Origin of the sequence: Pantoea sp. MT58, assembly GCF_014495885.1 — a bacterium.
In the GTDB taxonomy this organism is placed as follows: Bacteria; Pseudomonadota; Gammaproteobacteria; order Enterobacterales; family Enterobacteriaceae; genus Pantoea; species Pantoea eucalypti.
Genome location: NZ_CP061083.1, coordinates 1,255,076 through 1,312,746, shown reverse-complemented (window position 1 = coordinate 1,312,746; position 57,671 = coordinate 1,255,076). Strand labels below are relative to the sequence as shown.

Below are 57,671 nucleotides of genomic sequence, written 5' to 3'. Positions count from 1 at the left end.
ACCGCGACCAAAGGTGGTCAGTCGCAGACAAATCGGCGGTTCGGGCGGCGAGAATTTTGCTTTCAGACGGGGAATGATCTGCTGCTCCACCATCACCTTAAATTCAGATGGCACGCCAGGCGTGAAGAATATCCAGCAGCGGTTGAGTTGCAGGGCAAAGCCACAGGCGGTTCCAACCGGATTATCAATCAGCTCCGCATTGGCCGGAATTTCAGCCTGCTTGCGATTGCTGGCGGCCATCACCCGGCCACGGCTGGCGAACCAGGCTTCCATTTGTGCCAGCCAGTCCTGCTGCATCTCCAGTTCAACCCCACAGGCGCGAGCGGCTGCCAGCGCGCTGAGATCGTCACTGGTGGGACCCAGGCCGCCATTCACAATCAACACGTCGGCCTCATGGCTTCGTGTCTGCAGGGTGTCGATGAGCGATTCCAGTGAATCCCCAACCGTGGTTCGGCTGGTCATGGGCAAACCTTGCTGGAATAAAATATCAGCCAGCCAGGCGGCATTGGTATCGACGATTTGGCCATGCAGCACCTCATCCCCGGTAGACAGCATCTCAATTCTAATCACGTCCGGTTCTCCTTTTCACGTTTATTTAACTGTATGAAGTCCACCTGCGAAACACAATCTGTGTGACCCGGGTTTGTTACTGGTTTATCTAAAGCAGCACGTTGCGCATAAAAGTGAATGAGGGCGAGGCAGGCTCAACAGAGGTGAATCAATGAGGGGTTGAGAAAACAATAAAAAAACGGCGGGATTTACCCGCCGCAGGTTTACTGCTGTCGTCTGTTACCGCGCTACATGAGCGAATCGCAATTAGCGACGCGCCAGCAGCAGGCCGAGAACCAGGCCGGCGGTTGCACCAATACCTACGCCCTGCCACGGTTTTTCGTGCACGTAATCGTCTGCACGGTATGCCGCTTGTTTAGCGCGATAGTAGTAACTGTCGGACGCCTGGCTGACACGGGATTTAACATCGTTCAGCGCCTGTTCAGCTTTGCTTTTAAGCTCAATGTATTTCTGATCGGCCGGATCGCCTGATGCCTTAAGCACTTCTTCCAGGGTTTCGGTCAGTAACGCAATATCGTCATCGAGGCCCGATTCGAATTGATTTGTCTGATTTACCATCATTTCCTCCGTGTGAATTGCAAAGCAGTTCATTAACTATAGCCATAATCTGGCGCTCTGCTGATTTCCTGCTCCAGGAATCACCTGATTTTTCATCTGTTAATCTTACTCAGTGCAGGCGGTGCGCCGCTTCGCTGCGCAAAGAAGTGTAAGACGCAGCGGCAACCGCCGAATTTCGCTTCGCTTCTTTGATTAATCTGATAAATTTTGTCGTGACTGAATTTTCCAGTAACCCTACTGTCGTACCCCTCTGTTGCCTGTGATTATCGGGCCATGAAAGTGCATGTTGCACAACAGTCACGACACCCTCGAACAGCTAAGGAATGATCTCTGGCATGAATCGAAGAATGTTTATGAAAGCGTCAATGGCCTTCTCTGCCGTCAGCGGCATGACCGGCCTGTCAACGCTGTTTGCGCAATCCGCATGGGCAGAAGATGGCATTGCTGACGGAACCGCCGTACGCTTCGATTTCGACGTATTGAAGAAAAACGCGGCTGCGCTGGCGAAGAAACCCTGGGGCGGTGCACCAGGTGCACTGCCGGAGACGCTGGCCACATTGACCCCACAGGCGTACAACGAAATTCAGTATGACGCCAACCACTCACTCTGGAATAACCTGCCCGATCGTCAGCTGGACGTGCAGTTCTTCCACGTCGGCATGGGCTTCAAGCGGCGCATCCGCATGTTCTCTGTTGACGGCGAGAGCCGTCAGGCACGCGAAATTCACTTCCGCCCTGAGCTGTTCAACTATAACGACGCGAAGGTTGATACTAAGCAGCTGGAGGGCAAAACTGACCTCGGCTTTGCCGGTTTCCGCGCATTTAAAAAACCGGAACTGGCCCGTCGCGACATCGTATCCTTCCTTGGCGCAAGTTACTTCCGTGCGGTAGACGATACTTACCAGTATGGCCTCTCGGCGCGTGGTGTCGCGATCAACACCTTCAGCAATGGCCAGGAAGAGTTCCCCGATTTCACCGCTTTCTGGTTTGAAACGCCAAAAGCGGAAGATACCACCTTTACCTGCTATGCCCTGCTGGATGGCGCGAGTGTCACCGGTGCCTATAAGTTCATCATCCACTGCGAAGAGAAACGCGTGGTGATGGAGGTGGAAAACCACCTGTTCGCCCGTAAAGAGATCCGTCAGATTGGCATCTCGCCAATGACCAGTATGTTCAGCTGCGGCACCAACGAGCGCCGCATGTGCAACACCTACCATCCGCAGATCCACGACTCCGATCGTCTGGCGATGTGGACCGGTAAAGGCGAATGGATCGCCCGCCCACTGAATAATCCGCAGCGTCTGCAGTTCAATGCCTATGAAGATGAGAATCCGCGAGGCTTTGGCCTGCTGCAGTTAAATCACGACTTCAAAGATTATCAGGATGTGATTGGCTGGTATGACAAACGTCCGAGCCTGTGGGTGGAGCCGGTCGGCAAGTGGGGCAAAGGCGCAATTAACCTGATGGAGATCCCGACCACCGGTGAAACGCTGGATAACGTAGTCTGCTTCTGGCAACCGGCTGAGCCGGTCAAAGCGGGCAGCGAGCTGAACTTCTCTTACAAGCTCTACTGGAGTGGTCTGCCGCCAGTACGTAGCGGTCTGGCACGTGTGGATGCGACCCGTACCGGTATCGGTGGTTTCCCGGAAGGCTGGGCGCCTGGCGAACACTTCCCGGAAACCTGGTGCCGCCGCTTCGCCATCGATTTTATTGGTGGGGATTTGCAGGCTGCTGCGCCGAAAGGCATTGAGCCGGTGATTACCGTTTCATCCGGCAGCGTGAAGCAGGTTGAAATTCTGTATGTCGATCCGCTCAAAGGATACCGCATCCTGTTTGACTGGTATCCGAACAGCGATTCCACCCAGCCGGTAGAGATGCGTCTGTTCCTGCGCAGCAAGGATGAGACGCTGAGTGAAACCTGGCTTTATCAGTATTTCCCGCCTGCGCCGGATCAGCGCAAATATGTCGATGACCGTCAGATGACGGTGGGTTGATAGAAAAAGGCGAGGCTCAGGCCTCGCTTTTTTTATGGCGCATTCTTCAGCATATCGACGTGCGGAATGCCATCTTCCAGATAGTTCTCCCCCACCGCCACAAAGCCGTGCTGCCCATAGAAGTTTTCAAGATGCGCCTGCGCGGAGAGAAATATGTCACGGCCCGGCCAGTGCTGCTGACAACTGCTGATCGCCTGTTCCATCAGACGATTGCCCAGACGCGCACCGCGCACCCGATCTGAAACAATGACCCGTCCAATTTTCACCGGGCTGGTTTCATCTTCCGGGGAAAGAAGTCGCGCATAAGCCACCAGCTGATCATCCACCGTGCCCAGCAGATGCCTGTTTTCGGCCTGTAAATCTTTGCCATCCACATCAAGATAAGCACACTGTTGCTCCACCACAAACACCTCACTGCGCAACGCCAGCAGCGCATAGAGTTCCGGGGCGGTAAGTTCGCTATGGTGTTTATCCTGCCAGTCAATGTTCATGGTCTCTCCTTACTAAACCAGACACTCTACATCAGCGCGAGGTCGTCAGCACCAGCTGGTCACCTCATCTGACAGACAAAAAAAATCAGGCCCGGAGGCCTGATTCATTATTCGCAGTTATCAGCTTACATCAGTGGCTGAGCCATCTGGACCAGTCTGATGAGCGGCTGCGGGTAAACCCCTAACAGCAGTACCAGAATGGCAGAAATCAGAACCACGACACCACCGGCGGTGAATGCCCAGTTAGCCGGGGTATCACGGGTGTGCAGTTCCGGCGGGCTGAGGTAGAGACTTACCGTTACGCGCAGATAGTAGTAAAGGCCAATCGCACTGCCCGCTACTACCGCACCGGTCAGCCACCACAGATGCGCACTGACGCCTGAAGCAATCACGTAGAATTTACCGATAAAGCCCAGCGTCATCGGGATACCGGCCAGTGACAGCATCATCACTGTCATGACCGCTGACAGGATAGGACGATGCCAGAACAGACCGCGATAAGAGTAGAGTGAATCTGCATCCGGGCCACGATACGGGCTGGACATCAGGCTCACCACACCAAAGGCACCCAGGCTGCTGAACAGATAACCGGCCAGGTAAACACCTGAGGTTTCCAGCGACAGCTGATGATCTTTCACTGCAATCAGCGCGACCAGCAGATAGCCGAGGTGGGCGATAGAGGAGTAACCCAGCAGACGCTTGATGTTGCTCTGCGAAATCGCCATCAGGTTACCGAACAGAATCGACACAAAGGCGATCATGGCCAGCACGGTGCGCACCGCTTCGCTGTCGGTCACCGGCGCGTACATAAACAGACGCATGATGACACCGAAGATCGCAATCTTGCTGGCCGTCGCCAGGAAGGTTGAAACCGGCGCAGGCGCACCCTGATACACATCTGGCGTCCAGAGATGGAACGGAACCAGTGAAAGTTTGAAGCCCAGGCCGATGATCATCATGCCCAGACCCACCAGCAGCAATGGCTCATGGATCATGCTGTCAGTCAGGCTCTGACCCAGCGCAACAAAGCTCAGATTACCGGAATCGGCGTAGATCAGCGCAATACCAAACAGCAGGAACGATGAGGCCGCCGCAGACAGAATGGTGTATTTCAGTGCGGCTTCCAGCGAACGTTTCTGGCGGAAAGCGTAGCCAATCAGACCAAACAGCGGCAGCGACAACAGCTCAATGCCGATGAACAGCGAGGCCAGATGGTTAGCACTGGCCAGCACGATGCCACCGAGGGCCGCAATCAGCACCAGCAGATAGAACTCATCTTTGTTGTCCGGGTAACCCGCCAGCCATGGATAGGCAAAGGTACAGGTCGCCAGACTCGCCAGCATCACCAGCGCGGTATAGAACATCGAATAACCATCGACGCGCAGCAGCGGCGTGACATCCATCGCCCCGACCTGACCGACAAAGTAGAGCGAGAGCAGCGCCAGGTTCAGGCCAACTACCGTTAGCGTGGCGTTAACGAAGTGGTTGCGTCGCCAGGCAATGGACAGCATCACAACCACCACCGTCAATCCGACGATTAACAGCGGTAGTAACGCAATCAATTGGTGAGGAGTTATTGTCATGGCGAATTACGGCCTTGTAGTTGAAATTGAAGCGGTAAACCACTGCTGAATATTGCTCATGGCAGCGTGCGAAGTATCCAGAATCGGCTGTGGATAGACGCCCAGCAGCACCAGCAGCACCACCAGAACACCGATGGTCATGAACTCGCGCGGCGACATGCCTGGCAGCGGATCTTTCGATTTCGCTTCGCCATAGTAAGCGCGCTGCATCATCACCAGCGAGTAAATCGAGGCGAACACCAGACCAAAGGTCGCGATGATGATAATCATCGGCACCACCTGGAAGCTGCCGGTCAGAATCATAAATTCGCCGACGAAGTTACCCGTACCCGGCATACCGAGGTTGGCGACAGCAAAGAAGAGCGACAGACCCGGAATCCATTTGATGCGCGACCACAGACCACCCATCTGACGCATATCACGGGTATGCAGACGCTCATACAGCTGACCACACAGAATGAAGAGTGCCGCTGCGGACAGACCGTGTGCAATCATCTGAATCACCGCACCCTGCAGCGCCAGCTGGCTGCCGGTGTAGATAGCAATCAGCACAAAGCCCATGTGCGAAATCGAGGTATACGCGATCAGACGTTTGATATCGGTCTGCGAGAAGGCCATCCAGGCACCGTAGAAGATCCCAATGATGCCTAACCACATAGCGATTGGCGCAAACTCTGCTGACGCGTTCGGGAACAGCGGCAGACTGAAACGCAGTAAGCCATAAGCCGCGGTTTTCAGCAGGATACCTGCCAGGTCAACAGAACCCGCAGTCGGCGCCTGACTGTGCGCATCCGGCAGCCAGCCATGTAACGGCACTACCGGCATCTTCACCGCAAAGGCGATAAAGAAGCCCAGCATCAGCAGATATTCAACACCGCTCGACATTGGCGTCTTCAGAAGCTGTTCATAGTTGAACGTCCAGACACCGGTCGCGTTGTAGTGGACAAACACCAGGCCCAGAATCGCAATCAGCATCACCAGACCGGAAGCCTGGGTGTAGATGAAGAACTTGGTCGCAGCGGAGATACGGGTTTTGCCGTCAGACGCTTTGTGACCCCAGAGCGCGATGAGGAAGTACATCGGCACCAGCATCATTTCCCAGAAGAAGAAGAACAGGAACATGTCGATGGAGAGGAACACACCGATTACGCCGCCCAGGATCCACATCAGGTTCAGATGGAAGAAGCCCTGATACTTTGAAATCTCATTCCATGAACAGAGCACCGCCATCAGACCGAGCAGGCCTGTCAGCACTACCATCAGCAGCGACAGGCCATCAATGGCTAAATGGAAGCTGATGCCGAAGCGTGGGATCCACGGAACGGAGAAACTTGACTGCCACTGCGGAATGCCCGCTGCCTGCGTCAGTGAATAGCCTCCCTGCAACCAGAGTTGCAGCGAAAGCGCCAACGTCAGCCCCATGGTGATCAGCGCGATCCAGCGTGGCACCTTCGCGCCAAGGCGCTCAGTGAGCCAGCAGATCAGACCGCCGACGAAGGGTATGATAATTAGCCAAGGTAATAACACGGCACACTTCCCTTTTCTTTGTCTTAGTTCGGGCTATCTTACTTGCCAGTTTGATTCCCGGCAGTGCTCGCAATCCTCACATACCTCGGTATGCTCCGGTTGCTGCGCGCTGGCGGTAACCAGACTGGCTGCGACGATAACGCCCTTGCTCAGGACAATTTTTGACATTCTCAATGGGCAGATTAACTAACCTGCCCCGCTCATCAATCTTTAAATCACCAGCAGCAGAGCCAGCACCAGTACGGCACCCAGGCTCATTGACGCAACGTACCAGCGCAGGTAGCCGTTCTCACTGACAACCAGGCCTTTGTTGGCAATGCGTGACAGCAGCGCAGGCAGGTTCATCAGACCATTCAGTGGGTCGCGCTTCAGCAGCCACGCAATGCCCAGGTAGGGTTTAACGAACACTTTATCGTAGAGCCAGTCGAAGCCCCAGGCCGCAAACCACCAGGTGCCGAAGAAGCGGCCTGGCGCACTGTTTGCGATACGGGTAACCAGCTCACGTTTGCCCAGCCACAGCGCAGCAGCGATCAGAATGCCGACAATCGCTACGACGCCCGAGGTGATTTCCAGTCCCACTTTGCCCGCTTCACCAAACTCATTGGCTGGCAATACACCCGCCAGCGGTGGCGTAATCAGCGCACCAATGAAGGTAGAGAGCAGCAGCAGTACAATCAGCGGCAGATGATGGGTAATGCCTTTACCGGCGTGCGCATGAATTTTCTCTTCGCCGTGGAACACGATGAAGATCATGCGGAAGGTGTAGATAGAGGTCAGGAACGCCCCTACCAGACCCGCAACCATCAGGTTGATGTGACCGTTAGCCAGTGCGCCGAACAGAATCTCATCTTTACTGTAGAAGCCCGCCGTAATCAGCGGCAGTGCCGCCAGCGCCGCGCCGCCAACCAGGAAGCAGGTGTAGACCAGCGGAATGCTCTTGCGCAGGCCACCCATTTTGAAGATGTTCTGCTCGTGATGGCAGGCCAGAATCACTGAACCCGAAGAGAGGAACAGTAACGCTTTAAAGAAGGCGTGCGTCATCAGATGGAAAATCGCCGCATCCCACGCCTGAACACCCAACGCCAGGAACATGTAACCAATCTGGCTCATGGTGGAGTAAGCGAGAACACGTTTGATGTCGGTCTGTACCAGCGCGGCAAAGCCCGCCAGCACCAGGGTAATTGCCCCGACGATGCCGACCAGATGCAGCACTTCCGGCGTCAGCAGGAAGAGACCGTGGCTGCGGGCAATCAGGTAAACACCCGCTGTCACCATGGTCGCGGCGTGGATCAGTGCTGAAACCGGTGTCGGACCGGCCATCGCATCAGCCAGCCAGGTCTGCAACGGCAACTGTGCCGATTTACCGACCGCGCCACCCAGCAGCATCAGCGTTGCCCACTGCAGCATATGGTTGTCTGCGGCAAAGTGCGCCGGCGCCAGTTCCATCATCTCGCGGAAGTTCAGCGTGCCCAGCTCGTTGTAGAGAATGAACAGGCCGAATGCCAGGAAGACGTCGCCCACGCGGGTGATGATAAAGGCTTTCATCGCCGCTTTGCCGTTTTCCGGATTGCTATAGTAGAAGCCGATCAGCAGATAAGAGCAGAGCCCTACCCCTTCCCAGCCCAGATACATCAGCATCAGGTTATCGGCCAGCACCAGAACAACCATGCTGGCGATAAACAGGTTGGTATAGGCGAAGAAGCGGGAGTAGCCCTCTTCTCCACGCATATACCAGGAGGCGAACATATGAATGAAGAAGCCAACACCGGTGACGACTGACAGCATGGTCAGAGACAGGCCATCCAGCGTCAGGTTCACTTTCATGTCGAAGTTGCCGACATGCATCCAGGTCCAGAGTGACTGGGTATAGGCTTGCTGACCACTGGCGAAGAACTCGAATCCGAGCATCACTGTAGTCAATGCTGCCAGACCCACCGATCCCATACCTACCGTGGCCGACAGGTTCTCAGACCAGCGACCGCGGGAAAACGCTAACAGCAGAAAGCCGATCAGCGGAAACAAGACAGTTAAATAGAGAAGATTCATCCGCGCATCTCGCTCACAGTATCAATGTTCAGCGTCTGACGACGACGATAGAGCTGAAGCAGCAGCGCCAGACCAATGCTGGCTTCCGCTGCCGCCAGGCTGATCGCCAGGATATACATCACCTGTCCATCGGCCTGACCCCAGTAGCTCCCGGCAACCACCAGAGCTAAGGCGGCGGCGTTGATCATGATTTCAAGGCCGATCAGCATAAACAGCAGATTGCGGCGTATCACCAGCGACGTCAGTCCAAGGACAAACAGCACGGCAGCAAGAATCAATCCATGTTGTAACGGGATCATGCGTTCTCCTTTTTCACCTGAGCGGCGTCAGCATTACGGTTACTCAGGACTTCGCCCTGACGCTCTTCACGACCGATATGGAACGCCACGACCAGACCTGCCAGCAGCAGCATAGAAGCCAGTTCAACCGCCAGCACATAAGGACCAAACAGGCTGATGCCGACCGCTTTGGCGTCGATGATGGTGCCATCAATGCCCTGGTCATTCGCCGTCAGGATGGCGTAAATCATCACCACCAGCAGCAGCAACGAGACGATGCCGGGACCAATCCACAATGACGGGCTGAGCCACTCACGCTCCTGCTTCTCCGTCTGCTTGCCCAGGTTCAGCATCATAACGACGAAGACGAACAGCACCATGATGGCGCCAGCGTAGACGATGATCTCCAGCGCACCGGCAAAATAGGCACCCATAGAGAAGAAAACGCCCGCGATCGATAACAGCGAAACGATCAGGTACAGCAACGCATGTACCGGATTGGTGTGGGTGATGACGCGCAACGTCGTCAGCACCGCCACCAGTCCGCAAAGATAAAACGCAAATTCCATGCCTTGCTCCTTAAGGTAATAAGCCTTTGACGTCGATAGGCTTGGCTTCGTTTTCCGCTTCGCCCTTATCTTTACCGTCAATCGCCATACCTGCCATGCGGTAGAAGTTGTACTCCGGATATTTACCCGGTCCCGAAATCAGCAGATCGTCCTTTTCATACACCAGATCCTGACGCTTAAACTCACCCAGTTCGAAATCCGGGGTAAGCTGAATCGCGGTGGTCGGACAGGCTTCTTCACACATGCCGCAGAAAATACAGCGTGAGAAGTTGATGCGGAAGAACTCCGGGTACCAGCGGCCATCTTTGGTCTCGGCTTTCTGCAGTGAAATACAGCCAACCGGACAGGCAACCGCACACAGGTTACAGGCGACGCAACGCTCCTGACCATCCGGATCGCGGGTTAACACGATACGGCCACGATAGCGTGGCGGCAGATAAACCGGCTCTTCCGGGTACATCTGCGTTTCACGTTTGGCAAAGGCGTGCAGCCCTATCAGCCAGATACTGCGAACTGTCGTGCCAAAGCCTACGACAATATCTTTCAAAGTCATTTGTTAACCCCTTACGGCGCTGTGTAGAGAATCACTGCGGCAGTCGCCAGCAGGTTCAACAGCGTCAACGGCAGACACACTTTCCAGCCGAATGACAGCACCTGGTCGTAGCGTGGACGCGGAAGCGCAGCACGAATCAGGATGAACATCATCATAAAGAACGCCGTTTTCAGGGCGAACCAGATGAACGGCGGCAGGAAAGGTCCGTGCCAGCCACCAAAGAACAGCGTTACGATCAGCGCTGAAACGGTGGTAATCGCCACATATTCGCCGACAAAGAACAGGCCAAACTTCATGCCGGCATATTCAATGTGATAACCATCTGCCAGTTCCTGCTCCGCTTCTGGCTGGTCAAAGGGATGACGGTGACACACCGCCACGCCAGCAATACAGAAGGTTACGAAACCAAAGAACTGCGGAATGATGTTCCACAGGTGCGTCTGGCTGTTGACGATATCGTTCATGTTGAACGAGCCCGCCTGCGCCACCACACCCATCAGCGACAGACCCAGGAACACTTCGTAGCTCAGCGTCTGCGCCGAGGCGCGCATCGCACCCAGCAGCGAGTATTTGTTGTTACTCGACCAGCCAGCAAACAGCACGGCGTAGACCGCAAGGCCCGCCATCATCAGGAAGAACAGCAGACCGATATTCAGGTCTGTCACCATCCAGGTTGGCGACACTGGCACGATAGCAAAGGCCAGCAGCAGAGAAACAAAGGCAATAACCGGCGCAAGGGTAAAGATAAAGCGGTCGGTAAATGGCGGAACCCAGTCCTCTTTAAAGAACATTTTGATCATGTCCGCAACCAGCTGGAGCGAGCCGCCCCAGCCGACGCGGTTAGGTCCGTAACGGTTCTGGAACAGGCCGAGCAGACGACGCTCGGCGAAGCTCATGAACGCGCCGCAGGCCACAACCACCAGCAGAATCACAATGGCTTTAACAATGGCCAGCAGAATGTCGATAACGTCCGGTGTTAACCAGCTCATTGCGCCGCCTCCTGCAGAGTGTCGACTTTACCGTTCGCCAGGAATGGCGGAACGCCCGGCATACCCAGCGGCAGACCAATCTGACCCGCCTGCAGTGACGCCGAGAAACGGACCGGCAGACGCACTGTCTCGCCGGCACAGCTGAATTCAACCGCCGCGCCATTGTTGACGCCCAGCTTCGCTGCATCCTCCGGGTTAATCACCAATGCAGGCTCTGTCATGCGCTGCTGGAAGACCGGTGAACGCTGTGACATCTCTTCGCTACCGAACAACCGGTGGAGAGGCGCCACACGCCACTTCGCATCACTGACAAACGCGGCAGGAACGGTTGTGAACCATGGCAGCTCACTGTTGCTGGCTTCAAACAGGCGTACGCCCGGATCGCCATGACGCAGTTTGCCGCCCACTTCAGCCTGGAACTTGTTCCACGCCTGCGGTGAGTTCCAGCCTGGAGCCCAGGCAAACGGAATCTGCGAACGCGGAGCTGATGGCTGGTTGTTCCCTTCCATAGAGAAGGCGAACATGGTGTCCTGGTCCTGCGGCTGACGCGGTTCATGAACGCTGATATTCGCGCGCATCGCAGTACGTCCACTGTTACGTATTGGAGAACGCGCCAGTTTCTGACCACGGATGCGGAAGCTGGCGTCAGGTGCCGCTTCTTTAATACCCGCGAGCTGTGGCAGACGGGTCACCACGGCATCGATCACGTGATCGAGCTGCGTCCAGTCCACGTGACGGCTTTCCAGCGTGCTGTGCAGCGAGTGCAGCCAGCGCCAGCTTTCCAGCATCACAACGTTGCTGTCGTAATAGGCAGGATCGTAAACCTGGAAGAAACGCTGTGCGCGACCTTCATGGTTAATCGAGGTGCCATCACTTTCAGCGAAGCTGGCGGTCGATAACACCAGACCCGCTTTCTCCAGCGTGGCTGTACGCTGATGATCAACCACAATCACGTTCGTGGTCTGCGCCAGGGCTGCATCCACCACGGCTTTTGGTGCGTGACGATAGAGGTCATTTTCCAGCACCACCAGCGCATCGGCTTCGCCGTTGCTCAGTTGCTCCAGCGCATGCTCCAGCGGATTACCGCCGATCATGCCCAGACCGATGCTGTTGGCGTGACCCGCCAGCAGAGTAATGCCGACATCTGCGCCGCGTGCCTTCAGGGCTTTCGCCACGTTCGCTGCGGCTTCAATGACTGCGCTGCTGCCTGAGTGAGTACCGGAGATGATTAATGGCTTTTTCGCGCCGGCCAGCGCCTGAACGACAACATCCATTTTCCCGTTGAGCTTGCTGTCGAAATCGGTGACTGCCGGAGCAGATTCATCCAGCGCACTGGCGATAGCGAAGCCAAGGCGCGCCTGATCTTCAACCGGCGCACGATAGCTCCATGCCGCGATATCATCCAGACGGGTTTCATCAACATGGGTAACAAACAGCGGATGTTTCGCGTTCTGACCGATGTTCATAATGGCGGCGATCTGCCAGTCTGCGACTTTCTGCGCAGCGGCCATATCACGCGCTTTGCCTTTCACCGCCTGACGGACAGAGAGTGCCACGCGCGCGCCAACCTGTGTAAGGTCTTCACCCAGCACCAGCACCGCATCATAGCTTTCAATTTCACGCAGCGATGGCGTATAGACACCGCTTTCGCGCAGGACTTTGAGCATCAGTTCAAGACGGGCCTGCTCGTCCGCTGGCATACCGGTTGAGAAGTTCTCTGCGCCCACCAGTTCACGCAGTGCAAAGTTACTTTCAACGCTGGCGCGCGGCGAGCCGATACCGATCACTTTCTTCGCCTGACGCAGCAAATCTGCACCGGCATTGACCGCCTGCTCTGCGTTCAGCGTAACCCAGTCATTGCCGCGCAGCAGCATCGGCTGGCGTGGACGATCTTTGCGGTTCACGTAGCCATAGCCAAAGCGGCCACGGTCACACAGGAAGTAGTGGTTTACGGTGCCGTTATAGCGGTTTTCAATACGACGCAACTCACCATAACGCTCACCCGGGCTGGTGTTACAGCCGACACTGCACTGCTGGCAGATGCTCGGCGCAAACTGCATATCCCATTTGCGGTTATAGCGTTCAGAGTGAGTTTTATCCGTGAAGACGCCGGTCGGGCAGATTTCAACCAGGTTGCCAGAGAACTCGCTTTCCAGCGTGCCATCTTCCGGGCGACCAAAGTAGACGTTGTCATGCGCGCCGTAGACACCCAGATCTTTGCCATCGGCATAATCTTTGTAGTAACGCACACAGCGGTAACAGGCGATACAGCGGTTCATCTCGTGGGAGATGAACGGACCGAGATCCTGATTACGGTGAGTACGTTTGGTGAAGCGATAGCGGCGGAAGCTGTGGCCGGTCATTACTGTCATATCCTGCAGGTGACAGTTACCGCCCTCTTCGCACACCGGACAGTCGTGCGGGTGGTTGGTCATCAGCCACTCCACCACGCTTTCGCGGAACTCTTTCGCTTCGCCATCATCGATGGAGATGAATGTGCCGTCAGAGGCCGGTGTCATGCAGGACATGACAAGACGGCCGCGGGTATCTTCGGCATTCTGGAATTGCTTTACCGCACACTGGCGGCAGGCCCCAACGCTTCCCAGCGCCGGATGCCAGCAAAAGTAAGGAATATCAAGGCCCAGAGAGAGACATGCCTGTAGCAGGTTGTCCGCTCCGTTCACATCATACTCTTTACCGTCTACATGAATTGTAGCCATAGTGACATGCTTCCGTAAGGCTCGTCAGAGACGAGCGTTAATCATATTCTTGCCCCGACGCACGACATTGTCGGGGCGGCGGCACCAGGCCTGTTCCGTTTTTGGTGAATTACCAGCGCGCTTTCAGCAGGTTTGGCTGGATCCCGCCAATGGCACGGGTATTACCAAACACCTGCGGCGCCATGCCGGCTTCAAACTCTTCACGGAAATATTTAATCGCACTTTGCAGCGGCTCAACCGCACCTGGCGCATGCGCACAGAAGGTTTTGCCTGGGCCAAGCTGACGGCAGAGTTGCAGTAAGGTTTCAATATCGCCTGGCTGGCCCTGTTTCTGCTCCAGCGCACGCAGAATTTTCACGCTCCACGGCAGACCGTCACGACACGGAGTACACCAGCCGCACGACTCACGGGCAAAGAACTCTTCCAGGTTACGCACCAGGGAAACCATGTTGATCTCGTGATCAACGGCCATTGCCAGCGCCGTACCCAGACGACTGCCCGCTTTGCCAATGCTGGCAAATTCCATCGGCAGATCCAGGTGCTGGTCGGTCAGGAAGTCAGTCCCAGCGCCGCCGGGCTGCCAGGCCTTGAACTTCAGTCCGTCACGCATGCCGCCCGCATAATCTTCCAGGATCTCACGAGCGGTGATACCGAATGGCAGCTCCCAGACGCCGGGATTTTTAACCCGTCCGGAGAAGCCCATCATTTTGGTACCGGCATCTTCACTTTTAGAGATGTTTTTGTACCACTCCACACCGTTGGCCAGAATCGCCGGCACGTTCGAGAGGGTCTCTACGTTGTTCACGCAGGTTGGTTTGCCCCACGCGCCCGCACTCGCCGGGAATGGCGGCTTGGAACGCGGGTTAGCACGACGGCCTTCCAGTGAGTTAATCAGTGCCGTCTCTTCGCCGCAGATATAACGCCCTGCGCCGGTATGGACGATCAGCTCAAAGTCGAAGCCGGTACCGAGAATATTTTTACCGAGGTAGCCCGCTTCCGTGGCTTCAGCAATCGCACGACGCAGATGCACCGCCGCTTCAATGTATTCGCCACGTAAGAAGATGTAGCCACGGTAGGCCTTTAGCGCAAAGGCGCTGATCAGCATTCCTTCCACCAGCTGGTGAGGCATCTGCTCCATCAGCAGGCGGTCTTTATAGGTGCCTGGCTCCATTTCATCGGCGTTACACAGCAGGTAACGGATGTTCATCGACTCATCTTTCGGCATCAGGCTCCACTTCAGACCGGTAGAGAAGCCTGCACCGCCGCGCCCTTTCAGGCCGGAGTCTTTGACTGCCGCGACAATTTCATCCTGTGACATGCTTTTCAGCGCTTTTTCCGCACCGGCATAGCCGTTCTTGCTGCGATATTCATCTAGCCAGACAGGTTGCTTGTCGTCACGCATCCGCCAGGTGAGCGGATGGGTTTCAGCAGTACGAATGATCTGTTTGATTGTCATTGATACTGCTCCAGCAAAGAGGGAATGCCTTCCGGCGTCAGATGAACATGCGTGTCTTCATCCACCATCATCGTTGGGCCCTTGTCGCAGTTACCCAGGCAGCAGGTTGGCAGCAGCGTAAAACGGCCATCAGCAGTGGTTTGACCCGGTTTGATATTCAGCTGCTGCTCCAGTGCGGACTGGATGCCCTGATAACCGGTGATGTGACAGACCACGCTGTCACAATAACGGATCACATGACGGCCAACCGGCTGACGGAAGATCTGGCTATAAAACGTCGCCACCCCTTCAACATCACTCGCCGGGATACCCAGTACGTCGGCAATCGCGTTGATTGCGCCGTCCGGCACCCAGCCGCGCTGTTTCTGCACGATCTTCAGCGCTTCAATGGAGGCTGCACGCGCATCTTCGTAGTGGTGTTTTTCGTGCTCAATAGCGTGATGCTCTTCCGCGCTCAGCACGAAGACCTCGTTAGGGTCGATCGTTTTAATGGCAATGTGTTGATCGTGCATAATTAGCGGTCCACGTCTGACATAACAAAATCGATACTACCCAGATATACGATCAGGTCGGATACCAGGCTGCCACGGATTACTGAAGGAATCTGCTGCAGATGCGGGAAGCTCGGCGTACGCACGCGGGTGCGGTAGCTCATGGTGCTGCCATCGCTGGTCAGGTAGTAGCTGTTGATCCCTTTCGTCGCTTCAATCATCTGGAACGATTCATTGGCTGGCATCACCGGTCCCCACGAAACCTGCAGGAAGTGGGTGATCAGCGTTTCGATGTGCTGCAGCGTACGCTCTTTCGGTGGTGGCGTGGTCAGCGGATGATCCGCTTTAAACGGCCCCTCTGGCATATTGTTGAGACACTGCTCAAGGATACGCAGGGACTGCCACATCTCTTCCATCTTCAGCTGAACACGGCTGTAAGCATCGCTGACGCCGTCGCCGACCGGGATTTCGAAATCGAAGTTTTCGTAGCCTGAGTATGGACGCCATTTGCGCACGTCAAAGTCGAGACCCGTGGCACGCAGGCCGGCACCGGTCGTGCCCCACGCCAGCGCCTCTTCCATATTGTAAGCAGCAACGCCTTTTGAACGACCAATCAGCACGGTGTTACGCAGTGCCGCTTTGTCATATTCCTTCAGACGCTTCGGCATCCAGTCCAGGAAGTCACGCAGCAGACGTTCCCAGCCTCGCGGCAGGTCGTGTGCTACACCACCGATACGGAACCAGGCCGGGTGCATACGGAAACCGGTAATGGCTTCAACCACGTCATAGATTTTCTGGCGATCGGTAAAGGCAAAGAACACCGGCGTCATCGCGCCGACGTCCTGAATAAAGGTCGAGATATAAAGCAGATGGCTGTTAATGCGGAACAGCTCAGAGAGCATCACGCGGATCACGTTTACGCGATCGGGCACCACGATACCGGCCAGTTTTTCTACCGCCAGCACGTAAGGCATTTCGTTTACGCAGCCGCCGAGGTACTCGATACGGTCAGTGTAAGGAATGTAGCTGTGCCAGGACTGACGCTCACCCATCTTTTCGGCACCACGATGGTGATAACCGATGTCAGGTACGCAGTCGACAATCTCTTCACCGTCCAGCTGCAGGATGATGCGGAACGCACCGTGCGCCGACGGGTGGTTAGGCCCGAGGTTCAGGAACATGAAGTCTTCGTTGGTGGTGCTGCGCTTCATGCCCCAGTCTTCAGGCTTAAAGGTCAGCGCCTCCATCTCTAAATCTTCTTTCTGCTTAGTCAGCGTGAAAGGATCGAATTCGGTGGCGCGCGCCGGGTAATCTTTACGCAGCGGATGGCCTTCCCAGGTCGACGGCATCATGATGCGCGTCAGGTGCGGGTGACCATCAAAGGTAATACCAAACATCTCCCAGGTTTCACGCTCATACCAGTTGGCATTCGGGAAAAGACGGGTGATGGTCGGCAGATGCATGTCGTTTTCAGAGAGTGCCACCTTGAGCATGATGTCGCGGTTGCGTTCAATCGACAGCAGGTGGTAGAAAACGGAAAAATCCGCCGCAGGCAGGCCTGCACGGTGGGTACGTAAACGCTCATCCACGCCATGCAGGTCATACAGCATGACGTAAGGCTTCGGTAATTTACGCAGGAACTCGGTAATTTCCAGTATCTGTTCACGCTTAACCCAGACCACCGGAATGCCGGTGCGGGTTGGCTGTACAGTGAAGGCATCCGGCCCAAAACGGTTACGCAACTCGCCGATCACCGGGTCATCAAGGTGATCACGGGTTTGCCATGAAGGCTGAGCGAGATCTTGCGTGGTCAAATCTGTCATACGTTACTCACCATTCCGGCCTGGTCTCAGGCACTCAAATGAAGGCGTCAGGATGGGGCCATGCATTAAATTGTGATGTTCTGCTGCAGGCGCTCTTTTCCATCCATACGGTTTTAAACTTCGTCCGGGCTGCGCAGGTTTGTTACTGCGATGCGCTCGCCGCGTTTTCTTTCACGCTCTGAAGGCATGTTAGCGCGGTAAACGCCCTGGTCGCCGACAACCCATGAAAGCGGACGGCGCTCTTTGCCGATCGACTCCTGCAACAGCAGCAGTGCCTGCATGTAGGCTTCAGGACGTGGCGGGCAGCCAGGAATATAGACATCTACTGGCAGGAATTTATCGACGCCCTGCACCACCGAATAGATGTCATACATGCCGCCCGAATTTGCGCAGGCACCCATTGAGATCACCCATTTTGGCTCCAGCATCTGATCGTATAAACGCTGAATAACCGGAGCCATTTTGGTAAACGGCGTGCCGGCAATAACCATGAAATCCGCCTGGCGTGGCGAGGCGCGCATAACTTCAGCACCAAAACGTGCCACGTCATGGACCGCGGTAAACGATGTGGTCATCTCAACGTAACAACAGGACAGGCCAAAGTTATAAGGCCAGAGTGAGTTTTTACGTCCCCAGTTCACCATGTCATGCAGGGCATTTTCGAGTTTGCCCATATAAACGCTGCGATGAACGTGCTGCTCCAGCGGATCGCTGACGATTTCCTGCTTTTGCAGAGGATAACGGTCGTTCTCACCACCGTTCGGGTCTATGCGGGTGAGCGTATAGTCCATCTTATTGCCTCTCTTTTACTGCTTATGAGGATTGGTGTGGCTGACCGTAGTAGTTTTCACCACTACGCGACGGCGAGCTGGAGCCCAGTCCAGTGCGCCAATGCGTACCAGATAGACCAGACCCGCAAGGAGCACCAAAATGAAAATTGCGGCTTCCACAAAGCCGACCCAACCGCTTTCGCGGATTGAAGTCGCCCATGCGTATAAAAAGAGGGCTTCGACGTCAAAAATGACGAAAAACATCGCAACCAGATAAAATTTCGCCGACAGGCGGATATGGGTGTCACCAACGGATTCAATGCCCGATTCGAATGGCGTGTCTTTATAGCGGGCGCGCGCTCTGCCGCCAAGCAACCATCCTCCGGTCAGCATGAAAGCACACAAGCCAAAGGCAATAACGATAAATACGATAAACGCCCAGTGCTGAGCGATGATTTCGGTGGTAGTTGACATACTCATTGCTTACTCATCAAAAGTGGCGCTGGCATCCTGCACGCGTTTCCCGCAGCAAACTGACCACATCGATTCAAGGGAAGGGTAAAAACCTTTTAAATGTCACTGTTATTACGGAATAAACAGCAATTTAATGGGGTTTTTTACTCCTTTCTATAACCTTTTGTCAACTTTGACAAAAGTATCCAAACATTATTTCACACCTGCATCATATTATTAACAAATGATGCCCCGCTTTCCAGCTAAATCGCTTCAGTCTGTAGGGTTAATTTTAGTGTAGCGGGTAATCACACGCATGGATCGTGCGTTTAACAAACATATTTTGACAGGTATGACTCTTTTTTCCTTCCCCTTAGCAGGGGTATTTTCTTGATCCAGAACACACTTTTGCCCTTTTTGCGTTAATTTCCTCCACCTGAAGCCTTGATACGGAACAAAAGGTTCGTTTTTATGGATTGCAGATTTCAGTTTGTAATGGAGTGAAATACAGTGAGGGATTTACATCAGGGAGGTTGTCGTCGGGACGAGTCTGACAAGGGTCAGATAGTAAAAAAGCCCCTCGTTCTGTTCAAAGAATGAGAGGCTTATTTATAAGCGTTTGTTAAGGCAATGGCGCTGATGTTGAGTACAACACGTTAGCGCTATTACTCTTCGTCATCCAACAGCAACGCACCATCTGGATTGTTGCTCAGATTGTACGGATCATTAGTAGACTGCATGGCATTAAAGATAGCCAGCGCCAGCTCATTATCACTGTCAGGATTACGGCACAGCAGATACTGCGTATCCGGGAGAACCGGCAGACCTTCAGCCGCACCCATAACACGCAGTTCCGGGCTCATCATCTCGACCGGGCGCGCTGTTACGCCAAGACCCGCTTTCACTGCAGCTCGTACGGCAGCCAGAGTAGAAGCGACGTAAGAGATACGCCATGGGATACCGGCTTCATTGAGATGATCAATGGCCATATCACGGTAAGGACTTGGCTCATCCAGCAGCACCAATGGAATCGCTTCGCCGCGCTGGAAGATATAGTCCGCTGCGCAGTACCACAAGGTGGGTGAAGTACGCAGTACCTGATAGGTAAAGTTGCCCGGGCTGGACGTTGTCACCACCAGGTCAACTTCACCCTGATTGAGCATTTCCATCATGAATGGATTACGTTTAACCCGCACATCAATGGCCAGTTTCGGATAAACCGAGGTCACCCGGTTTAACAGGAACGGCAGAATAGTGTCAGAGGTGTCATCAGAGGCACCAATAGTCAGTACGCCCTGAATGTTGCTGTACATCAGAGATGTGCAGGCTTCGTCGTTAAAACGAAGAATTTTTCTGGCATAGCCTAAAAGCTGGATCCCATGCTCTGTTAAAAGCTTATTACGTCCATGTCTGGCAAACAGCTCTTTACCTACCAATTGCTCCAGACGCTGCATCTGCTGACTGACTGCTGACTGGGTTCTGCAGACCGCTGCAGCGGCGGCTGCAAAGGTATTCAAATCCGCAACGGCAACGAAAGTTCTCAGCAGATCGAGGTCGAGATTCAGTATCGGACGATTTGCATTAGTCATGTTTTTTCTTCACTTATAAGATTTTTACGAACTACTACCCTGGTGTTATTACAAGCTTATCAAAGTGATAAGCGGTAATGGTGCTTAATGACAGTCCTGTGTGAAGACTGACATAAAAAAAATTTTATGTGGAACCTGCACCGTTGACTCACCCGAAGGGAGCACGATGCTTTAAGACAGAGACAACTTCTTCTGTACCGATGGCGCTGGGGTGCGCAAATGCAGGAAGCTGTTTAGTTGTCTTATTCCCACCGGAATGAATCGGGCGGGATAAAAACTACACTTAGCGGGCTATCAAGGCGAAGCGGCTAAGTGCACTAAATAATAAATTATACTTAATCATTTTTGACTTCAAAATGGAAATGATTTTGTGAAAAGCGCTGTAAATTTTGTGACAAAGGCATTTCGTGACCCTTATGCCACATTATTGATCACTTTTTAAGCCTTCAACGTTCTGAAAGTTAGTGAGGAAGTGTTAAGTAGTGCTCACTATCCTGTATTTAAGGTGCCGAATGAAACGCCTTTTTTGGTACTTTTCCGGCGATCACAAGGCCTTAAACAGCACACTCTTAAGCAGTGTTAAGGCGTAAATAGTTCTCATGTTATAAAACTGGCCACAAAACGAACATTAATAAAATAAATTTTAACTATTCCTCAAAGTGTATATTTCAGCGGTAAAGAAAATATCTCTCCGTATTGAGTCCACAAACCTTTTTAAATTCCAGAGGCAGATGTTGGCTCGCTACGGTTTTGGGTGGATTAAAATTCTAAAAATTTCTTTATACATAGTTTTATTAACCACCCTCAGCGAGAGCTGTTACTTTTTACGCTACGCATTCTGCAAAAAGTTGTTGAACCCGCCAAAACGGGGCGGCACCCTTCTTTTGTGACCGTGAGGAGAGTACATTGTGCTGGTTCGATTTCTGTGGCAGCCACAAGGATTCTGCCCATCAAGGCGGTAACAATGACTTTTCAAATTGATAAATCCGGAAAACTCGATAACGTCTGCTATGACATCCGTGGACCGGTACTGAAAGAGGCTAAGCGCCTTGAAGAAGAAGGTAATAAAGTTCTCAAGCTGAACATTGGCAATCCGGCGCCGTTTGGTTTCGAAGCACCGGATGAGATCCTGGTTGATGTCATTCGTAACCTTCCCAGCGCTCAGGGTTATTGCGACTCCAAGGGCCTCTACTCCGCCCGTAAAGCAATCATGCAGCACTATCAGGCACGCGACATGCGCGATGTCACGGTAGAAGATATTTATATCGGTAACGGGGTATCAGAACTCATCGTGCAGGCGATGCAGGCGTTACTGAATAGCGGCGACGAAATGCTGGTGCCCGCGCCCGACTATCCCTTATGGACAGCCGCGGTTTCTCTCTCCAGCGGTAAAGCGGTGCACTATCTGTGTGATGAGTCTGCCGGCTGGTTCCCTGATCTGGATGATATCCGTAGCAAGATAACGCCTCGTACCCGTGGCATCGTGATCATCAACCCGAATAACCCTACCGGCGCGGTCTACAGTAAAGAACTGCTGTTAGAGGTGGTTGAAATTGCGCGTCAGCATAATCTGATCATTTTCGCCGACGAAATCTACGACAAGATCCTTTACGACGACGCCCAGCATCACTGCATTGCGGCCCTGGCGCCCGATCTGCTGACCGTGACGTTCAATGGCCTCTCCAAAACCTATCGCGTGGCCGGTTTCCGTCAGGGCTGGATGGTACTGAACGGGCCGAAGAAACATGCGAAAGGCTATATTGAAGGGCTGGAAATGCTCGCCTCAATGCGTCTGTGTGCCAACGTACCGGCGCAGCATGCGATTCAGACGGCACTGGGCGGCTATCAGAGCATCAGCGAATTTATCATGCCTGGTGGTCGTCTCTACGAGCAGCGCCAGCGTGCATGGGAGTTGATCAATGATATTCCTGGCGTCAGCTGTGTGAAGCCGCAGGGCGCGCTCTACATGTTCCCGAAAATCGATGCCAAAAAATTCAATATCTTCGACGATCAGAAGATGGTGCTGGATTTTCTGTTACAGGAAAAAGTGTTGCTGGTTCAGGGCAGTGCGTTCAACTGGCCGTGGCCCGATCATCTTCGCATCGTTACGCTGCCACGCGTCGATGATCTGGAGATGGCGATTAATAAATTTGGGCGTTTCCTGCAAGGCTATCGTCAGTAATCACGCCCGCGTATACTGACGTTATTTGGGGAGAGCCGGTCTCTCCCCTGCCTGCCAACAGGAACGCGCATGACACAAAGCCACTTCTTTGCTCACCTCTCCCGTCTTAAGCTGATTAATCGCTGGCCGCTGATGCGCAATGTGCGCACCGAAAATGTCTCGGAACACAGTCTGCAGGTCGCTATGGTGGCGCACGCCCTGGCGGTGATCAAAAATCTCAGGTTCAGCGGGTCGCTTAATGCCGATCGTATTGCCATGCTGGCGCTTTATCACGATGCCAGTGAAGTGCTTACCGGCGATTTACCGACACCGGTGAAGTATTACAACGCGCAGATCGCCCACGAATATAAGAAAATCGAAAAGATTGCTCAGCAAAAGCTGATTGAGATGCTGCCGGAAGAGTTTCAGGAAATCTATCGCCCGCTGATCGATGAGCATCTGCATAGCGAAGAGGAGCAGGCCGTTGTGAAACAGGCGGATGCGCTCTGTGCCTATGTTAAGTGTCTTGAAGAGTTGTCTGCCGGGAATAATGAATTTTTACTGGCGAAAGCACGGCTGGAAAAGACCCTGGCGCAGCGTCGTTCGCCGGAGATGGATTACTTCGTTGACGTGTTCATTCCGAGCTTCAGCCTGTCACTGGATGAAATCTCGCAGGATACGCCTCTTTAAGCCCGGCGAACTGGCCGCCGGGCGAACCCTTAAGCCTGCTGACTAAAGGTAAAACTGCCATCAGACTCGCGGGAAACTACCAGCGATGCCAGCGATTCGAGCTTAAGCGCCACGTCATCCAGCCGGGGTGTCTCCGCCGCAGGATTAATAGCAATCACCGTGCAGCCCGCATTCAGGCCGGATAAAATTCCGGCGGGAGCATCTTCTGCCACTACGCACGCTGTCGCCGCTAACCCCAGTTTCTCCGCACCCAGCAGGTAAGGATCGGGTTCAGGTTTACCTTTCGCCACCTGCTCAGCCGTAATGAACACGGCAGGCTTTGGTAACCCCGCGGCTTTGTGACGGGCATGAGCGACCGGCACCGAGCCTGAGGTGACAATTGCCCAGGGAATATTCAGTTCGTTCAGCCGGTTCAGCAACGCGACGGCACCGGGCAGCGCCTGCACACCGTCGGTGTCCGCCGCTTCAGCCTGCTCCAGCGCGGTAAACTCCGCCTGTATAGCCTCTTCCGACTGACCTGCCATAAAATGACGCAAAGAGGTGATCGCCTGTTTGCCATGGATAAAATCCAGGATCTCATCAGCGGCGATACCATGACGGGCACCCCACTGGCTCCAGGCTCGTTCAACCGCTGGCAGCGAATCCACCAGCGTGCCGTCTAAATCAAATAGAAAACCTCTGTAGGTCACGCGCTCCTCCTCTTCAGGCATTGATCACTTGTGCGATTTCATTTGCACTTAAATGGTACTGGCGCGGACAAGTCTGCCACAAAGCTAACATGCGTTGATACTTTTCCCACATTGGGGTCTGGGCATTGAAACCGTGAGTACCGGAATCGAAGTGGGTATACCGCCCTTCTGTATTCACCATAAAACGGACGTAGCCCAGCAGCCGCGCTTCAGTTGCCGCATCAAAGCCCAAAAAGGCGAGACGGCGCGCTTCAAGCTGACCTTTATCTTTGAGGTTCGACCAGGAAACATGGAGGGCATGATGCATCTCCATAATATCGATCACCGTCCGGCAGATCGCTTCGCTGAGTTCGCCAAACTCTTTGTCCAGCTCACGCATCTGCAGCGCATAGCCGCGTTCGATGATGGTCTGGTAACGGCGGAAGCGTTCAGCATTTTCAGGCTCAAGCATCGCCATGATTTTATACTGGTTAGTGAGAATCAAACGCTGTGCATGGGTCATTTCCATCATTGACTCCCGGTCAGAGACCGCTCAGTTAATCGACAATGGAGAAATGGTTGCACAGCGTTAACGACACGGAAACCGCCGTCTCGCCTTTCTTTGATTTGGCCGCAGGTTAGCGGTAATTATTTTACCGCCAGCCTGGGTTTGCCTAGAGATCGTCGAGGAAGGTGCGGTCGAGCTGTTTAAACGCCCGCTTAAGCAGATCGGCCAGTGCCTGATAAGTCGGCTTGCCTTCAACCGGTGCTATCGCCTGCCCGGCTTCTTCCAGTCGGGTACGCACCTCATGAAACCAGTTAAGCAGCGTTGGCGGCAGTGGCGTCACTGAACGCTTGCCCAGCCACCACAGTCCCTGCATCGGCAGGCTGCAGGCAAACAGCGCAGTCGCCACGGCCGGGCCTAACTGACCGCCCATCGCAATCTGCCAGGTCAGCGTAAAAATCGCCAGAGGTGGCATAAAACGAATGGCAAAACGGGTTGCCGATGAAACCCGGTTTTCCGGGAACACGGGGGCCAGGCGCTTATCAGCAGGCCAGGTCTTCATATAGTGTTGGCCGCGCTGAAACATCCGAAACCAATTGGTACTGCCAGATTCATTCGCCATGGCTCACCTCAACTAATACTGCAAAGATTAAAAAATAGTTATAAAGACACAACTTTACGTAACAACCTTCAATTATTTTTGTCTTTAAAGATGACTCCAGCTATTCTGACGCCGTTTTAACACCTCTCCGGAAGCGGAATGCGCCTTTGGGAAGAGGCCTGAGCCAAGTTTCGACAAGGCAATCTTAAAATTTTCGCGTAAGATTACCGAAATTTTTTGCGGAATCGCAGATTTCTGTCTACCGCATGATGTTTGTCATTAATCTACCAGCTTTCATGGGCTACGCTGATAGTCTGATTGCGTTTAATTTAGCCACTCTCAAAAAATAGGTACTTCCATGTCGAGTAAGTTAGTTCTGGTTCTGAACTGTGGCAGCTCTTCCCTTAAGTTTGCCATTCTTAACCCTGCCAGCGGTGAAGAGTTCCTGTCAGGCCTGGCGGAATGTTTCCATCTTCCTGAAGCCCGTATCAAATGGAAGCTGGAAGGCGAAAAACAGGAAGCGCCTCTGGGTGCTGGCGCAGCGCACAGCGAAGCGCTGAACTTTATCGTTAAATCCATTCTGGCACAAAAACCTGAGCTTTCGGCACAAATTGCTGCAATCGGCCATCGTATCGTTCATGGCGGCGAAAAACTGACGCAGTCAGTCATCATCACTGAAAAAGTCGTCCAGGGCATCAAAGACGCCTCCTCTTTCGCACCGCTGCACAATCCGGCTCATCTGATCGGTATTGATGAAGCGATGAAAAATTTCCCTCACCTGTCAGACAAGAATGTCGCGGTATTTGACACCGCTTTCCATCAGACAATGCCGGAAGAGTCTTATCTCTATGCGCTGCCGTACAAATTGTACAAAGAGCATGGCGTTCGTCGCTATGGCGCACATGGTACCAGCCACTTCTACGTGACTCACGAAGCGGCCAAAATGCTTAACAAGCCACTGGCGTCACTGAACATCATCACCTGTCACCTCGGCAACGGCGGTTCGGTCTCTGCGATTCGCAACGGCGAGTGCGTGGACACCTCAATGGGTCTGACCCCGCTTGAAGGCCTGGTGATGGGTACGCGCAGTGGCGACATCGACCCGGCGATAGTCTTCTTCCTCCACGATACGCTGGGTATGAGCGTTGATGCCATCAATAAACTGCTGACTAAAGAGTCTGGCCTGTTAGGTCTGACCGAAGTCACCAGCGACTGCCGCTACGTTGAAGATAACTACAGCACCAAAGAAGATGCGAAGCGTGCAATGGATGTCTTCTGTCATCGTCTGGCGAAATATATCGGCAGTTACACCGCGCTGATGGATGGCCGTCTTGACGCCGTCGTGTTTACTGGCGGCATCGGCGAAAACGCCGCGATGGTGCGTGAACTCTCACTGAAAAAACTGGCGCTGCTGGGCTTTGAAGTTGACCACGATCGCAACCTGGCCGCCCGTTTCGGCAAGTCTGGTTACATCAATAAAGAAGGCACTCGCCCGGCGCTGGTGATTCCGACCAACGAAGAACTGGTCATTGCCCAGGACGCCGCGCGGCTGACTGCGTAAAACACTTCTCTCCGTCAGCTCAGGCTGACGGAGTTGTTTTTGACACCCTGCCATTACTGAGAGGTTCAAACGTGTCACGTACAATTATGCTCATTCCGACCGGCACCAGCGTCGGCCTGACCAGCGTCAGCCTCGGCGTTATTCGCGCCATGGAGCGCAAAGGCGTCCGTCTCAGCGTCTTCAAGCCAATTGCTCAGCCGCGTAGCGGCGGCGATACGCCGGATCAAACCACCACGATTATCCGTAAGAACTCCTCGATTCCTGCCGCTGAACCGCTGCAGATGTCACGTGTGGAATCTCTGCTGGGATCGAACCAGCAGGATGTGCTGATGGAAGAGATCATCTCCCGTTACCATGCCAACACGCAGGATGCGGAAGTGGTTCTGGTTGAAGGGCTTGTGCCGACCCGTAAGCATCAGTTTGCCAACGCGCTGAACTACGAAATCGCCAAAACCCTGAACGCAGAAATCGTCTTCGTGATGGCGCTGGGCAATGACTCGCCGGCACAGTTGAAAGAGCGCATTGAACTGACTCAAAGCAGCTTCGGCGGTCAGAAGAACAAAAATATCACGGGCGTAATTATCAACAAACTCAACGCGCCGGTGGATGATCAGGGGCGTACCCGTCCTGACCTGTCAGAGATCTTTGATGACTCCTCAAAAGCGAGCATCGCCAACATCGATCCAAAGCAGCTGTTCTCAGACAGCCCGCTGCCGGTGCTGGGCTGCGTGCCGTGGAGCTTTGATCTGATTGCTACCCGCGCGATCGATATGTGCCGCCACCTGGATGCGCGTATCATCAATGAAGGTGAAATTCAGACCCGCCGGGTCAAATCCGTCACCTTCTGTGCGCGCAGTATCCCGCACATGCTCGAGCATTTCCGTCCTGGCTCACTGCTGGTGACTTCCGCAGACCGCCCTGATGTGCTGGTCGCCGCCTGTCTGGCCGCGATGAACGGCATTGAAATTGGTGCAATTCTGCTGACCGGTAACTATGAGATTGACGATCGCATTGCCCGTCTCTGCGACCGGGCTTTCCAGACCGGCCTGCCGGTGTTTATGGTGAAAACCAACACCTGGCAGACCTCCCTGAGCCTGCAGAGCTTTAATCTTGAAGTGCCTGCTGACGATACGCAGCGCATTGAGAAAGTGCAGGAATATGTGGCCAGCTACATTAATGCCGAGTGGATTGAGTCACTGACCGCCACCTCTGAGCGCAGCCGTCGCCTGTCACCTCCAGCCTTCCGCTACCAGCTGACTGAGCTCGCGCGTAAAGCGGGTAAACGTGTCGTGCTGCCAGAGGGTGATGAGCCGCGTACGGTTAAAGCGGCCTCTATCTGTGCTGAGCGCGGTATCGCCACCTGCGTCCTGTTAGGCAATCCGGATGAGATTCAGCGTGTCGCTGCGGCTCAGGGTGTCGTACTGGGCAAAGGTGTCGAAATTGTTGACCCGGAACAGGTACGTGAAAACTACGTGCCACGTCTGGTTGAGCTGCGTAAGAGCAAAGGCATGACCGAAGTGGTCGCTCAGGAGCAGCTGGAAGATAACGTGGTTCTCGGCACCATGATGCTGGAGAGCGGTGAAGTGGATGGTCTGGTTTCAGGCGCGGTTCACACCACCGCCAACACCATTCGTCCGCCACTGCAGTTGATCAAAACCGCGCCGAACAGCTCGCTGGTTTCATCCGTGTTCTTTATGCTGCTGCCGGAGCAGGTGCTGGTCTACGGTGACTGCGCCATTAACCCGGATCCCACCGCTGAGCAGCTGGCTGAGATTGCTATCCAGTCAGCGGATTCTGCCAGCGCCTTTGGTATCGATCCGCGTGTGGCGATGATCTCCTACTCTACCGGCACGTCAGGTGCAGGTAGCGATGTTGAGAAAGTGCGTGAAGCAACGCGCATTGCGCAGGAGAAACGTCCTGATCTGGTCATCGATGGTCCGCTGCAGTATGACGCCGCGATCATGGAAGATGTGGCGAAATCGAAAGCGCCAAATTCACAGGTTGCAGGTCGCGCTACCGTGTTTATCTTCCCGGATCTCAACACCGGTAACACCACCTACAAAGCGGTACAGCGTTCAGCCGATCTGATCTCAATCGGACCGATGCTGCAGGGTATGCGTAAGCCGGTCAACGATCTTTCGCGCGGTGCGCTGGTTGACGACATCGTCTATACCATCGCCCTGACGGCTATTCAGTCACAGCAGGCTGAAGGTTAAGCGTCTGGTAACAACGAAAAAGGCATGCCACGAGGCATGCCTTTTTTTTCGCCGGTAACCGGGCAGTCCACGTTAATGCGCGTCGGTCACTGGTATGAATGCGCCCGTTTTCAGGCCCGGTTATCACCGTTGCGGCTCATCCACAGAGAGAGCGCTTTCAGCGAATCGTCGGTAAATTCATCACAGCGTGCGGTGATCTCATCGGGCGTCATCCAGATAATCTCATCGACTTCCGATTCCTGCATGGCGAAAGGGCCATGTGACACACAACTGAACAGACCGCCCCAGACACGGCAATGCTGATCTTCGAAGTAGAATTTGCCATGCTCAGCAAACGGCACGGCGGCAATCCCTAACTCCTCTTCCGCTTCACGTCGCGCAGATTCCAGCATATCTTCACCGCTCTGCACCACGCCGCCCGCGGTTGCGTCCAGTTTGCCCGGCATAAAATCTTTTATCTCGGTGCGACGCTGTACCAGAATCTTACCCATACCGTCATGAACCACGATATAGGTGGCGCGGTGACGCAGGCACTGAGCACGCATCTGCGCGCGTGTCGCCTGAGCAACGACTTCATTCTCTTCGTTTACGATATCGACCCACTCAATGCCGTCACCCGCAGTTTGATCCACCATCCGTAACCCTTTCCTGTTTGGCGTACAGTTGCGTACGCAGTTTGCCACGTCGTTATTTTTATGTGGCGTAAGGTAATCACTTACGCCAGCATGAGCAAGCCCCGGCTGTTACCGATTTTTACCACTTTCTGCTAACCACAGCTGTACCGAGGCGCGTTGCCACTGAAACTCAGCATATTGCTGTAAGCGTGCAGGCAGAGGATCGCCATGCAGTACCAGCCGGTTAAGCATCACCGCCAGATCGGTATCTGCAATTGACCACTCGCCAAACAGGTTCTGCTGTCCGTCTGGCAGCAGACGTTCGACAGCCGTAACGAGTTTATCCACCGCCTGCTGCGCTGACGCGGTCAGCGGCGCAAAGCGTTCACCGGCAAACAGCACCTCTGTCGGACGCTCCTGACGAATCCACAGGAAGTCACTGCGCAGCCAGGCCTGAATCTCGCGCGCGCGAGCGCGCTTTTCGCGGTCGCGAGGATAGAGACGTTCAAATTCGGGTGCCGGAAAACGCTCTTCAAGATATTCGGTTATCGCCGAGGATTCGCTTAACAGAAAGTCATCAATCTGCAGGGTCGGAACCCGGCAGGTCAGCGACAACTCACGGTATGCCGCTGCGTATTGCTGATTCTGCGACAAATCGACGCGTTTCAGGTGGAACGGAATCCCTTTTTCGTTAAGGGCAACGTAGGCCGACATGGCGTAAGGACTGAAAAATGATGAATCTGACCACAGGGTGATGGGCGGATAATTCATCGGTTACCTCAATTGGCTGTCAGGATTGCATCATGTTTACCGATTTTTTTTTGCGAAGGCAACGCTGAGCTGATCCGATCTCTTCCTTCAGAAGAAGAAACCGCGACGCGACTCACTATAGAGTGGCTCCACTCTTCTATGCTGAAAGGTGCAAATAACAAAAACATCAAGGGAGCCGCAACATGCACATTCTTATTACCGGTGGCACGGGACTGATTGGCCGTCACCTGATTCCACGTATGCAGCAGTTGGGCCATCAGATCAGCGTGGTAACGCGCGACGTGGTCAGCGCGCGTGAAAAACTGGGCGAGAACGTCGCGCTCTGGTCAGGACTGGCGCAACAGTCGACACTGGATGACATCGATGCGGTGATTAATCTGGCGGGCGAACCGATCGCTGACAAACGCTGGACGGAGCCACACAAGCAGCAGCTCTGTGAAAGTCGCTGGCAGATAACCGAGCAGATCGCCTCACTGATCAACGCCAGCACTACGCCACCCGCCGTATTAATCTCAGGTTCGGCAACCGGCTTTTATGGCAATACCGGCGATCTGGTGCTGACCGAAGAGGATCAGGGGCAGGATGAGTTCACGCATCAGCTCTGCGCCCGCTGGGAGCAGCTGGCGCTCACGGCGGAAAGCGAACGCACCCGCGTTTGTCTGCTGCGAACTGGCGTGGTACTGGCGCCCGAGGGCGGCGCACTCAGCAAAATGAAGTTGCCGTTTAAGCTCGGCATCGGCGGGCCAATCGGCAGTGGTAAACAGTACATGCCGTGGATCCATATTGATGACATGCTCAACGCCATTATCTGGCTGCTGGACCATGATGACCTGAGAGGGCCGTTCAACATGGTCGCACCTTACGCGGTGCGTAATGAGCAGTTTGCCGCCACTCTGGGTCGGGTTATGCATCGTCCGGCCTTTATGCGTACGCCTGCCAGCGCCATTAAGCTGATGATGGGCGAATCGTCGGTTCTGGTGCTGGGAGGACAACATGTGCTGCCAAAGCGGCTGGAGGCATCAGGTTTTGGCTTCCGCTGGTACGATCTGCAGGAGGCATTGCAGGATGTGGTGAAGCATTAACCAGAAGCCCGCGCCCGGCCAGGCGCGGGCTCAGGCTTACTTCAGCGATCCCTTGAGGAACTGCTGTAAACGTGGACTTTTCGGGTTGCCAAACACCTCCGCAGGCGGCCCCTGCTCTTCGATTTTGCCCTGGTGCAGGAAAATCACATGGCTGGAGACGTGACGGGCAAATTCCATCTCATGCGTGACGACCACCATGGTTTTACCCTCTTCCGCCAGCTTCTGCATGATGCGCAGCACTTCGCCTACCAGTTCAGGATCCAGCGCCGACGTCGGCTCATCAAACAGCAACACTTCCGGCTCCATCGCCAGCGCGCGCGCAATCGACACACGCTGCTGCTGACCACCCGAGAGATGCACCGGATACTTCGCCTGCGCCCGCGCATCAATGCCGACTTTATCGAGATAGCGGATGGCGCGCTCACGCGCTTCCGCTTTACTCAGCCCCAGCACCTGAATCGGCGCTTCCATCACATTTTCCAGCACTGTCATGTGACTCCAGAGATTAAAGTGCTGGAACACCATGGTGAGGCTGGTGCGCAACGCGCGCAGTTGCTCTTTGTCAGCCACTTTAAGCTGACCATCTTTGTCGCGGACTAAGGTGATCTGCTGGTTGTTCACCATGATGCTGCCTTCACTCGGTTTTTCGAGGAAGTTGATGCAGCGTAAAAAGGTACTTTTCCCTGAACCGGACGATCCAATGATGCTGATCACATCGCCCGCTTTAGCAGTTAACGAGACCCCTTTCAGCACTTCATGTTCACCGTAACGCTTATGCAATTCGGTGACGCTTAATTTATTGTCAGCCATAGTTCTACTCAATGCGATGAAGAGGGTTTCACGTGGGCCAGCCAGCGGCGTTCCGCCAGGCGGAACAGGCTGATCAACACGTAAGAGATAATCAGGTATAACACAGCCGCAATGCCAAAGGCGGTAAACGGCTGGTAGGTCGCCGAGTTAATATCCCGCGCGATTTTCAGCAGATCCGGCACCGTGGCGGTGAAAGCCAGCGCCGTGGAGTGCAGCATCAGAATCACTTCGTTACTGTAGGCTGGCAGTGCCGTCCGCAGCGCCGAGGGCAGGATAATGCAGCGATAGAGTTTAAAGGTGGAGAAGCCATACGCCCGCGCCGCCTCAATCTCGCCGTGGGGCACCGAGCGAATGGCACCGGCAAAGATCTCTGTGGTGTAAGCACAGGTATTCAGGGTGAAGGCGAGTAACGTACAGTTCAGGCCACTGCGGAAAAATGCGTTCAGCAGTTCAGTGCCTTTCACAATCTCCAGCGTGTACATGCCGGAGTAGAACACCAGCAGCTGTACATAGAGCGGCGTGCCGCGAAACACGTAGGTAAAGAGCCAGACCGGAAAACTGATAAACCGGTTAGGCGAAACCCGCGCTATCGCCAGCAGGATGGCCAGACAGCCACCAACGGTCACCGAAAGGATCAGCAGCCACAGGGTGATAGCCACACCGGTAAAACGATAACCGTCGGTCCAGAGCAGCGATTTCCAGTATTCCTGAATAATCTCAATCATAACTCGCCCTCTTCACACCGACCGTATAGCGACGGTTCAGCCACCACAGCACGCCATTCGACAGCGTGGTGAACACCAGATAAATCACACCCGCCACAATAGCGAAGTAGAACGGCTGCCAGGTACTTTTCCCCGCCAGTTGCGTTGCCTTCACGACATCTTCCAGCCCCAGCAGCGAGACCAGCGCGGTGGCTTTCAGAATCACCTGCCAGTTGTTGCCGATGCCCGGCAGCGCATAGCGCATCATGGCCGGAAACAGAATGCGGCGGAACACCTGCGCGCTGGTAAAACCAAATGCAGTAGCCGCCTCTATCTGTCCCTGAGGCACAGCCATAAAAGCACCCCGGAAGGTTTCGGTGAAGTAGGCACCATAGATAAAGCCGAGCGTGATGATACCGGCCACCATCGGGTCGATATCAAACTGCGCCATACCCAGCGCATCGGTTACCTGGTTGAGGACAATCTGCAGACCGTAGAAGATCAGCAGCATCAGTACGAGGTCAGGCACGCCACGAATCAGCGTGGTGTAGCCTTCAAAAATCATCGCCAGCGGCCGGCTGCGCGACAGTTTCGCGCCTGCGCCAATCAGGCCCAGCAGCACGGCCAGTACGACAGAGGTGAGTGCCAGCTCCAGCGTCACCAGCGTGCCCCGAAGAATTACATCAGAATAGCCATACAGCATCGAAAGGTCCTGTCGTGGGGTGTAAACGAAACGCTGCCCGCAAGCGAGACGGGCAGTTTAGCTTTACCTCTCCGTTTCAGACGCTTTCCGTCATCACCGGGCCAGGTCCGGTTTCTGCCTCGGGCAGAACCGGCTCAGTCCCGGCAGAACGGAAACAGAAGGTAAAGCGACAGGATGGTTAGTCGCCGTACACATTGAAATCGAAGTATTTCTTCGCAATCTTGTCGTAGGTGCCATCTTTACGCATGTCAGCAAAGGCTTTGTCGATGGCGGCTTTCAGTTCGCTGTCATCTTTACGCAGTCCCATACCGGTGCCGACGCCAAAGATCTTGTCATCTTTGACGGCCGGACCGGCAAACGCGTAGTTTTTACCGACTGGCTGCTTCAGAAAACCTTCGCTGGCCTGCACTTCATCCTGGAAGGCCGCATCAATACGACCAGCATTCAGATCCTGATAAACCAGATCCTGATTAGCATAAGGGGTGACGTTAACCCCTTTAGGCCGCCAGTTCTGATTGGCATAGGTTTCCTGGGTTGTGCCCTGCAGCAGACCGATATTTTTGCCTTTCAGCGACTCAATGGTCGGTTGAATTTTCGATCCTTTCGGTGCGACTAAACGCGCATTAGCAGCGTAAAGCTTATCCGAGAAGGCGATCTCTTCCTGACGTTTTGCTGTGATGGAAAGTGAGGAGATGATGGCATCAATTTTTTTCGCTTTCAGCGACGGGATCAGCGCATCGAAGTCGCTTTCAACGTAGGTGCATTGGGTATGAATACGTTTACAGATTTCGTTAGCGAGGTCGATATCGAAGCCCACTAACTTGCCTTGCGCGTCTTTCGACTCAAACGGTGGGTAAGTTGGATCTGTGCCGATACGGATTGAACCCGGCACTGCCGCGAATACGCTGGCAGCACTGGATAAGCCCAGCATCAGGGAAAGAGCCAGAACACGCTTTTTCATAGATTACCCTCAAGTGAAGTGCTTTTTGTTATGTGGTTTGTGATGTGTTTGCGCAAATTAATTTGCATGTTTCATGCCAGTTCTGCAAGTTTTCCACGCAGTTAGCGTGATGTCAGACAGGCGAAAACGCTGTGTTTGTAGGGGGAATATAGCAGTGAAGTAAAAGAGAAAAAGCGACGTTGTTAACTTTTGGTGCATCAAATGCACGAAGAGTGATCCGAGGCGCGCTTATGCACTAAATAAGTGCGCCAGCGGAACTTTATGCACCCTGCCAGCGCGCGAAGAGATCTTCCGGTAATTCGATATCGAATTGATCAATAACCCGGTTGACGGTCTGGTCAATCAGCTGATCGATGGTTTCAGGCCGATGATAAAAAGCCGGCACTGGTGGCATTATTATGGCGCCCAGCTCGGCGGCGGTGGTCATCATGCGCAGGTGTCCAACGTGCAATGGCGTTTCACGTACGCACAATACCAGCTTACGCTGCTCTTTTAATATGACGTCAGCCGCACGGGTCAGCAGGGAGTCAGTGTAACTGTGGACGATGCCTGAAAGCGTTTTCATTGAGCAGGGTAAAATCGCCATGCCCAGGGTTTTAAACGACCCCGACGAGATATTTGCTGCAATATCGCGCACGTCATGCACCACATCGGCCAGCGCCTGCACGTCACGCAGCGAATAGTCGCTCTCCAGCCCCAGCGTCTGACGCGCCGCCTGGCTCATGACCAGATGCGTTTCTACTTCTTCCACCTGCTGCAACACCTGCAGCATGCGCACGCCATAGATCACCCCGCTTGCGCCGGAGATGCCAATGATGAGTCGTTTCATATTCCAACCTTATGTCAGCCAATGCACCATCATACGCGGCCAGCAGGTTTCTGAAAACAAACAGGGCGGGATTGCTCCCGCCCTGCTTTATGTTGACCACCCGCTGAGCATATCAGCCCTCGTTGTGCAGCTCGAGGTTTTCGACTTCGTTCTGGCGTTGAAGCGCTTTGGCGTCATCGTTGCGCAGCGATTCCAGATACTCCAGATACTGCTGATCGACATCTTTCGTCACGTAGATACCGTTGAACACCGAGCATTCAAACTGGGCGATGTCCGGGTTCTCTTCACGCACCGCTTCAATCAAATCGTCCAGGTCCTGGAAAATCAGCGCATCGGCTTTAATCAGCTGGCGAATCTCTTCCACTTCGCGGCCATGCGCAATCAGTTCCGTGGCGCTCGGCATATCAATGCCGTAGACGTTCGGGAAACGAATTTCCGGTGCAGCAGACGCCAGATAAACGCGTTTAGCGCCGGCTTCACGCGCCATCTCAATGATCTGCTCTGAGGTGGTGCCGCGCACGATAGAGTCATCCACCAGCAGGACATTTTTATCACGGAATTCGGCACGGTTAGCGTTGAGCTTGCGGCGAACCGCGCTGCGACGTAACTGCTGGCCCGGCATGATAAAAGTACGGCCAACGTAACGGTTTTTCACGAAGCCCTGACGATAAGGCTTGTCGAGAATACGGGCAATTTCCAGCGCAATATCGGTAGAGGTTTCCGGAATAGGAATCACCACGTCGATATCCAGATCTTCCCACTCGCGGGCAATTTTCTCGCCCAGCTTGGTGCCCATGCGGACACGGGCGCTGTAGACGGAGATTTTATCCAGGAAAGAGTCCGGACGGGCAAAATAGACATATTCGAACAGGCACGGATTGCTTTTCGGGTTTTCAGCACACTGGCGGGTAGAGAGCTGGCCCGCTTCAGTGACATAGACGGCTTCACCCGGTGCGACGTCACGGATGAACTCAAAGCCCAGCGTATCCAGCGCGACGCTCTCGGAGGCGACCATGTATTCGGTGCGACCATCAGCGATAACGCGCTTGCCCAGCACCAGCGGACGGATGCCATTAGGGTCACGGAAAGCAACCATGCCATGGCCGATAATCATCGAGACAACCGCGTAGGCGCCACGCACCTGCTGATGTACGGCAGCCACCGCGGCAAAAATGTTGTCGGCTTCCAGCGGATCATTTTGAAAACGATCTAACTCCTGCGCAAAGATATTCAGCAGGATTTCAGAATCTGAGGTGGTATTAACGTGACGGCGGCCCTTTTCAAACAGGTGCTTGCGCAGCACGTGGGCGTTGGTCAGGTTACCGTTATGCGCCAGGGTGATGCCGTATGGGGAGTTTACATAGAATGGCTGCGCTTCAGAGGCACTGGAGCTTCCCGCAGTGGGATAACGCGCGTGGCCAATCCCCATATTGCCCTGCAGACGCTGCATGTGGCGTGCTTCGAAAACGTCGCTGACCAGGCCATTTGCCTTTCGCAGGCGAAAACATTTCAGCGCATCAATCGTACAAATGCCTGCGGCATCCTGCCCGCGGTGCTGGAGCACCGTTAACGCGTCATAGATCGACTGGTTGACCGGCATGAAACCGGTGATACCGACAATACCGCACATGTTGTCATTTCCTCATTTAGCCGCACTCCCGGTCACATCACCGGGGTAAAAAACTCGACGTGCTTTTCAGGTAATCAAAAAACCACCTGATGATATAACTGAACTCGGGAATGAGTTGAGACTGTTGCCAGTCTGGACTTTTAGAAAAGCCAGTGAATGTATCAAGGAAGAACAGCAAAGCGGCTACGATCAGCACACCACGCAACGCCCCGAAACAGACGCCCAACACCCGGTCGGTTCCCGACAGGCCGGTTTTCTCCACCAGCGTGCCGATAACATAGTTCACAATGGCCCCTACAATCAGGGTAGCCACAAACAGCACACCAATGGCGATACCGTTACGAACCAGTTCGTCGTCAAAACCTGTAAACCAGACTGCAAGGTAGGCGTAGTAATGACTGGCGACAAAAAACGCGCATCCCCAGGTAACAAGAGATAAGGCTTCCCGGACAAACCCACGGACGAGGCTGACCAGAGCCGAAAAACCAACTACCGCAATAATGACGTAATCAATCCAGATCATGAACTCTTCCAGCGCCAGTGCAATTGCACCCCTGCATCCAGTTCGGGGCGCATTCTAACAGAAAAAGAAAACGTTTGCGTAGCGGTTTTCTTTTTCTGCATCCATAAAAAAGGCGATGAAAAAAAACGCAATCGCCTGGGTGATTCTCAGCCGGAAAGGCCGTTGAAAATATTCACTATTTCAGGCGTACCGCGCGACCTGAGCACGCTGTACGCCGGGAAAAAGACGCTGCCTGTTACTGCTATCGGCAGCGCCAATCGCCGGTTTAGCGGGCGCTGTACGGTTTCACAACACCGCCCAACCCTGAGATGCTTTTCAGCTCGCCAACGGCACTCTGCATTTTGGCTTTCGAGGCATCCGGCCCGACGTAAATGCGGGTAATCTGACCCTGAACGGGCGTTGAAGGCACAGTAAAGGCGCGATAGCCCGACAGCCGCAACTGCGCGACAATCTCATTCACTTTGCTGGCGTTTTTCAGCGCACCTAACTGCACCACATAAGCCTGCCCTGCCGGTGCGGTCGTCTCTGCTGCTTTTGGCGCCGCTTCCTGCTTCGGCTGTTCGACCGCTTTAGGCGGTTCTTCCGGCTTCGGCTTCGTCTGCTCCACCGCTTTAGGCTTCTGCTGTTCGACCGGTTTCTGCTTAGGCTGCTCAGTGACTTTAGTTTTCTGCTGCTCTGCCACTTTCGGTTTGGTCACCGTCTGTGCAGGCACAGACTGATGAACCGGCGGCGGCGAAACCACAGTCGGTTCGGTATCATCATCCGGCTCGGCACGCCCCTGCTCTGCCGTGACGCTGCTTTTGCTATTACCATTACTGCTGTTGACCGCATTGCCCGCGCCTTCAGGTGGCTGGGATGGCAGCGACTGGGTAACCGGTGGCACCATTTCACTGTCCTGCTGATCGTCAGGTTTCGGCACCAGCGGAATGGCTGCGAACTCTTCTTTGTAATGCTTTTTCTGACCATCCAGCAGCCCTGGCAGCACAATCACGCCAACGGCGACCAGAATAACGGTGCCGACTAAACGGTTTTGAAACTTACTTGCCACGTCCTTTCTCCGTTTCAATCGATTCCATGACCTGCGCAACGGTGTGGAATGAACCACAGACCAGCACAGTGTCCTGCGGCGCTGCCCGCTGGCGTGCCTGCTGCCAGGCGAGCTCAACCGAGCTAAAGGCTTCGCCCTGCGAGAGGCAATCCAGCAGTTGCTCAGCACTGGCGCCGCGCGGACCGTCAAGCGGTGCGCAGTACCAGGCATCGACCATGGGTGCCAGCGCCGTCAGCGTACCGGCAATATCTTTATCATGCAGCATGCCCACGACGGCATGCACTTTGCCGCGTTTCGGCAGCGTCGCCAGCTGTGACGCCAGATACGACGCTGCATGCGGATTATGGGCGACATCCAGAATCACGCGCGGTGATTCACTAATCGTCTGAAAACGCCCTGGCAGCATCGCCAGCGGCAGGCTGGCGCGAATCTGCGCCTCACTGACCTCAAGCCCTGAGACACGCAGCGCCACCAGTGCCGTCGCCGCGTTAGGTAACGGCACCTGGGGCAGTGGCAGATCGTTCAGCTCCCCCAGCGCATCACGCAGCGACCAGCTTTCGGCTTGGGCTTGCCATGACCAGTCACGGTTGCGCTGTAACAGCTCAGCACCTTTTTCCTGCGCGACCACCGCGATGCTGTGTGGCATATCGGGTTCACCGACGACTGCCGGTTTCCCCGCCCGGAACACACCCGCTTTCTCACGCCCGATACTTTCGCGATCCGGCCCAAGCCAGTCAGTATGATCCAGTGCAATGCTGGTGACTACGGCGACATCGGCATCCACGATGTTGGTGGCATCCAGCCGTCCGCCGAGGCCGACTTCGAGAATCACCACATCCAGCTGCGCCTGGCGGAACAGATTGAGCGCAGAGAGCGTGCCAAATTCGAAATAGGTCAGGGAGATATCCGCACGTCCGGCTTCAATCTCCGCAAAGCTGGCGCAGTGCTGCGCTTCACTCAGCTCCTCTCCCTGGACCCGAACACGCTCGGTGTAGCGCACCAGATGTGGCGAGCTGTAGACGCCAACGCGGTAGCCCGCGGCAATCAGCAGCGTTTCCAGGGTCCGACATGTCGTGCCTTTGCCATTAGTGCCGGCTACGGTAAAGACAAAGGGAGCGGGTTTCAGCAGGTCGAGACGAAGTGCTACCTGACGAATACGGTCCAGACCCAGTTCGATGGCCTGAGTATGCAGGTGCTCAAGATAATAAAGCCACGTGGCCAAAGGCGACGTGGCTTGAGGAAGGTGAAGATTGTCCATATGTCCCGTTTTGCTTATTTATACCTGGCAGACTGGTGCTGCGGTATACGGTGCATTGGTAAGAGGTGCTTTGGACGCACCTCTCTATCTCCTGTCAGGCCTCGTTGCTTTCCGATTCAGTCGTCGCAGGAGCGGACTGTTCACCGTCATGCAGCGGTGCCGGCAGGTTCATCATTTTTGCCAGCAGGCTTGCCAGTTTGTAACGCATTTCCGGACGACGAATGATCATATCGATCGCGCCCTTCTCAATCAGGAACTCACTGCGCTGGAAGCCTGGCGGCAGTTTTTCGCGCACGGTCTGTTCGATCACGCGTGGACCGGCAAAGCCGATCAGCGCTTTAGGTTCCGCGATATTGAGGTCACCCAGCATCGCAAAACTGGCCGAAACGCCACCCATCGTCGGGTCAGTCAGCACAGAAATATATGGCAGACCGCGCTCGCGCATTTTGGCCAGTGCCGCACTGGTTTTCGCCATCTGCATCAGCGACTGCAGCGCTTCCTGCATACGGGCACCACCACTGGCGGAGAAGCAGATCAGCGGACAGTTATCTTCTAACGCCTGCTCAACCGCACGCACAAAGCGCGCACCAACCACAGAACCCATTGAACCGCCCATAAAGGCAAATTCAAAGGCTGCCGCAACAACCGGCATGCTGTGCAGCTGACCTTTCATGACAACCAGCGCATCTTTCTCGCCGGTGTCTTTCTGGGCCGCTACCAGACGGTCTTTATACTTTTTGGAGTCACGGAACTTGAGCAGATCTTTAGGTTCAAGTTCACTGCCCAGCTCAACCATAGTGCCCTGATCGAGGACACTGCCGAGGCGCTCACGGGCATGCATACGCATGTGATGGTCACACTTCGGGCAGACCTCAAGATTACGCTCCAGCTCGGCGCGGTAGAGAACCTGACCACAGCTGTCACACTTGGTCCAGACCCCTTCCGGGATACTGGCTTTGCGCACAGGCGTTCCGGTGCTTTTATTAAGAATGCGTTCAATCCAGCTCATTGATGACCTTTCTGTTTAAAACTGACCTGGTCCAGTCGTCTTGATACTGCTGAAAACCGCTTCAGCAGACGGTAAATGTCGCTCATTAAACCACAACCTGTTCAGACTGTGGATAAAAATCTGGTCTTACCCCTGAGCGAAGCCTTATGGCAGCTTCTGCTGCTTAGCCTGACGGCGATGACGCCAGACTTCAATCACACCCGGCAGAATCGACACCAGGATAATGCCGACAATCAGCAGCTTCAGGTTTTCCTGCACCACCGGCAGATCGCCAAACAGGTAGCCGGCGTAGGAGAACAGCAGCACCCATAGCAGCGCACCCGTCACGTTGAACAGTGCGAAGTGGCGATAGGACATATGGCCCATACCCGCAACAAACGGCGCGAACGTCCGGACGATGGGCACAAAGCGCGCAAGGATAATGGTTTTTCCGCCATGACGGGCATAAAACGCATGGGTTTTATCCAGATGGCTGCGACGGAAAATCTTCGAGTTCGGGTTACTGAACAACCGTTCGCCAAACAGGCGGCCAATGGTGTAGTTCACCGCATCGCCCAGAACCGCCGCCACCACTAACAATGCCACCATAATGTGCACATTGAGATCGTTACCTGGCAGCGCGGCCAGTGCGCCCGCCACAAACAGCAGCGAATCACCCGGCAGGAATGGCGTGACCACCAGTCCGGTTTCGCAGAACAAAATCAGGAACAAAATAGCGTAAATCCAGATACCGTACTGTGCAACCAGTTCAGCAAGATGCACATCGATGTGCAGAATAAAATCGACCAGAAAATGGATAAACTCCATAGCGCGCCCTTTTAAGTCCTGAAAGTAAATTAATCCGCGAGGAACAACGGTCCCATCGACGGTTGTGGTAACGCAAAGTGGGATGGGTAATCCACCGCCACCAGATACAATCCCTCTGCCCGGGCTGTGGCTGCCGCCAGTGTCCGATCTTTCGCTGCCAGCAGCGTGGCCATCCATGACTCAGGCTTATTGCCGCAGCCTATCTCCATCAGACTGCCCACGATATTGCGCACCATGTGATGGACAAAAGCGTTGGCTTTGATATCCACAATCACGTAAGGGCCCTGACGCGTGACGTTAAGATGAATCACGTTGCGCCACGGGGTACGCGACTGGCACTGCACGGCGCGAAATGAGGTGAAATCATTTTCGCCTAACAAACATTGCCCGGCGCGCTGCATCTTCTCCGCATCCAGAGGATGGTAGAAGTGCGTGACGCCCTGCGCCAGCACCGCCGGACGCAGACGCTGATTGTAGATCAGGTAGCGATAGCGTCGGGCCGTAGCGCTGAAGCGGGCATGAAACTCATCCGGCACCGCTTTCACCCAGCGCACCGCAATATCCGGCGGCAGATTAGCGTTGACGCCCAGCGTCCAGGCACCATCAGGTCGTTGTGATGTCGTCTCGAAATGGACCACCTGCCCCGTTCCGTGCACGCCGGCATCGGTGCGGCCCGCGCAAAAAATGCTGACCGGGTGATCCGCGACCTTCGACAGCGCGCGCTCTACCTTCTCCTGCACGCTGCGGACTTCATTCTGACGTTGCCAGCCGTAGTAACGACTGCCGTCATACTCGATGCCGAGCGCCAGTTTTTGCGTCTGACCATCGGACATGGTTACAGATACTCCTGAACCAGTTTCTCGGCAGTTTTCACCGCCATCAGCGCGCCGCCAAAACGAATATTGTCCGCCACTGACCAGAACTGCAGTAACTCCGGAATACCGTAGTCGTTACGTACCGCGCCGATACTCAGTTCGCCGTTGCCTGAGGCATCCGTAACCGGCGTTGGCACTTCATCCTCTTCGCTCAGACGAATATCTGACGCCAGCGCCAGCTCGGCACGCGCTTCTTCCGCAGAGAGCGGGCGCAGGTTTTCGATATGCACAATCTGCGCATTACCGTAGAACACCGGTGCCTGTACGCTGCTGACCGCAATCGGTAAGCCTTCGTCCTGTAATACCTTACGTACCTGATCAATCAGGCGACGTTCACTTTCCACGCTGCCTTCTGCATCGGCCTGTTGGGGCATCAGGTTAAACGCCAGCTGACGACCAAAATGGTGTTCATCGGCTGGAATACCATTCAGCAGGCGGGCACTTTCCCCGGCCAGCGCATCCACCGCCACTTTGCCGTAGCTGGAGACCGAGATCAGGTTCGTCACCTGTAAACGGCTCAGTCCGGCTGCATCCACCAGCGGTTTAATTGCGGTCAGCAGCTGGCTCACCAGATTATCTGCCACGCTGATGATGTTGCGATTACGATAATCAGCCAGCACCTGCGGGTTCACATCCGGCACCACCAGCGGCACATCAGGTTCCAGCGCAAACAGCTCGCTGCTGTCGATCACCAGACAACCGGCGTTTGCCGCTTCATCGGCAAAGCGCGCCGAAGCGTCACGTCCCGCCACGAAAAAGGCCAGCTGCGCCTGTGACCAGTCGAATGTCTCTGCATTGTCGACCCGCACCGAGCGGCCCTCGTAACGCTTGATTTCGCCTGCGCTGTTTTCGCTGGCCAGCAAATATAATTCACCAACCGGGAACTGGCGTTCCGCCAGCAGTTCCAGTACAGCGTTCCCTACTGCGCCTGTCGCGCCAAGTAGCGCAATATTCCAGCCGTCAGACATGTTGGTTTACTCCAGACAATGACATAAAAACAGAAGGCGGTGATATTCACCGCCCAGGGATTCAGATTTATCCCCATCGTCTTTCACGTTGCATCTTTGCTGGCTGCGTTCACTCAACCGAATCACTTACCTGAGTAAGCTCATCGGGACTCGTGCTCTTGCCGCCGCAATGCAACCCGAAATCCATGGGGTATCTCCCCCCGGAACCCGCCGTCATGCAGTCATGCCAGCAGTACGCATCGCTTCCGTCAACTGACTGATTCAGTGCGGAAACTGCGCCGGGGCGACTGACCTGCAGCGCCCGTTATTTCGGGGAGATGATTGCGTTAAAGCCCAGCTGGTTTAGCTTCTCAGCCGTTGTGGCGTCATCACAGTTCACCTGCAGCGACGACCATTCGCGGCGCTCCAGATACTGCTTGCGCAGGCGATCAAATTCGCCCGGTTTGGCCGCCACTTTACGCAGGGGGGCATCATCGCGGCGCACATCATACACCAGATGCGCCAGGCGTTTCAGCGTTGGCTGATCCAGCGGGCCATTCAGGGTGATTTCACTGAATTCCGGCACCGGCAGTAAAGTGCTGAGCGGCACCTGCTGCGGCTGACCAATAAAATCGCACCAGGCTTCAAATACCTGCGTGGTGCCGCGTGCTTTACCTTCCAGGGTGTAGCCCGCAATGTGCGGCGTGGCGATATCAACTTTATCCAGTAACGCCAGTGAGAGATCCGGCTCCGGCTCCCAGACATCCAGTACAACGCTGAGATCCGGCCGCATTTTCAACACCTCCAGCAGCGCGCTGTTATCCACCACCGGACCGCGACAGGCATTGATCAGAATGGTGTTGGGCTTCAGCGCCATCAGCAGCGCCGCATCCGCCAGATGCCAGCTTTTATAGGGACCGTCTTTAAACAGCGGGGTGTGGAAAGTCAGAATATCAGCCTGTGCGGTGACGGCTTCCAGCGACAGGAAATCGCCCTCGTCACCCCGATCGGCGCGTGGTGGATCGCACAGCAGGGTTTTGATGCCCCAGGCCTCCAGACGCTTTTGCAGACGCCCGCCAACGTTACCGACACCGACGATGCCGACCGTGCGGTCACGCAGCTCAAAGCCGTCACGCTCCGCCAGCAGCAGCAGCGCAGAGAAAACATATTCCACCACGGCAATGGCGTTACAACCCGGAGCGGCAGAGAACGCAATGCCCGCCTGCTGCAGCCAGTTCTCGTCGATATGATCGGTGCCCGCCGTGGCGGTTCCGACAAACTTTACCGGCTTTCCTGCCAGCAGTGACTCATTCACCTGGGTGACTGAGCGCACCATCAGACCATCGGCATCGGCCAGTTCTGCCACCGGCAGCGGACGTCCCGGCACCGCGACAACATCGCCGGTACGACTGAATAACTCACGGGCGTAGGGCATATTTTCATCGACCAGAATTTTCACTACGGCTTTCCTGTCAGTTGCATAGAGGGGAGTGATTCTGGCACAAAGCGACGCGTTAGCCTAACCGTGCGCGATAGCGATCGGGCGTGATTTCCGCCGGCTGCCTGAACATGACAATCAGCGCCGGGGCGGAACGGTATTCCAGCGCAAGGGCGAGACGCTGCACACGTTCCCCTGCGCCGGCAGCACGATGGCGCGCAGAAAACGCAGCCGCTGTCGTGACCCGCCCGATGTCATATGACGCGGGGAGTGACTGGTCACTATCAGGATCACTCTGTCCCATCAATCACTTATTTTTCCGATATTAATGATCTGAATAAATCCGGACACGCGTACAATGCGCCTCATTAATTATACATATAGAGAGTCAGCATGTTTTTCCTCTATCCGCTCTTTGCGGTAATAATCTGGTCAATCAACTCCATTGTCAGCAAGCTCTCAGCCAGTGCGATCGATCCCGCGGCGATCTCTTTCTATCGCTGGCTGCTGGCGCTACTGGTGCTGACGCCCTTTGTGCTGCCGGGCGTGTGGCGGGCGCGTGTGGCTATCAAGCCGCATCTCTGGCGGCTGGCTATGCTTGGACTGCTCGGGATGGTGCTCTATCAGAGCCTCGCGTATTACGCGGCACACAGTGTCAGCGCACTCTTTATGGGCATTATTGGCGCACTCATTCCGCTGCTCACCGTGCTGCTGAGCGTCGTGATCCTCCGCATTGCGCCGACGCTCGGTATCCTGCTCGGCAGTATCATCTCATTCATCGGTCTGGTATGGCTGGTCAGTGAAGGCAATGTGATGCAACTGCTGAATCATGGCCTGGGCAAAGGCGAACTGCTGATGCTGGCCGCTTCCGCCGCCTATGCACTCTATGGCGTGTTGACACGGCGCTGGGCGCTGCCGCTGCCTATCTGGCAAAGCCTGTATGTGCAGATTTTATTTGGTGTCGTGCTGCTGTTGCCTGGTTTTCTGCTGGCACCTGAGGTGGCGCTTAACCTGCATAATCTGCCGCTGGTGGCATTTGCCGGTCTGTTTGCGTCGATCATTGCGCCGTTCCTGTGGATCCATGGCGTGCAGCGTCTGGGGGCCAGCACCACCAGTATCTTTATGAATCTGATTCCGGTATTTACCGCGATGATTGCGGTGATATTCCTGCATGAACAGCTGCACAGTTACCACTGGATTGGCGGCGGTCTGACGCTGGGCGGTGTGATCCTGGCGCAGCGACTGCGTACGCCGTTAATCCGGCGTAAAGCGGTCAGCCTGCCACCGAGGTAAACAAGACGGTTACCCGCAGCCCGCCAAGCTGCGGGCTGCGGTCCAGCTGCATTGTGGCACCATGCCAGGCACAGATATCCTGGACCAGCGCAAGACCAATACCCGCACCGGGCTGCATGCCGACATTATCCAGCCGCTGAAAAGGCTGAAGTGCTTTGGCCTGACTGGCATCCTCAATGCCCGGACCACTATCCTCAATTTCCAGTTTTCCAGGTGTCACGCGCGCCGTCACCACGCCATTGTGCGGGGTGTATTTAATAGCGTTATCAAGCAGGTTGGCGCACAGCTCGCCCAGCAGAACACCATCCCCCACCACCTTATAACACTCTTCACCCTCATAACCGAGGTCAAGCTGCCGGGTTCGCGCCGCCGGATAACGGCTAAAACAGGCTTCACGCACAATGGCGGCCAGATCGACACGTGCCATTGGCTTATCTTCACCATGCCGCGCTTTAATGCGGGCCAGCTGTAGCAGCCGGTCGGTAAGTAAAATGGTCTCATCCAGCGTGTGGCGCATCCCAAGCAGGCTCTCCTGCCACTGCTCAGGACGATCGCTGTTGAGTGCCACGCTGACCTGAGTTTTGAGGATGGTCAGCGGGGTGCGAAGCTGGTGAGCCGCGTCGGCGCTGAAGCGATCCTGACGCGCCAGCAGCCCGCGCAGGCGCTCCAGGTAACGGTTAAATGCGATGATCAGCGGCTGAAGCTCTGACCAGGGTAATGACGGCAGTGGCGTTAACTCTCCCCCATCCCGCTGCAGGACAATGCGTGACAGTCGGCGTAGCGGTCGCAGCACCCGACGCAGCATCAGACTGGCCAGCAGTAGCGTCATCAGAACCAGCCCGCTCTGACTGATCAGCGCAGTGCGCATCAACCGGCTGGCGAACTCCTGACGAGAATTAATGGTTTCAGCCACCAGGACCAGTGCCATGCCTTCAACACCCGCCTCACTGACCGGTTGCCAGAGTGCCGCAACGCGAATGCGATGCTGGTGATAGCGACCATCATAGAAGTGCACCAGCGCCGGATAAGCGATCGACATTTCACTGGCTGGCGGAATCGGCGGCAGATCGTCGTAACCGGAGAGGGTTTTTCCCTGCGGGGAAATGACCTGATAAAACAGCTGATCATTCATATTGCGTTCAAAACTGTCGAGCACCACCCAGGGAACATCGACTTCCAGATGCTGCTGTCGTACCACCAGACGTTCTGCCACGGTTCGGGCCGAAGCCAGCAGCGAGCGGTCATAGGCCTGGTTGGCTGCCGCCAGCCCACTCTGATAATGGGTATAGACTGACAGGGCCCACAGCAACAGCAGTGGCAGGCCCAGCCACGCCAGCAGCTCGCCGCGCAGAGAGTGAATCAGCCGCACGGCAAGGTTTCCAGGCTGTAGCCGAGTCCGCGCAGCGTCACAATCGCTACATCACTGCCCGCCAGTTTTTTACGCACCCGATGCACATACAGCTCAATGCTCTCCGGACTGGCCTCATCAGCCAGAGTAAAGGTCTGTTCATAGAGATGCTGACGGGAAACGGGCCGGCCATGACGCTGCATCAGGGTAGTAAGAATACTGGATTCGCGCGGCGTTAATGCCAGCGGCTTTTCAGCCAGCAGAAAATAGCCCTCCCCATCCAGCACCAGTTGCCCCAGTGACTGACTTTGCGCGGACTGGCTTTGACTGCGCCGCAACAGCGCGCGCAATCGCGCTTCCAGTTCATCCAGTTCAAACGGCTTGGTCAGATAATCATCCGCCCCCAGATTCAGGCCGCGCACCCGGTCATCCAGTGCACTGCGCGCCGTTAACAGCAACACCGGCACACCCTGTCCACGCCGCCGTAACCGCGTCAGCACCTCCAGACCATCAATACGCGGCAGGGAAACATCCAGCACGACCAGCGCATAGGCTTCACATTGCAACGCGTGATCGGCGGCAACCCCATCTGCAACCCAGTCAACGGCGAAGCCCTTTTGCGTCAGCGCCTTCTGCAGCCAGCGTGCCAGTTCAACGGTATCTTCTACCAGTAAGAGACGCATATCACATCCTGTCATTAAATCCGGGCAGTGAAAGGTAAATGAAAGGTAACTGTTTTAACAATTCAGTAACGCCAATATTACGGCTGTAATCACACTCTGGAAGAATGAATGGAGCGCACGATGAAAAAAATAATCCATACCGCCCTTACCTCTGCCCTGCTGGCTCTGCTGGTACCGGCTGCCAATGCCGCTGACGGCCCTGGCCGTACCGAATGTATTGCACCAGCCAAACCGGGCGGCGGGTTTGATCTTACCTGCAAGCTGTTGCAGGTCTCGCTGCAGGAAACCAAACAGATTGAAACCCCGATGCGCGTGACCTATATGCCTGGCGGCGTGGGTGCGGTGGCCTATAACGCCATTATTGCCCAGCGTCCGGCTGAAGCGGGCACGGTGGTCGCCTTTTCTGGCGGATCGCTGCTGAACCTGTCACAGGGCAAATTTGGTCGCTATTCGGTTGACGATGTGAAGTGGCTGGCCGCCGTGGGAACGGACTACGGTATGGTCGCCGTCCGCGAAGACGCGCCATGGAAAACCCTGGGCGAACTGATGGCGGCAATGAAAGAAGACCCGACCAAAGTGGTGGTCGGTGCCGGCGCATCAATCGGCAGTCAGGACTGGATGAAAACGGCGTTGCTGGCGCGCGAAGCGGGCATCGATCCCCGCAAAATGCGCTATGTCGCCTTTGAAGGCGGTGGTGAGCCGGTAACGGCGCTGCTCGGCAATCATATTCAGGTGGTTTCCGGCGACATGAGTGAGATGGTGCCACATCTGCAGGGCGGCAAAATGCGGGTACTGGCGGTGATGTCCGATCAACGTCTTCCTGGCCAGCTGGCTGAGGTCCCTACCGCCAAAGAACAGGGTTTTAATATCGTCTGGCCCGTTATTCGTGGCTACTACCTCGGCCCTAAAGTCAGCGATGCTGATTATCAGTGGTGGGAGCAGGCATTTAAAAAGATGGTGGATACCCCGGAGTTTAAAAAACAACGCGATATGCGTGGTCTGTTTGAATTCAACATGTTCGGGCAGGAACTCGATAGCTACGTGAAAACGCAGGTGGCGGATTATCGTGAGAAGGCAAAATCATTTGGTCTGGCCAAATAAGCGGAGCGAATCATGAGCGATCGTATTTTTGCGGGCCTCTGGCTGGCCCTGTGCCTCGGCGGCATGGTAATAGCCTGGCAAATTCAGAGTGAATACAGCTACGAACCGGTGGGACCACGACCGTTCCCAATGGCGATCCTTGGCCTGATGGCAATCTGTGCCGTGCTGATGCTGTTTCGTAAACCGGACACCATTCACTGGCCAGCCCACAGCACACTGAAACGTCTGGTGGCGCTGGCGGCAATGATGATGCTCTATGGCTGGCTGTTTGAAATGCTGGGCTTTGCCATCAGCACAACGCTGCTGACGTTTGGCATCGGCTTGCTGTTTGGTGCGCGCTGGTGGGCAGCCGCACTGTCCGGCGTGGTAATGGGCTCCACACTTTTTTATGCCTTTGACCGTCTGCTGGAAGTGACCCTTCCGGTCGGCAGCTGGCTGAGTTAAGGAGAGTATCATGGATACCTGGTCCTTTTTAATGCAGGGCTTTGCCGTCGCCATGACGCCAGAGAACCTGCTGATTGCCCTGATTGGCTGTTTTATCGGTACCATCGTCGGCCTGCTGCCGGGTCTGGGGCCGATCAACGGCGTGGCGATCCTGATGCCGCTGGCCTTTGCCCTGCACTTACCGGCGGAATCGGCGCTGATCCTGCTGGCAACGGTCTATATCGGCTGTGAATATGGCGGACGCATCTCCTCCATCCTGCTGAACGTGCCCGGTGATGCCGGCGCGATCATGACCGCGCTGGATGGTTATCCGATGGCGCAACAGGGCAAAGCAGGCGTTGCCCTGTCCATCTCAGCTGTCAGTTCATTCATCGGTTCAACCATCGCGATTATCGGCATTATTCTGTTCGCGCCCCTGCTGGCCAGCTGGTCGCTGGCATTTGGCCCGGCGGAATATTTTGCGCTGATGGTGTTCGCTATCGCCTGTCTTGGCAGCATGATGAGTCACAATCCCCTGAAGTCGTTCCTTGCGGCATTAATAGGGCTCAGCATGGCTACGGTGGGCGTGGATGCCAATACCGGCGTGTACCGCTTTACCTTTGACAGCGTTCACCTTTCCGATGGCATTCAGTTTGTGGTGGTGGTGATTGGTCTGTTCTCAGTCAGCGAAATTCTGCTGATGCTAGAGTCCACCAGTACCGGGCAGAAAGCGGTTCGTGCCAGCGGTCGCATGATGTTCAACATGAAAGAAGCCTCTATGGCAACCGGCGCAACGCTGCGCTCCTCGTTTATCGGTTTCTTTGTGGGTGTGTTACCTGGCGCAGGCGCCACCATCGCCAGTGCTATTGCCTACATGACTGAGAAAAAGATCAGCGGCAGCGATCAGTTCGGTAAAGGCGATATTCGTGGTGTGGCAGCACCGGAAGCGGCAAACAATGCTTCTGCCTGTGGATCCTTTATTCCGATGCTGACACTGGGTATTCCCGGCTCAGGGACAACAGCGGTGATGGTCGGCGCATTAACGCTCTACAACATCACACCAGGACCGGCGATGTTTGTTGAGCAGCCAGATATTGTCTGGGGCTTGATTGCTGCCCTGCTGATTGGCAACGTAATGCTGTTGATCATGAATATCCCGATGATCAACGTCTTCGCCCGCATGCTAACCATTCCATTGTGGTTTCTGGTGCCAGCCATTGCCGCTATTTCTGCCGTGGGCGTCTACGCGGTGCACAGCACCACCTTTGACCTGTTGCTGATGGTGGGATTGGGTATCTTTGGTTATATCCTGCGTAAAATGGATTTTCCGATGTCGCCGTTGATTCTGGGATTTGTGCTGGGTGAGATGCTGGAGCAGAACCTCCGTCGCGCCCTGTCGATCAGCAACGGCAACATGGTCATTCTGTGGGAAAGTCTGATCTGTAAAATCCTGCTGGTTCTGGCAATTGCGGTTCTGCTGGTGCCGCCAATCTGGAAACGCTGGCGTCGTCACCAACTGAAGCGCACCGAAGCGTAATTCTCCTGCCGAAACGCGCATGCCCCCGTGGGATTTCCCGGGGGCTTTTGCTATCATGGCCTATTCTTTTTCCGGCGCACCCCACGCTGTTCTGTTTTTCCAAGGAATCCGCCATGCAACCTCTTAGCGGCCCCGGTGTGCCGGTCGATCGTTCATCTGTCAATCCGCAAACCGGCGTAACGCGTCACGGTTCCGTGGCCGGTGAACAGCCTCTTTCGCCTGCGCAGCGCACGACGTTAGAACGCCTGATCGTGCGTATCTCTTCGCTCAGCAATCTTAAAGCGCCTGAACTCTGGGCGGGGCTCCGTCATGAAGTGGGCGTCAAGAGTGAAGCGGAGTTGCAGTCGCGTCATTTTCCGGCAGCGGAGCAGTATCTTAATAACCGCCTAACACAGACGCAAAATGGACATGCCACCCGCCTGCTGATGACCCAGCTCACCGACTTGCTGCCCAAGGGCAATAACCGCCAGGCTGTCAGCGATTTTATCCGTCAGCAATTTGGCCAGACAGTGCTTAGCGCGCTGAGCCAGGATCAGTTGCGCCAGGTGCTGACGATGCTGCAGAACGGGCAGATGACGATTCCCCAGCCGCAGCAGATTCGCGTCAGCGACCGTACGCTGCTGCCTGCTGAGCACCATACGCTGAATCAGCAGGTGGTGCGCCTTGCCGCTGCCACCGGCGAATCTACCGGTAAGCTGTGGACGGCTGCGCTGAAGCTGGTGAACCTGACCAGCGGCGATCCGATCCCGTCACGTCACTTCCCGCTGCTGACCCAATATCTCCAGGTGCGCCAGACGCTGAGTCAGCACAGCGCCCCCACGCTGCACTTGCTGGAAGCCTCCCTGAAACAGCCGCTTGATCAGCAGGAGCGGCAGCAGCTGGAGGATTACAGCCAGCAGCGTTTTCAGGCCACGCCACAGACGGTGCTCACGGTGACGCAGACTCAGGATTTGCTGAATTTTCTGTTCAGCCGTCGCGCAGACCGGGCAGAAAAACTGCACGAACAGCCGCTGGCTGCCAGCGAGATTAAACCGCAGCCGATCTGGTCACCCTTTGTCGCCTCGCTGCCGCCGCCGATTCAGTCACTGGCAGGGCGTCCGCTGTTGGGTTTCTTTATTGCACTGGTCGTCATCACCCTTTTACTCTGGCTGGTACTCTGAGCTAACAGCCACAGGATGCTTTGGTCGCGGTAACGGGCCATTCACCCGCCGCATCACCCCAGGTCAGCGGATGACCATCACGTTTCCAGAAATCCAGCCCGCCAATTAACTCCTTTACCTGAAAGCCCAGCGATGCCAGCTTCAGGGCCGCTTTCGTCGAGCCGTTACAGCCAATGCCGTCACAATAAGTGACATACACTTTGCGGCGATCAAGCCGGGCCGTCGTGCTGGCATCCATCCCGCGATGCGGAAAGTTGATGGCGCCGCAGATGTGCCCGGCGCGATAAGCCTCCGGCGCACGCGCATCAATCACCACGATAGCCTGACGCTGCTGCTCCAGGTCTTCCGCCAGATCCCACGCGTCGGTGTAATACGCGAGTTTTGACTGCAGATAGTCGAGGCTTTGCTGCGGCGTGGCGGCCGGAATGCGTAAAACTGATGACATAGCGATTCTCCTGTTGTGATGAATTCGCAGTTTACGGCAAAGTGGACTGCTTACTGATACCCATTCTTCATCAGGGATAAGACCGATATGCCTTCACCGCTGTTACAACTTTTCCAGCATCAGACCAGTGGCGGCGTGCGTGAACGTCTCTGCGCGACCCTTCGGCTGGCGATTAACCGGCACCATCTGCGTGCGGGTCAGCAGTTACCCTCCAGCAGACAGCTGGCGCTGGATCTGCACCTTTCACGCGTGACGGTGGAAGCGGCCTACGGACAACTGGAGAGTGAAGGCTATCTGCGACGTGAAACCGGTCGCGGTACTTTTGTCGCCATCATCATCCCCGGCACACCCTCATCTTTGCCGACACGGCATCAGCCCGCCCGTTTTTCGGCGCGCGGCCAGCAGGTGCTGGCAACCGGTGGCTGTCAGGATCCCCCTTTTCCTCACGCGTTCGCATCCGGTTCACCGGAGTTACGTGCGTTTCCTCACGACACCTGGCGACGCCTGAGCAGCAGCGTACAACGTTCTCTGGGCAGCACCGCAATGGGATATGGCGATCCCTGTGGCTATCTGCCGTTACGCAGTGCACTTGCTGATTATCTGACACTCTCCCGGGGCGTCGCGTGCCAGCCGGAGCAGGTCATCATTCTGACCAGTTCCCAACAGGCGCTGCAGTTACTGAGCATGATGCTGGTCGATCCTGGTGATGAGGTGTGGATGGAGGAGCCGGGCTATCCCGGTGCCCGCAATGCCTTCCTGGCTGCAGGCGCACAGGTGCGTGGGATTGTTGTTGATGCCGAAGGCGCCCTGCCCACCAGTGGCAGTGCAACGCTCATGTACCTGACGCCCTCGCATCACTATCCCACCAGCGTCACGCTCAGCCTGCCGCGACGTCTGGCATGGCTGGACTGGGCACAGCGCAACCAGAGCTGGCTGATAGAGGACGATTACGACAGCGAGTTTCACTACAACGAACGTCCGATTCCTGCATTGCAGGGCCTGGACCGGCATCAGCGGGTCATTACGCTGGGCACCTTCTCGAAATCGCTGTTTCCTTCCCTGCGTCTGGCCTGGATGGTGGTGCCGCCGGCGCTGGTTACGCCCATAGGCCGGGCACGGAGCGTGCTGGATGGGCACAGCGCCCTGCTGCCGCAGGCTGTCACTGCCGCCTTTCTGCAACAGGGACATTTCGCCAGCCATCTGCGCCTGATGCGTCAGCTCTATCACAGCCGTCGCGATCGGTTGCTTGAGCAGATTGAGCAGCGGCTCTCGCCGTGGATCACGCCAATAGCCAGCGGCGGTGGATTGCAGCTGACGGTGACAGTGCAAAAGGATGAAGCGCGCTTAACCGCGCTGGCAACACAACAGGGATTGTTGCTACCGCGACTGAGTCCGCTTTATGCCGGACACGCATCTCAGCAAGGCTGGATGCTCGGTTTTGCCGCGCTGACGCCTGACGAGATTGTGGCAGGATGCGATAAGTTGCTGCGGCTGCTGCAGCGGGAGGGTTAATACCGAGGGGTAAATGAGGTAACGGAGATGGGCTTTAAAAACAAAAAGGGCCGGCAAGCCGGCCCTTCAGAGTACTGATTACGCCTGATATTTACGCATGGTCAGTGTGGCGTTGGTGCCGCCAAAACCAAAGCTGTTAGACATCACGGTGGTCAGCTCTTTTTCCACTGGCTCAGTCACAATGTTCATGCCGGTTGCTGCCGCGTCCAGCGAGGTGATGTTGATGCTTGGCGCGATAAAACCATGCTCCAGCATCAGCAGCGAGTAGATCGCTTCCTGCACGCCAGCGGCACCCAGTGAGTGGCCGGTCATTGCTTTGGTCGCAGAGATGTATGGCGTGTTATCGCCAAACACTTCACGAATCGCACCCAGCTCTTTCACATCACCTACCGGGGTAGAGGTTCCGTGGCTGTTCAGATAGTCGATGGGTGTATCGACACCGTGCATCGCCATCTTCATGCAGCGTACTGCGCCTTCGCCGGATGGCGCAACCATGTCTGCACCGTCTGACGTCGCACCGTAACCGACGATTTCGGCATAGATGTGCGCACCACGAGCCAGCGCATGCTCCAGCTCTTCAACAACGACCATGCCGCCGCCACCCGCAATAACAAAACCGTCGCGCTCGTTGTCATAGGTACGTGACGCTTTTTCCGGGGTGTCGTTGTAACGGGTAGAGAGCGCGCCCATCGCGTCGAATTCACAGGCCATTTCCCAGCACAGCTCTTCGCCGCCGCCAGCAAAAACGATATCCTGCTTGCCGAGCTGAATCTGCTCAACAGCATTACCGATACAGTGCGCCGAGGTGGCACAGGCGGAGCTGATTGAGTAGTTTACGCCATGAATCTTGAACGGCGTGGCGAGGCAGGCAGAGACGCCAGAAGCCATCGCTTTGGTGACCACGTAAGGGCCAACCGCTTTCAGGCCACGTGGGCTGCGCATCGCATCAGCACCAAATACCTGGAAACGTGGAGAACCGCCGCCTGAGCCTGCAATCAGACCCACACGTGGGTTGCTCTGATACATTTCAGTGGTGAGGCCGGAATCTTTAATCGCTTCTTCCATGGAAAGATAAGCATAGATTGACGCATCACTCATAAAACGCACAACTTTGCGATCGATGAGGCCGGTGGTATCCAGTTTAACGTTACCCCAGACGTGACTACGCATGCCGGAATCTTTCATCTCTTCAGAAAAGGTGATGCCAGAGCGTCCTTCACGCAGAGATGACAGCACCTCCTGCTGGTTATTACCAATACTGGAAACGATCCCTAAGCCAGTAATCACAGCACGTTTCATTCAATCTTCCTCATCCACTTCTTCTTAATTGGCATGCACTCTAGCGTACACTTGTACGCCGAACAAGTCCGATCAGCTATTTCCTTTTGTAAATTTGCGTCATGTCACGTGGGTCGCTAAAATCGCGCCACTGCCTGAAAAATGAGCCTTTACCGTGAAATTAACCCCGGTCGAACATGCGCAGCTAAACTGGAATGAACAGGGTACACCTGTTTCCCGAGCGTTTGGCGACGTCTATTTCTCTAATGACAATGGTCTGGAAGAGACACGCTATGTCTTCCTTGGCGGCAACGGTTTTCCCCAGCGTTTTGCTGAGCATCCACGGGATCTGCTGATCGTGGCGGAAAGCGGTTTTGGCACCGGCCTCAATTTTCTGACGTTGTGGCAGGCGTTCGATGCGTTTCAGCGTGACCAGCCTGATGCCACTTTAAAACGTCTGCATTTCATCAGCTTTGAGAAATTTCCGTTAACCCGTGATGACCTGGCTGCGGCGCAGCAGCACTGGCCTGAACTGGCCCCGTGGGCGGCGGCGCTGCAGGCGCAATGGCCCGCCGCCCTGCCCGGCTGTCAGCGACTGCTGTTTGACGGCGGACGTATCACCCTCGACCTGTGGCTGGGCGATATTAACCAGCTGATGGGAGAGCTGGATGAGAGCCTGAATCATCAGGTGGATGCCTGGTTCCTGGATGGTTTCGCGCCGTCGAAGAACCCGGATATGTGGACGCCAGCACTGTTCAGCATGATGGCAAAACTGGCGCGTCCGCAGGGGACATTCGCGACCTTTACCGCCGCAGGCATTGTCCGGCGCGGTCTGCAGGAGGCCGGCTTTGACGTCATCCGCCGCAAAGGATTTGGTCCCAAGCGCGAAATGCTATGCGGACCTTTACAGGATGCACCTGCGCTGCCTGCCGGGCAGCCCTGGTATCATCGTCAATCAGCGGCGCAACATGATGTTGCGCTCATTGGCGGCGGCGTTGCCAGTGCCACGCTGGCGCTGGCGCTGCTGCGTCGCGGCTGGCGGGTGACGCTTTACTGCGCCGATGAGGCGCCGGCGCTGGGTGCGTCCGGCAATCGTCAGGGAGCACTCTATCCGCTGCTCAATCAGCACGACCCGGCGCTTGCCACCTTTTTCCCGGCAGCATTCAGTTTTGCCCGGCGGCTCTACGATCAGTTAACTGTCGCCTATGAACATCACTGGAGCGGTGTGCTGCAACTGGGCTGGGATGAGAAAAGCCGCAAGAAGATCGATCAGATGCTGGCGATGGGCCTGCCTGAATCCATCGCCCATGGCGTTAATGTGGATGAGGCAGAGACGCTGGCGAATGTCGACCACGGCTGTGGCGGTATTTTCTACCCGCAGGGCGGCTGGCTTTCACCGGCTGAGCTGACCAGCGCGATGCTGGCGCATGGCGAAACCCAGGGATTACGCATTCACTGGCTGCATCGCGTCAGCGAACTTTCACGCGAGGGCGATCACTGGACGCTGACGTTCAGCGATCGTCCGGCGGTCCGTCATGCCACGGTGGTGCTGGCAAACGGTCATGCGATAGCCGACTTTGCGCAGAGCGCCCCGCTGCCAGCCTATCCGGTGGCCGGTCAGGTAAGCCATGTTCCCTCCACGCCGGGGCTTAATGCACTCCACACCGTGCTCTGTTACGACGGCTATCTGACGCCCGTCAGCCCACAGTTTGGTACTCACTGCATCGGTGCCAGCTATCACCGTGGCGAAACCGCCACAGATTACCGGGAAGAGGATCAGCAGGAGAACCGCAGCCGCCTGTTGCATTGCCTGCCTGACAGCCGCTGGGCAACAAACGTGGATGTCAGTGGCGGTGAAGCAAGAATGGGCGTGCGTTGTGCCACGCGGGACCACCTGCCGATGGTGGGCGGCGTACCGGATTATGATGCGACGCTTAAGCAGTATGCTGATTTACCGACCCAGCTTGCAGCAGGTCATGACATCGCTGACGCACCTGAGTTTACGGGCTTATACCTGTTT

Annotated in this window: 54 protein-coding genes (2 of these 54 running past the window's edge); 13 read left to right on the top strand and 41 right to left on the bottom strand. The window is 55.3% G+C overall.

All coding sequences use genetic code 11. The features are described 5' to 3' along the window. A protein-coding gene (locus IAI47_RS06440; protein ID WP_008926467.1) for a nicotinamide mononucleotide deamidase-related protein YfaY crosses the window boundary here: on the bottom strand, positions 1–570 show its start. It extends 627 nt beyond the left edge of the window; the window shows 570 of its 1,197 coding nt (coding positions 1–570); it begins with the start codon at positions 568–570; its stop codon lies beyond the left edge, outside the window. Between the two features lie 246 nt (positions 571–816). Continuing rightward, positions 817–1,128: a stress response protein ElaB gene (elaB, locus tag IAI47_RS06435; protein WP_003854223.1), complete on the bottom strand. Its 312-nt coding sequence runs from the start codon at positions 1,126–1,128 to the stop codon at positions 817–819. 335 nt (positions 1,129–1,463) lie between these two features. Between elaB and IAI47_RS06430 the strand changes: the two genes are divergently transcribed. After that, positions 1,464–3,122, top strand: coding sequence for a glucan biosynthesis protein D (locus tag IAI47_RS06430; protein WP_008926468.1), 1,659 nt, complete (start codon positions 1,464–1,466; stop codon positions 3,120–3,122). A gap of 32 nt (positions 3,123–3,154) precedes the next feature. On the opposite strand, the gene IAI47_RS06425 is transcribed toward IAI47_RS06430, so the two are convergent. From IAI47_RS06425 to lrhA, 15 genes are all read right to left on the bottom strand, one after another. Then, the gene (locus tag IAI47_RS06425) at positions 3,155–3,613 is read right to left on the bottom strand and encodes a GNAT family N-acetyltransferase (RefSeq protein ID WP_003854228.1); all 459 of its coding nucleotides are present in this window, start codon (positions 3,611–3,613) and stop codon (positions 3,155–3,157) included. A 125-nt stretch (positions 3,614–3,738) separates the two neighbouring features. Continuing rightward, positions 3,739–5,196 (bottom strand): NADH-quinone oxidoreductase subunit NuoN, encoded by a 1,458-nt coding sequence (gene nuoN, locus IAI47_RS06420; RefSeq protein WP_003854230.1) that lies wholly within the window; start codon positions 5,194–5,196, stop codon positions 3,739–3,741. A 6-nt stretch (positions 5,197–5,202) separates the two neighbouring features. Next, complete coding sequence (nuoM, locus tag IAI47_RS06415; RefSeq protein WP_003854232.1) at positions 5,203–6,723, bottom strand: NADH-quinone oxidoreductase subunit M; 1,521 nt, start codon at positions 6,721–6,723, stop codon at positions 5,203–5,205. 210 nt (positions 6,724–6,933) lie between these two features. Then, complete coding sequence (nuoL, locus tag IAI47_RS06410) at positions 6,934–8,769, bottom strand: NADH-quinone oxidoreductase subunit L (protein WP_008926469.1); 1,836 nt, start codon at positions 8,767–8,769, stop codon at positions 6,934–6,936. Beyond that, positions 8,766–9,068 carry an NADH-quinone oxidoreductase subunit NuoK gene (gene nuoK, locus IAI47_RS06405; protein WP_003854236.1) on the bottom strand — a complete coding sequence of 101 codons (303 nt, stop codon included), beginning with the start codon at positions 9,066–9,068 and terminating at the stop codon, positions 8,766–8,768. The genes nuoL and nuoK overlap by 4 nt, the downstream gene beginning before the upstream one ends. Continuing rightward, positions 9,065–9,616 (bottom strand): NADH-quinone oxidoreductase subunit J, encoded by a 552-nt coding sequence (gene nuoJ, locus IAI47_RS06400; protein ID WP_003854237.1) that lies wholly within the window; start codon positions 9,614–9,616, stop codon positions 9,065–9,067. The genes nuoK and nuoJ overlap by 4 nt, the downstream gene beginning before the upstream one ends. A gap of 10 nt (positions 9,617–9,626) precedes the next feature. Next, positions 9,627–10,169, bottom strand: a complete 543-nt coding sequence (gene nuoI, locus IAI47_RS06395) for an NADH-quinone oxidoreductase subunit NuoI (protein ID WP_003854239.1) — start codon at positions 10,167–10,169, stop codon at positions 9,627–9,629. Positions 10,170–10,180: 11 nt separating this feature from the next. Further along, positions 10,181–11,158, bottom strand: coding sequence for an NADH-quinone oxidoreductase subunit NuoH (gene nuoH, locus IAI47_RS06390; RefSeq protein ID WP_003854240.1), 978 nt, complete (start codon positions 11,156–11,158; stop codon positions 10,181–10,183). After that, positions 11,155–13,878 (bottom strand): NADH-quinone oxidoreductase subunit NuoG, encoded by a 2,724-nt coding sequence (gene nuoG / locus IAI47_RS06385; RefSeq protein ID WP_008926470.1) that lies wholly within the window; start codon positions 13,876–13,878, stop codon positions 11,155–11,157. Before nuoG ends, nuoH begins: the two co-directional genes overlap by 4 nt. Positions 13,879–13,987: 109 nt before the next feature. Beyond that, positions 13,988–15,328, bottom strand: a complete 1,341-nt coding sequence (nuoF, locus tag IAI47_RS06380) for an NADH-quinone oxidoreductase subunit NuoF (protein WP_175501446.1) — start codon at positions 15,326–15,328, stop codon at positions 13,988–13,990. Between the two features lie 2 nt (positions 15,329–15,330). Beyond that, on the bottom strand, positions 15,331–15,846 hold the full coding sequence (gene nuoE, locus IAI47_RS06375; protein WP_003854243.1) for an NADH-quinone oxidoreductase subunit NuoE: 516 nt from the start codon (positions 15,844–15,846) through the stop codon (positions 15,331–15,333). 2 nt (positions 15,847–15,848) lie between these two features. Next, positions 15,849–17,648, bottom strand: coding sequence for an NADH-quinone oxidoreductase subunit C/D (gene nuoC / locus IAI47_RS06370; RefSeq protein WP_008926471.1), 1,800 nt, complete (start codon positions 17,646–17,648; stop codon positions 15,849–15,851). Positions 17,649–17,761: 113 nt separating this feature from the next. Then, positions 17,762–18,439 (bottom strand): NADH-quinone oxidoreductase subunit B family protein, encoded by a 678-nt coding sequence (locus tag IAI47_RS06365; RefSeq protein WP_003854245.1) that lies wholly within the window; start codon positions 18,437–18,439, stop codon positions 17,762–17,764. A gap of 15 nt (positions 18,440–18,454) precedes the next feature. Next, the gene (locus IAI47_RS06360; protein WP_003854246.1) at positions 18,455–18,898 is read right to left on the bottom strand and encodes an NADH-quinone oxidoreductase subunit A; all 444 of its coding nucleotides are present in this window, start codon (positions 18,896–18,898) and stop codon (positions 18,455–18,457) included. Between the two features lie 638 nt (positions 18,899–19,536). Beyond that, positions 19,537–20,460 carry a transcriptional regulator LrhA gene (gene lrhA / locus IAI47_RS06355; RefSeq protein ID WP_003854247.1) on the bottom strand — a complete coding sequence of 308 codons (924 nt, stop codon included), beginning with the start codon at positions 20,458–20,460 and terminating at the stop codon, positions 19,537–19,539. 964 nt (positions 20,461–21,424) lie between these two features. Between lrhA and IAI47_RS06350 the strand changes: the two genes are divergently transcribed. Both IAI47_RS06350 and yfbR read left to right on the top strand, forming a co-directional pair. Next, positions 21,425–22,642 (top strand): pyridoxal phosphate-dependent aminotransferase, encoded by a 1,218-nt coding sequence (locus IAI47_RS06350; protein WP_003854248.1) that lies wholly within the window; start codon positions 21,425–21,427, stop codon positions 22,640–22,642. 69 nt (positions 22,643–22,711) lie between these two features. Then, a complete protein-coding gene (yfbR, locus tag IAI47_RS06345; protein WP_003854249.1) occupies positions 22,712–23,311 on the top strand; it encodes a 5'-deoxynucleotidase in 600 nt (199 codons plus the stop codon). A 29-nt stretch (positions 23,312–23,340) separates the two neighbouring features. Here the strand turns inward: yfbR and IAI47_RS06340 are convergent, their stop codons facing one another. From IAI47_RS06340 to yfbV, 3 genes are all read right to left on the bottom strand, one after another. Continuing rightward, the gene (locus tag IAI47_RS06340) at positions 23,341–24,000 is read right to left on the bottom strand and encodes a sugar phosphatase (RefSeq protein ID WP_003854250.1); all 660 of its coding nucleotides are present in this window, start codon (positions 23,998–24,000) and stop codon (positions 23,341–23,343) included. A 13-nt stretch (positions 24,001–24,013) separates the two neighbouring features. Next, a complete protein-coding gene (locus IAI47_RS06335) occupies positions 24,014–24,508 on the bottom strand; it encodes a YfbU family protein (protein ID WP_003854251.1) in 495 nt (164 codons plus the stop codon). A 145-nt stretch (positions 24,509–24,653) separates the two neighbouring features. After that, a complete protein-coding gene (yfbV, locus tag IAI47_RS06330; RefSeq protein ID WP_008926473.1) occupies positions 24,654–25,106 on the bottom strand; it encodes a terminus macrodomain insulation protein YfbV in 453 nt (150 codons plus the stop codon). A gap of 337 nt (positions 25,107–25,443) precedes the next feature. Here yfbV and ackA point away from each other — a divergent pair, with 337 nt between their 5' ends. Next, on the top strand, positions 25,444–26,646 hold the full coding sequence (gene ackA / locus IAI47_RS06325; protein ID WP_008926474.1) for an acetate kinase: 1,203 nt from the start codon (positions 25,444–25,446) through the stop codon (positions 26,644–26,646). An 86-nt stretch (positions 26,647–26,732) separates the two neighbouring features. Further along, positions 26,733–28,862, top strand: coding sequence for a phosphate acetyltransferase (pta, locus tag IAI47_RS06320; protein WP_033743374.1), 2,130 nt, complete (start codon positions 26,733–26,735; stop codon positions 28,860–28,862). A 110-nt stretch (positions 28,863–28,972) separates the two neighbouring features. Here the strand turns inward: pta and yfcD are convergent, their stop codons facing one another. Together yfcD and yfcF are read right to left on the bottom strand one after the other, a co-directional pair. Continuing rightward, complete coding sequence (yfcD, locus tag IAI47_RS06315; RefSeq protein WP_003854255.1) at positions 28,973–29,497, bottom strand: NUDIX hydrolase YfcD; 525 nt, start codon at positions 29,495–29,497, stop codon at positions 28,973–28,975. A gap of 108 nt (positions 29,498–29,605) precedes the next feature. Then, the gene (gene yfcF / locus IAI47_RS06310; RefSeq protein WP_008926475.1) at positions 29,606–30,247 is read right to left on the bottom strand and encodes a glutathione transferase; all 642 of its coding nucleotides are present in this window, start codon (positions 30,245–30,247) and stop codon (positions 29,606–29,608) included. Positions 30,248–30,429: 182 nt separating this feature from the next. On the opposite strand from yfcF, the gene IAI47_RS06305 reads away from it, so the two are divergent. Next, positions 30,430–31,329: a TIGR01777 family oxidoreductase gene (locus IAI47_RS06305; protein WP_008926476.1), complete on the top strand. Its 900-nt coding sequence runs from the start codon at positions 30,430–30,432 to the stop codon at positions 31,327–31,329. Positions 31,330–31,365: 36 nt separating this feature from the next. Here the strand turns inward: IAI47_RS06305 and hisP are convergent, their stop codons facing one another. The 15 genes from hisP to IAI47_RS06230 all read right to left on the bottom strand — a co-directional run bounded on the left by hisP (position 31,366) and on the right by IAI47_RS06230 (position 45,175). After that, on the bottom strand, positions 31,366–32,139 hold the full coding sequence (gene hisP / locus IAI47_RS06300) for a histidine ABC transporter ATP-binding protein HisP (RefSeq protein ID WP_003854258.1): 774 nt from the start codon (positions 32,137–32,139) through the stop codon (positions 31,366–31,368). A gap of 8 nt (positions 32,140–32,147) precedes the next feature. Next, the gene (locus tag IAI47_RS06295; protein WP_003854259.1) at positions 32,148–32,864 is read right to left on the bottom strand and encodes an ABC transporter permease; all 717 of its coding nucleotides are present in this window, start codon (positions 32,862–32,864) and stop codon (positions 32,148–32,150) included. Then, on the bottom strand, positions 32,857–33,546 hold the full coding sequence (locus IAI47_RS06290; protein WP_003854260.1) for a histidine ABC transporter permease HisQ: 690 nt from the start codon (positions 33,544–33,546) through the stop codon (positions 32,857–32,859). Before IAI47_RS06290 ends, IAI47_RS06295 begins: the two co-directional genes overlap by 8 nt. Positions 33,547–33,724: 178 nt before the next feature. Further along, positions 33,725–34,507, bottom strand: a complete 783-nt coding sequence (argT, locus tag IAI47_RS06285) for a lysine/arginine/ornithine ABC transporter substrate-binding protein ArgT (RefSeq protein ID WP_003854262.1) — start codon at positions 34,505–34,507, stop codon at positions 33,725–33,727. A gap of 259 nt (positions 34,508–34,766) precedes the next feature. Beyond that, positions 34,767–35,336 (bottom strand): UbiX family flavin prenyltransferase, encoded by a 570-nt coding sequence (locus tag IAI47_RS06280; RefSeq protein WP_008926477.1) that lies wholly within the window; start codon positions 35,334–35,336, stop codon positions 34,767–34,769. A 112-nt stretch (positions 35,337–35,448) separates the two neighbouring features. Continuing rightward, positions 35,449–36,966: an amidophosphoribosyltransferase gene (gene purF, locus IAI47_RS06275; RefSeq protein WP_003854264.1), complete on the bottom strand. Its 1,518-nt coding sequence runs from the start codon at positions 36,964–36,966 to the stop codon at positions 35,449–35,451. A 37-nt stretch (positions 36,967–37,003) separates the two neighbouring features. Then, positions 37,004–37,489, bottom strand: coding sequence for a colicin V production protein (cvpA, locus tag IAI47_RS06270; RefSeq protein WP_003854265.1), 486 nt, complete (start codon positions 37,487–37,489; stop codon positions 37,004–37,006). Between the two features lie 265 nt (positions 37,490–37,754). Further along, positions 37,755–38,537, bottom strand: a complete 783-nt coding sequence (dedD, locus tag IAI47_RS06265; protein WP_003854266.1) for a cell division protein DedD — start codon at positions 38,535–38,537, stop codon at positions 37,755–37,757. Further along, complete coding sequence (folC, locus tag IAI47_RS06260) at positions 38,527–39,795, bottom strand: bifunctional tetrahydrofolate synthase/dihydrofolate synthase (protein ID WP_008926478.1); 1,269 nt, start codon at positions 39,793–39,795, stop codon at positions 38,527–38,529. Before folC ends, dedD begins: the two co-directional genes overlap by 11 nt. Positions 39,796–39,889: 94 nt before the next feature. Beyond that, complete coding sequence (accD, locus tag IAI47_RS06255) at positions 39,890–40,804, bottom strand: acetyl-CoA carboxylase, carboxyltransferase subunit beta (RefSeq protein ID WP_008926479.1); 915 nt, start codon at positions 40,802–40,804, stop codon at positions 39,890–39,892. Positions 40,805–40,948: 144 nt separating this feature from the next. Then, positions 40,949–41,611 carry a DedA family protein gene (locus IAI47_RS06250; RefSeq protein WP_008926480.1) on the bottom strand — a complete coding sequence of 221 codons (663 nt, stop codon included), beginning with the start codon at positions 41,609–41,611 and terminating at the stop codon, positions 40,949–40,951. A 29-nt stretch (positions 41,612–41,640) separates the two neighbouring features. Then, on the bottom strand, positions 41,641–42,444 hold the full coding sequence (gene truA, locus IAI47_RS06245; RefSeq protein ID WP_008926481.1) for a tRNA pseudouridine(38-40) synthase TruA: 804 nt from the start codon (positions 42,442–42,444) through the stop codon (positions 41,641–41,643). Positions 42,445–42,446: 2 nt separating this feature from the next. Continuing rightward, complete coding sequence (locus tag IAI47_RS06240) at positions 42,447–43,454, bottom strand: aspartate-semialdehyde dehydrogenase (RefSeq protein WP_003854270.1); 1,008 nt, start codon at positions 43,452–43,454, stop codon at positions 42,447–42,449. 304 nt (positions 43,455–43,758) lie between these two features. Continuing rightward, a complete protein-coding gene (gene pdxB / locus IAI47_RS06235; protein ID WP_008926482.1) occupies positions 43,759–44,892 on the bottom strand; it encodes a 4-phosphoerythronate dehydrogenase PdxB in 1,134 nt (377 codons plus the stop codon). Positions 44,893–44,947: 55 nt separating this feature from the next. Continuing rightward, positions 44,948–45,175: a hypothetical protein gene (locus IAI47_RS06230; RefSeq protein ID WP_008926483.1), complete on the bottom strand. Its 228-nt coding sequence runs from the start codon at positions 45,173–45,175 to the stop codon at positions 44,948–44,950. An 89-nt stretch (positions 45,176–45,264) separates the two neighbouring features. On the opposite strand from IAI47_RS06230, the gene IAI47_RS06225 reads away from it, so the two are divergent. Then, complete coding sequence (locus tag IAI47_RS06225; RefSeq protein ID WP_008926484.1) at positions 45,265–46,164, top strand: DMT family transporter; 900 nt, start codon at positions 45,265–45,267, stop codon at positions 46,162–46,164. Here IAI47_RS06225 and IAI47_RS06220 read toward each other — a convergent pair. Beyond that, the gene (locus tag IAI47_RS06220; protein ID WP_008926485.1) at positions 46,145–47,533 is read right to left on the bottom strand and encodes a sensor histidine kinase; all 1,389 of its coding nucleotides are present in this window, start codon (positions 47,531–47,533) and stop codon (positions 46,145–46,147) included. The genes IAI47_RS06225 and IAI47_RS06220 overlap by 20 nt on opposite strands. Next, a complete protein-coding gene (gene tctD / locus IAI47_RS06215; protein ID WP_003854275.1) occupies positions 47,524–48,195 on the bottom strand; it encodes a transcriptional regulator TctD in 672 nt (223 codons plus the stop codon). The genes IAI47_RS06220 and tctD overlap by 10 nt, the downstream gene beginning before the upstream one ends. A 120-nt stretch (positions 48,196–48,315) precedes the next feature. Between tctD and IAI47_RS06210 the strand changes: the two genes are divergently transcribed. The 4 genes from IAI47_RS06210 to flk all read left to right on the top strand — a co-directional run bounded on the left by IAI47_RS06210 (position 48,316) and on the right by flk (position 52,416). Next, positions 48,316–49,296 carry a tripartite tricarboxylate transporter substrate binding protein gene (locus IAI47_RS06210; protein WP_008926486.1) on the top strand — a complete coding sequence of 327 codons (981 nt, stop codon included), beginning with the start codon at positions 48,316–48,318 and terminating at the stop codon, positions 49,294–49,296. 12 nt (positions 49,297–49,308) lie between these two features. Beyond that, complete coding sequence (locus IAI47_RS06205; RefSeq protein ID WP_008926487.1) at positions 49,309–49,740, top strand: tripartite tricarboxylate transporter TctB family protein; 432 nt, start codon at positions 49,309–49,311, stop codon at positions 49,738–49,740. A 10-nt stretch (positions 49,741–49,750) separates the two neighbouring features. Beyond that, complete coding sequence (locus IAI47_RS06200) at positions 49,751–51,256, top strand: tripartite tricarboxylate transporter permease (RefSeq protein WP_003854278.1); 1,506 nt, start codon at positions 49,751–49,753, stop codon at positions 51,254–51,256. Positions 51,257–51,369: 113 nt separating this feature from the next. Then, entirely contained in the window at positions 51,370–52,416 is a 1,047-nt protein-coding gene (gene flk / locus IAI47_RS06195; protein WP_003854279.1) for a flagella biosynthesis regulator Flk, read from the top strand. Position 52,417: 1 nt separating this feature from the next. Here flk and IAI47_RS06190 read toward each other — a convergent pair whose 3' ends face one another. Continuing rightward, positions 52,418–52,861, bottom strand: a complete 444-nt coding sequence (locus tag IAI47_RS06190) for a rhodanese-like domain-containing protein (protein ID WP_003854280.1) — start codon at positions 52,859–52,861, stop codon at positions 52,418–52,420. Between the two features lie 87 nt (positions 52,862–52,948). On the opposite strand from IAI47_RS06190, the gene IAI47_RS06185 reads away from it, so the two are divergent. Further along, complete coding sequence (locus tag IAI47_RS06185) at positions 52,949–54,373, top strand: PLP-dependent aminotransferase family protein (RefSeq protein WP_008926488.1); 1,425 nt, start codon at positions 52,949–52,951, stop codon at positions 54,371–54,373. Positions 54,374–54,451: 78 nt separating this feature from the next. Here the strand turns inward: IAI47_RS06185 and fabB are convergent, their stop codons facing one another. Beyond that, positions 54,452–55,672 carry a beta-ketoacyl-ACP synthase I gene (fabB, locus tag IAI47_RS06180; RefSeq protein WP_003854282.1) on the bottom strand — a complete coding sequence of 407 codons (1,221 nt, stop codon included), beginning with the start codon at positions 55,670–55,672 and terminating at the stop codon, positions 54,452–54,454. Positions 55,673–55,826: 154 nt separating this feature from the next. Between fabB and mnmC the strand changes: the two genes are divergently transcribed. Further along, a protein-coding gene (gene mnmC, locus IAI47_RS06175) for a bifunctional tRNA (5-methylaminomethyl-2-thiouridine)(34)-methyltransferase MnmD/FAD-dependent 5-carboxymethylaminomethyl-2-thiouridine(34) oxidoreductase MnmC (RefSeq protein WP_008926489.1) crosses the window boundary here: on the top strand, positions 55,827–57,671 show its 5' portion. 162 nt of this gene lie beyond the right edge of the window; 1,845 of the gene's 2,007 nt are visible here — the first part of the coding sequence; its start codon is at positions 55,827–55,829; the stop codon falls past the right edge of the window.

What these genes read in the sequence shown, in the direction of transcription:
- elaB (WP_003854223.1), bottom strand. Translation starts at nt 1,128, where the DNA reads ATGGTAAATCAGACAAATCAATTCGAATCGGGCCTCGATGACGATATT.
- IAI47_RS06430 (WP_008926468.1), top strand. Translation starts at nt 1,464, where the DNA reads ATGAATCGAAGAATGTTTATGAAAGCGTCAATGGCCTTCTCTGCCGTC.
- IAI47_RS06425 (WP_003854228.1), bottom strand. Translation starts at nt 3,613, where the DNA reads ATGAACATTGACTGGCAGGATAAACACCATAGCGAACTTACCGCCCCG.
- nuoN (WP_003854230.1), bottom strand. Translation starts at nt 5,196, where the DNA reads ATGACAATAACTCCTCACCAATTGATTGCGTTACTACCGCTGTTAATC.
- nuoL (WP_008926469.1), bottom strand. Translation starts at nt 8,769, where the DNA reads ATGAATCTTCTCTATTTAACTGTCTTGTTTCCGCTGATCGGCTTTCTG.
- nuoK (WP_003854236.1), bottom strand. Translation starts at nt 9,068, where the DNA reads ATGATCCCGTTACAACATGGATTGATTCTTGCTGCCGTGCTGTTTGTC.
- nuoJ (WP_003854237.1), bottom strand. Translation starts at nt 9,616, where the DNA reads ATGGAATTTGCGTTTTATCTTTGCGGACTGGTGGCGGTGCTGACGACG.
- nuoI (WP_003854239.1), bottom strand. Translation starts at nt 10,169, where the DNA reads ATGACTTTGAAAGATATTGTCGTAGGCTTTGGCACGACAGTTCGCAGT.
- nuoH (WP_003854240.1), bottom strand. Translation starts at nt 11,158, where the DNA reads ATGAGCTGGTTAACACCGGACGTTATCGACATTCTGCTGGCCATTGTT.
- nuoG (WP_008926470.1), bottom strand. Translation starts at nt 13,878, where the DNA reads ATGGCTACAATTCATGTAGACGGTAAAGAGTATGATGTGAACGGAGCG.
- nuoE (WP_003854243.1), bottom strand. Translation starts at nt 15,846, where the DNA reads ATGCACGATCAACACATTGCCATTAAAACGATCGACCCTAACGAGGTC.
- nuoC (WP_008926471.1), bottom strand. Translation starts at nt 17,648, where the DNA reads ATGACAGATTTGACCACGCAAGATCTCGCTCAGCCTTCATGGCAAACC.
- IAI47_RS06365 (WP_003854245.1), bottom strand. Translation starts at nt 18,439, where the DNA reads ATGGACTATACGCTCACCCGCATAGACCCGAACGGTGGTGAGAACGAC.
- IAI47_RS06360 (WP_003854246.1), bottom strand. Translation starts at nt 18,898, where the DNA reads ATGAGTATGTCAACTACCACCGAAATCATCGCTCAGCACTGGGCGTTT.
- lrhA (WP_003854247.1), bottom strand. Translation starts at nt 20,460, where the DNA reads ATGACTAATGCAAATCGTCCGATACTGAATCTCGACCTCGATCTGCTG.
- IAI47_RS06350 (WP_003854248.1), top strand. Translation starts at nt 21,425, where the DNA reads ATGACTTTTCAAATTGATAAATCCGGAAAACTCGATAACGTCTGCTAT.
- yfbR (WP_003854249.1), top strand. Translation starts at nt 22,712, where the DNA reads ATGACACAAAGCCACTTCTTTGCTCACCTCTCCCGTCTTAAGCTGATT.
- IAI47_RS06335 (WP_003854251.1), bottom strand. Translation starts at nt 24,508, where the DNA reads ATGGAAATGACCCATGCACAGCGTTTGATTCTCACTAACCAGTATAAA.
- yfbV (WP_008926473.1), bottom strand. Translation starts at nt 25,106, where the DNA reads ATGGCGAATGAATCTGGCAGTACCAATTGGTTTCGGATGTTTCAGCGC.
- ackA (WP_008926474.1), top strand. Translation starts at nt 25,444, where the DNA reads ATGTCGAGTAAGTTAGTTCTGGTTCTGAACTGTGGCAGCTCTTCCCTT.
- pta (WP_033743374.1), top strand. Translation starts at nt 26,733, where the DNA reads ATGCTCATTCCGACCGGCACCAGCGTCGGCCTGACCAGCGTCAGCCTC.
- yfcD (WP_003854255.1), bottom strand. Translation starts at nt 29,497, where the DNA reads ATGGTGGATCAAACTGCGGGTGACGGCATTGAGTGGGTCGATATCGTA.
- yfcF (WP_008926475.1), bottom strand. Translation starts at nt 30,247, where the DNA reads ATGAATTATCCGCCCATCACCCTGTGGTCAGATTCATCATTTTTCAGT.
- IAI47_RS06305 (WP_008926476.1), top strand. Translation starts at nt 30,430, where the DNA reads ATGCACATTCTTATTACCGGTGGCACGGGACTGATTGGCCGTCACCTG.
- hisP (WP_003854258.1), bottom strand. Translation starts at nt 32,139, where the DNA reads ATGGCTGACAATAAATTAAGCGTCACCGAATTGCATAAGCGTTACGGT.
- IAI47_RS06295 (WP_003854259.1), bottom strand. Translation starts at nt 32,864, where the DNA reads ATGATTGAGATTATTCAGGAATACTGGAAATCGCTGCTCTGGACCGAC.
- IAI47_RS06290 (WP_003854260.1), bottom strand. Translation starts at nt 33,546, where the DNA reads ATGCTGTATGGCTATTCTGATGTAATTCTTCGGGGCACGCTGGTGACG.
- argT (WP_003854262.1), bottom strand. Translation starts at nt 34,507, where the DNA reads ATGAAAAAGCGTGTTCTGGCTCTTTCCCTGATGCTGGGCTTATCCAGT.
- IAI47_RS06280 (WP_008926477.1), bottom strand. Translation starts at nt 35,336, where the DNA reads ATGAAACGACTCATCATTGGCATCTCCGGCGCAAGCGGGGTGATCTAT.
- purF (WP_003854264.1), bottom strand. Translation starts at nt 36,966, where the DNA reads ATGTGCGGTATTGTCGGTATCACCGGTTTCATGCCGGTCAACCAGTCG.
- cvpA (WP_003854265.1), bottom strand. Translation starts at nt 37,489, where the DNA reads ATGATCTGGATTGATTACGTCATTATTGCGGTAGTTGGTTTTTCGGCT.
- folC (WP_008926478.1), bottom strand. Translation starts at nt 39,795, where the DNA reads ATGGACAATCTTCACCTTCCTCAAGCCACGTCGCCTTTGGCCACGTGG.
- accD (WP_008926479.1), bottom strand. Translation starts at nt 40,804, where the DNA reads ATGAGCTGGATTGAACGCATTCTTAATAAAAGCACCGGAACGCCTGTG.
- IAI47_RS06250 (WP_008926480.1), bottom strand. Translation starts at nt 41,611, where the DNA reads ATGGAGTTTATCCATTTTCTGGTCGATTTTATTCTGCACATCGATGTG.
- truA (WP_008926481.1), bottom strand. Translation starts at nt 42,444, where the DNA reads ATGTCCGATGGTCAGACGCAAAAACTGGCGCTCGGCATCGAGTATGAC.
- IAI47_RS06240 (WP_003854270.1), bottom strand. Translation starts at nt 43,454, where the DNA reads ATGTCTGACGGCTGGAATATTGCGCTACTTGGCGCGACAGGCGCAGTA.
- IAI47_RS06230 (WP_008926483.1), bottom strand. Translation starts at nt 45,175, where the DNA reads ATGGGACAGAGTGATCCTGATAGTGACCAGTCACTCCCCGCGTCATAT.
- IAI47_RS06225 (WP_008926484.1), top strand. Translation starts at nt 45,265, where the DNA reads ATGTTTTTCCTCTATCCGCTCTTTGCGGTAATAATCTGGTCAATCAAC.
- tctD (WP_003854275.1), bottom strand. Translation starts at nt 48,195, where the DNA reads ATGCGTCTCTTACTGGTAGAAGATACCGTTGAACTGGCACGCTGGCTG.
- IAI47_RS06210 (WP_008926486.1), top strand. Translation starts at nt 48,316, where the DNA reads ATGAAAAAAATAATCCATACCGCCCTTACCTCTGCCCTGCTGGCTCTG.
- IAI47_RS06205 (WP_008926487.1), top strand. Translation starts at nt 49,309, where the DNA reads ATGAGCGATCGTATTTTTGCGGGCCTCTGGCTGGCCCTGTGCCTCGGC.
- IAI47_RS06200 (WP_003854278.1), top strand. Translation starts at nt 49,751, where the DNA reads ATGGATACCTGGTCCTTTTTAATGCAGGGCTTTGCCGTCGCCATGACG.
- flk (WP_003854279.1), top strand. Translation starts at nt 51,370, where the DNA reads ATGCAACCTCTTAGCGGCCCCGGTGTGCCGGTCGATCGTTCATCTGTC.
- IAI47_RS06190 (WP_003854280.1), bottom strand. Translation starts at nt 52,861, where the DNA reads ATGTCATCAGTTTTACGCATTCCGGCCGCCACGCCGCAGCAAAGCCTC.
- IAI47_RS06185 (WP_008926488.1), top strand. Translation starts at nt 52,949, where the DNA reads ATGCCTTCACCGCTGTTACAACTTTTCCAGCATCAGACCAGTGGCGGC.
- fabB (WP_003854282.1), bottom strand. Translation starts at nt 55,672, where the DNA reads ATGAAACGTGCTGTGATTACTGGCTTAGGGATCGTTTCCAGTATTGGT.